Here is a 56752-nt window from a genome sequence, read left to right as displayed (position 1 = left end):
CGGCAAAGGTCCAGATCGTGTCGACCCAGCCGGAATTGCCGGTGCGCTGCTGTACAACCCAGGCGAAGGCCATCAGGACCGCGAGCGAAAGCGCGATGGCCGCCAGTCCGCCAAGATACGTCGCCATGCAAAAAATCCGAGCTAAGCCTGTGGAATGCCGAAGTTTTGCAAAATACGTCGGTATCAAAGCGCGGTTTCAGCTTTGGGTTCCCGGATCAGCCCCGAAATCGGCACAACCGGCGCTTTTTTTGGGCCGGCGCTGTGCCATAGTGCGGATGCAAGCAAGCTTCGTAACGGATGATACCGGCCATGCCGTCAGGCGCCTCGCCCCGCTCCTCCCTCGACATCGAATACACAAAACTGTCCTCCCCCAGCGTCTTCCTGGTGCGGATGCTGGTTTTCCTGGTGCTGTGCACGCTGGTGGGCGTGGTGCTCTACAAGCAGATCATCCAGGCCTTCTTCGCCAATCCCGGGCTGAACGCCCTGATCGGCGGCGTGATGTTCATCGGCGTCATCCTGGCCTTCCGCCAGGTGATCCGGCTCTATCCCGAGGTGTCCTGGGTCAACAATTTCCGCATCGCCGATCCCGGCCTGGCGCCGGCCCGGCATCCCAAGCTGCTGGCCCCGATGGCGATGATCCTGGGCGGCGAGCGCAGCGGGCGGATGTCGATCACGCAGACCACGATGCGGCATCTGCTCGATTCGATCGCGACCCGCCTGGACGAGGCCCGCGACATCTCTCGCTACATGACGGGCTTGCTGGTCTTCCTCGGCCTGCTCGGCACCTTCTGGGGCCTGATCGAGACGGTCGGCTCGGTCGGCAAGGTGATCGACGGCCTCAAGGTCGGCGGTGATTCCGGCGCGCTGTTCGACACGCTGAAGGAAGGCCTCGCCGCCCCGCTCGGCGGCATGGGCATTTCATTCTCGAGCTCGCTGTTCGGTCTCGCCGGCTCGCTGATCCTCGGCTTCCTCGATTTGCAATCGAGCCAGGCGCAGAACCGCTTCTACACCGACCTCGAAGACTGGCTCGCCACCACCGTGCGCGAGTACGGCGCCGGCGAGGTCGCGGTCGCGGCTCCCGCCGCCGCCGGCGGCGGGGTTGCCAGCGGCGAACTTCAGGCCGCGGTCGAGCGCTTGCGCTCGGTGCTCGAGGAAGGCAGCGCCAGTCGCGGCACCACGGCGGCGATGGCGAGCCTCGCCGAGGCGATCCAGGCGCTGGTCTCGCATATGCGGACCGAGCAGCAGATGATCCGCGAATGGGCCGACGGCCAGGGCGAGCAGAACCGCGAGATCCGCCGCCTCTTGGAGCGCATCGCGCGCCAGCCCGAGAAGAGTTAAGCAATCAGCATTTGAGAGGCGAGCATGGCTCTAGCCCGCGGCCGTCGTAGCGACGGCGCCTTCAACTACTGGCCAGGATTTGTCGACGCGCTATCGACGCTGGTGCTGTCGATCGTGTTCCTGCTCTCGGTGTTCCTGGTCGTGCAGTTCTTCCTGTCCCAGGAGGTGACCGGCAAGGACAAGGCGCTGGAACAACTCAACGCCAAGATCGCCCAGCTGACCGAGCTGCTCTCGCTGGAGAAGCTCGGCAAGCTCTCGCTCGACGACCAGGTCTCGCAGCTGAAGGCCGGCCTCGCCTCGGCCGAGACCGAGCGCGACCGCATGAAGGGTCTCTATGAGGGCCTCGCCAATGCCGGCAACGACGCGCAGGGCAAGACCGCCGAGCTCGGCAAGGCGCTCGACTCCGAGAAAGCCGTCTCGGCGCGGGCGCTGGCGCAGATCGAGGTGCTGAACCAGCAAATCAGCGCGTTGCGCCGGCAATTGGCGGCGCTGGAGGAAGCGCTCGACGCCTCGGAAAAGAAAGACAAGGAATCGCAGAACCGCATCGCCGATCTCGGCTCGCGCCTGAACGTCGCGCTGGCGCAGCGCGTGCAGGAATTGTCACGGTACCGTTCCGAATTCTTCGGTCGATTGCGCGCCATTCTCGGCAACCGTCCCGATATCCGCGTGGTCGGCGACCGCTTCGTGTTCCAGTCGGAAGTGTTCTTCGACACCGGACAGGCGACGCTGCTGCCCGAGGGCCGCGCCGAGCTCGACACTGTCGCGGCCGCGCTGATCGAGCTCGACAAGAAGATCCCCACCGAGATCGCCTGGGTGCTGCGCGTCGACGGCCACACCGACGTGCGGCCGGTGAGCGGCGCGAACTTCAAGTCGAACTGGGACCTGTCGGCGGCGCGCGCGATCTCGGTGGTGCAATATCTGATCTCGCTCGGCGTCCCCGCCCAGCGCCTCGTTGCCGCCGGCTTCGGCGAATTCCAGCCGCTCGACACCGCCAACACCGAAGACGCCTACAAGCGCAACCGCCGCATCGAGCTGAAGCTGACGGAGCGGTAGTGAGCGCGCTCCGCCTCCGCCCCTACGTGGACGCTGACGAAGCGGCAACGATCGAGCTGTGGCATCGCACCTGGCAGCAGGCCTATCCGCAGATCGATTTTGCCGCGCGCGTGGACTGGTGGCGCGAGCGCTGGCGCAACGAGCTGGTGCCGAAGGCCGCGATCGTCGTCTCGGAACAAGATGGCGCGCTGACGGGTTTCGTGACCATCGATGGCGACGGCTATCTCGACCAGCTCGTGGTCGACCCCAATCGTTGGGGCTCGGACGCGGCAAGGCTGCTGGTGGATGAAGCCAAGCGCCTGTCGCCATCGGGCGTGACCCTGCTGGTCAACAAGGACAACAGCCGCGCCATCCGTTTCTACGAGCGTAACGGCTTTGCGCATGAAGGCGAGGACGTGAACCCGACGTCGGGACGGCCGGTGCTGAAGATGGCGTGGCGGCCGTGACTGACGTCACGCAAAAGCGCGGCGCGGTTTGCTAGCGTGACATCAAGCAAGCAGATGGAGAGGATCGATGCGGCTGAGCGATCTGGCCAAGGGGTCTTCGGTTTTCCTGGGCGTCATCGTCGCCGGCTATGTGTCGACTGTGTATGTCGACCAGCGCCTGGCCGCACCGCCCAAAGCAGCCAGCGAGACGACGCCTTCGCCAAGTTCGACGAGCACACCTGCTCCGGCCGACAGCCCGGCTCCGGCCAACGGCGGATCCGCCTGCATCGGCGAAGGCGGCAGCTGGAAGAATTGGCCGTGGCCGAACGTGCCGATGGGCTCGCCGAAATGTCCGTGAGCGGGCCGACAAGCTCCGCTGTCATTCCCCGCGAAAGCGGGGAATCCAGTACGCCGCGGCTTCTCGGTTGAGCACGATTGTCTCGGAGTACTGGATCACCCGCTCCATTGCGCAAGTGCGCACAAGGCGGGCGATGACACCGTTGGTGGCGTGAGACACCGCCTCACACCCCCTCGAATTGCAACCTCGCCAGCCTCGCATAGAGCCCGTTCACCGCGACGAGCTCGGCATGCGTGCCCTGCTCGACGATTCTGCCCTGGTCCATCACCAGGATGCGGTCGCAGGACAAGACGGTGGCGAGGCGATGCGCGATCACCAGGGTGGTGCGGTGGCTCATCAGCTCTTCGAGCGCGGTCTGCACCAGCGTCTCGCTTTCGGCGTCGAGCGCGGAGGTGGCTTCATCGAGCAGCAACAGCGGCGCATCACGCAGGATGGCGCGCGCGATCGCGATGCGCTGGCGCTGGCCGCCGGAGAGCGTCACGCCACGCTCGCCGAGCGGGGTCTCGAAACCTTCGGGCAGGCGGCGGATGAACTCGGTGGCGTGCGCGAGCTCGGCGGCACGCTCGACCTCGGCGTCGGTCGCATCGGGCCGGCCGAAGCGGATGTTTTCGCGGGCGCTCGCGGCAAACACGTTGGATTCCTGCGGCACCAGCGCGATGCGGGAGCGGAAATCGCGCGGGTCGGCGGACTTCACCGGAACGCCGTCGAGCGAGATCGCACCATTGCGCGGGTCGTAGAACCGCAGCAGCAGATGGAAGATCGTGCTCTTGCCGGCGCCGGACGGGCCGACGATCGCGACCTTCTCGCCGGGCCGCACCGCAAACGAGACCGCGTCGAGCACGTTGACGTCGGGCCGCGCCGGATAAGAGAAGCTGACATGATCGAAGCCAACCTCACCGCGCCCGGGCACCGGCAATGCGCGCGGCGATGCCGGCGCCTTGATGTCGGGTTGCACATGCAGGATCTCGAACAGGCGTTCGGCCGCGCCTGATGCCGCCGACACCTCGCCCCAGACCTCGCTGAGCTGGCCGAGGCCTGCGGCCGCGAAGGCCGCATAGAGCACGAACTGGCCGAGCCGGCCCGGCGTGATCGCGCCGGTCAGCACGTCGTGCGAGCCGATCCAGAGGATGCCGACCACGCTTGCGAACACGATGAAGATGACGATGGCGGTGAGGACCGCGCGGGCCTGCGTGGATGTGCGCGCGGCCTCATAGGCCTGCTCGACCTCGCCGCCGAAACGCTTCGCTGCGAGCCCTTCGCTGGTATAGGCCTGCACGGTGCGGATCGCGCCGACCAGCTCGCCGGCATAGGCGGACGCATCGGCCAGCGTGTCCTGCGCATTGCGCGACAGCCGCCGCACCCAGCGCCCGAAGGCGACCAGCGGCAGCACGATCAAGGGGATCGCCAGCAGCACGAAACCGGAGAGACGCGGGCTGGTGATCACCATCATCGCCGCTGCGCCGAAGAACATCATCAGGTTGCGCAGCGCGATCGACACGGAGGCACCGACCGCGGATTTGATTTGCGTGGTGTCGGCGGTGAGCCGCGACACCAGCTCGCCGCTGCGCGCGGAATCGAAGAAGGCCGGCGAGAGCGAGAGCAGGTGCGCAAACACATCGCGCCGGAGATCGGCGACGATGCGCTCGCCGATCGTCATCACGAGGTAGTAGCGCGAGGCGCTCGCCAGCGCGAGCACGGCGACGACCGCGATCATCACCGAGAAGTAGCTGTTGATCAGCGCGATGCCTTCCGGCGTCAGGCCGAAATCAATCATCCGGCGCACCGCGACCGGCACCAGCAGCGTGGTCAGCGCCGCAACCGTCAGCGCTACGAAGGCCAGGACCGCCCGGCCGCGATAGCGGGCCACGTAAGGCGCAAGCGCCATCAACGGCCGCAACTTGGCCCGGCCCTTCGCCGGCTGCTCGATCAGTTCGGCTTCGATCGACGGGGCTTCTGCCGGCCCGGTTTCAAGCCGTTCTACTGCGCTCATGGGATCCGACCAAAAGAGAGACGTTGGCTCCACATAGGCCGCGGCAGGGGGCGAGGCAAATCCGGGATGTCCCTTAGGTGACGGCCCGGTTCTCCAGTCCCCACAATGGCTTGTTTTAGGGGCTCCTGTGGGGTATAGACCCGGCCAAATCCGTCATTCGATAGTCACTCAAGCAAGGCGCCGGGCGCCCTAGGAATTGCCATGAAAGCCGAAATTCATCCGGATTATCATACGATTAAGGTCGTCATGACCGACGGAACCGAGTACCTGACCCGCTCCACCTGGGGCAAGGAAGGCGACACGCTGAACCTCGACATCGACCCGAAGTCGCACCCGGCCTGGACCGGCGGCAATGCCCAGCTCATGGACCGTGGCGGCCGCGTCTCGCGCTTCCAGAAGAAGTTTTCGGGCTTCCTCAAAAAGGATTGATCCTGGCCGCAAGGCTGGAGACGAAAAACGCCCCCGGAAACCGGGGGCGTTTTTGTTTTTGGGGGCTACCGTCGCTACCAGACCCGTCATCCTGAGGTGCGAGTGGCGCGAGGCAAAGCATCGCGCCGGGAGCCTCGAAGGATGAACGGCCGAGATGCAGCCGGGCCGTCCCCCTTCGAGGCTCGCCATAGAGGCGAGCACCTCAGGGTGACGGTTAGAGATTAGACCTTACCGCTCGAACGCGGCCTTCAGCGCGTTGAGATGCGGCACCAGCGGGTTGCCGATCGCGATGTGGTCGGTCGGCGGGGTGTGGATGGTGGTGTCGAGGCGGCGGACGCGGGTCTGCAGGCTCATCGAGCGATGGATCAGCTCCTGGAGCATCGACGGCAGCTTCTCGATGGTGTCGGCGGGGCCGGGATCGGCGGCGGTGAGCTTGACCTTGGTCTTCTCGCGGTTGGCCTGGACCAGCGTCATCTCGCCTTCCTTCACCGCGCGGTGCAGCAGCAGCCACGAGGCGAGCTGCATCAGGCGCGTGGTCAGGCGCATGCTCTCGGTCGCGTAAGTCAGGCTGATGGCGCGATCGAGCGCCTTGGCCTCGTTGCGGCCCGCGCCGTCGAGATAGGCCGCGGTCTCTTCGACGAGATCCATGCCTTCACGGAACAGCGCGCCGAACGCCGCAGAATTGGTGAAACGCTCGCTGAGTTGAACGAGAGCCCCGTCGGCCTGCAAACGTTCCATGGTTAACGCCCCTTACGCAACTGTTTACCCGTCCGGCTTTGGCGCCGGCTTATGATGAACAAATCATTGCGCGGGGGAAGCGCGGAGTCCAGCGGCAAGCGCGGATATGGTTTCCGCGGGTCATTCCTCGGAATTCAACCGGGACTAGACGGCTCGAAAACGCTTCGGAGGCAAAAAAAGAGCCGCCGGAGACCGGCGGCTTTGAAAGTTGATAACAGGGAGGCGTCAAACAGAGTGGACAGGAGCCACTCGGTGTCCAAACGAGGACAGTCGAGTCATAAAGTGAAAAGCTTAATCGACCGTAAACGAACGAATTTTTTGAGGGTTCGTTAGCCATGTCGGCCAGAGGCCGAGCGGGGAAGCGGAACGAACTCTCACCGTCGCCCCGGCGAAGGCCGGGGCCCATAACCACAGGGAGGAGTTTGGCGAAGACTCGTCGTTCGGTACCGCTGTCAAAGCCCATAGACAGATCACGCGGTATGGGTCCCGGCCCCCGTGCGCAATTGCGCACTAGGCCGGGACGACACCGGTGATAAACCCACTACGACTTGAAAAAACTATTCGCCGCATCGCGGGAGGCGCGCTTTTTCGTGGCGGCTTCTTCCAGTCTTGCGATCTCGGTCTGCAGCAGGGCGACGCGCTCGGTCAATTCCTCGACGGACAAGAGTGAGAGATCCTGTCCAATCTCGTGGGTGATCTTCTTGCGCGGGCGGTCGTCGTCTTCCATCGGCATCGTCGTTCCTCCTGCGTCCGCGGGCCGGACCACATGGCCGAGGCGGTTGCCAGCCTGAACCGCGCTGGCTAAGCAAAGGGCTCGTTCTCCCTCGCACCTTTGCTCAAGGATACATCATGGACAAGCTGCCCGCGCAAATGACCGTGGTCGCCATCTCCAAGCCCGGCGGACCCGAGGTGCTGGTGCCGGAACAGCGTCCCGTTCCGCAGCCCGGTCCCGACGAGATCCTCGTCAAGGTGCAGGCCGCCGGCGTCAACCGGCCCGACGTGGCGCAGCGTTCCGGCGCCTATCCGCCGCCGCCCGGCGCCAGCGACCTGCCCGGCCTCGAAATCGCCGGTGAAGTGGTCGCGGTCGGCAGCAATGCCAAAAAACACAAGGTCGGTGACATCGTGATGTCGCTCGTCGCCGGCGGCGGCTATGCGCAGTACTGCATCGCGCAGGACGCCCAGGCGATGACCGTGCCGCCGGCACTGTCGATCAAGGAAGCCGGCGCGCTGCCGGAAACCCTGATGACGGTCTGGCACAACGTGTTCGAGCGCGGCGGCCTGAAGGCCGGCGAGACGCTGCTGATCCATGGCGGCTCTTCCGGCATCGGCACCATGGCGATCCAGCTCGCGAAGGCGTTCGGTGCAAAAGTGTTCGTCACCGTCGGATCGCAGGACAAGATCGATGCCTGCCTGAAGCTCGGTGCCGACCGCGCCATCAACTACAAGACCGAGGACTTCGTCGAAGTGATCAAGGCGGAGACGAACAAGGCCGGCGTCAATTTGATCCTCGACATGGTGGCGGGCGAGTATGTCGACCGCAACTATGACGCCGCCGCGGTCGACGGGCGCATCGTGCAGATCGCAACGCTCAACGGCCCCAAGGTCAGCGTCAACATCGCCAAGGTGATGGTGAAGCGGTTGACCCATACCGGCTCGACCTTGCGCCCCCGTAGTAATGCGGACAAGGCGGCCATGGTGGCCGCAATTGAAGCGAAAGTGATGCCGCTTTTGCGCGAGGGCCGCGTCAAGCCGCTGATGGACAGCGCTTTCCCGCTGGAAAAGGCATCCGAGGCGCACCGGCGCATGGAGACCTCCGCACATATTGGCAAAATTGTGTTGGAGGTCTAGGCCGCTGGCCGACCGGGGACGCCGGAAACCCTTTGATTTTCCTCGCTTTCGTGGCATCTATCGCGACGCGCCGAACGACTTCCGTTCGGCGTGAAATCGTCTTTACCTGACAGTCTTGCTCACTGAGTTTGCGTCGAACGCGGAGAACTGGCCTTGCGTCTGATCAGGTGCCTCGCGCCCATCGCGCTGGGCCTCATGATTCTTGTCGCCGCGTCGCCTGCACGCGCGCTCGACGCTGTCAGCGTCCGCGGTGACGCGCCCGCGATCGATCTCACCGGCGTGCTCGAGCATCAGCGCAGCGACGCCGACCGCATCCAGGTCTCCACCGCGCCTGGCACCGACGGCATCGTCCGCCGCATCGAGGTGCGCGCGCGCGAGGGCGGCCAGAACTGGATCGTGTTCGCGCTCGCCAACAACACCGACGACCAGCTCGACCGCCTGATCGTCGCCCCGCATTACCGCATCGTGTCCTCGGGCCTGTTGTGGCCCGACCTCGGGCTGTCGCGCATCGCGACCATCACGCCCTCGATCGGCGACCGGCCGGAGCGTCAGGAAAGCGCGACCGCCGACGTGTTCCGCATCACGCTCGATCCCGGCGCCGTCGTCACCTTCGTGGCGGAACTGCGCACGGACAAGCTGCCGCAGCTCTATCTGTGGGAGCCGGAAGCCTACAAGGACAAGGTCAACTCGTTCACGCTGTACCAGGGCATCGTGATCGGCATCTCCGGCCTTCTCGCCCTCGTGCTCACGATTCTGTTCGTGGTGAAGGGCAGCATCATGTTCCCGGCCGCAGCTGCCCTGGCCTGGGCGGTGCTGGTCTATATCGGCGTCGATTTCGGCTTCTGGGGCAAGGTGCTCGACATGTCGAACAACGCCGAGCGCATCTGGCGCGCGGCGGGTGAAGCGATCTTGGCGGCGACGCTGTTGGTGTTCCTGTTCGCCTATCTCAACCTCAGTCGATGGCATGTGCGCTACTCCCACATCACGGTGGGCTGGCTCGCGTTCCTCGGCTCGCTGGTCGCGCTCGCCCTGTTCGACCCGGCCGTCGCCTCCGGCATCGCGCGCATCTCGCTGGTGCTGATCGCCTTCGCCGGCTTCACGCTGATCGTCTATCTCTCCACCCACGGCTTCGACCGCGCGGTGCTGCTGATCCCGACCTGGTTCCTGCTGGTGGTCTGGGTGGTCGCGGCCGGCATGACGGTGGCCGGTTCCGTCACCAACGACATCGTCGGCCCGGCGCTGCTGGGCGGCCTCGTGCTGATCGTGATGCTGATCGGCTTCACGGTGATGCAGCACGCCTTCGCCGGCGGCGGCGCCACCACCGGCGTCGTCTCCGACATCGAGCGCCGGGCACTGGCGCTGGCCGGTTCCGGCGATCTGATCTGGGACTGGGACGTCTCCGCCGACAAGGTGTTCACCAGCCCCGAGACGGAAGCCCTGCTGGGGCTGAAGCGCGGCACGCTCGAAGGGCCCGCAGCCTCCTGGCTCGAGGTGCTGCATCCGCTCGACCAGGATCGTTTCCGTGCCGCGCTGGACAGCGTGCTCGACCAGCGCCGCGGCCGGCTGGTGCAGGATTTCCGCCTGCGCACCCCCGACGGCCATTTCATGTGGTTCGCGCTGAAGGCCCGTCCGGTGGTCGGCTCGGACGGCGAGGTCTCGCGCGTGGTCGGCACGCTCACCGACGTCACTGAGCTGCGCAACGCCGAGGAACGCCTGCTGCACGATTCCGTGCACGACAACCTCACCGGCCTGCCCAACCGCAAACTGTTCATGGACCGGCTCGGTGCCGTCGCGCATTTCGCAAAATCGATGCCGACGCTGCGGCCGACGCTGATGGTGATCGACCTCGACCGCTTCAAGCAGGTCAACGATTCCGTCGGCATCGCGGTCGGCGATTCCATCCTGCTGACGTTGGCCCGCCGCCTCACCCGCATCCTGAAGCCGCAGGACACGCTGGCGCGTCTCGCCGGCGACCAGTTCGGCCTGATCCTGCTGTCCGAACAGGACCCGGCCCGCATCACCGCCTTTGCCGAAACCATCCGCAAGACCATCCGCGCGCCGATCGCCTTCAACGACCGCGAGATTTTCCTGACGGCCTCGATCGGCCTTGCCCTGTCCGACCCGCAGACGCAGCTCACGGACGAAATCATCAAGGACGCCGAGCTGGCGATGTATCACTCCAAGCGCATCGGCGGCGATCGCATCGACGTCTACAAGCCGGCGATGCGCGCCCGCAAGACCGATCGTCTGACGCTGGAGAGCGAGCTGCGCCGCGCCATCGAGCGGCAGGAGCTCACCATCCTGTACCAGCCGATCGTCCGGCTGGAGGATCGTTCGGTCGCGGGTTTCGAAGCCCTGGCACGCTGGGATCATCCGAAGCTCGGCCGCATGGCGCCGTCGGAATTCATCACGATTGCCGAAGAGACCGGCCTGATCGTCGACCTCGGCATGTTCGTGCTCGACCAGACCGCAAAGCAGCTCTCGATCTGGCAGCGCGCGATGCGCTCGCGCGAGCCGATCTTCGCTTCCGTCAACGTCTCCTCGCGGCAATTGCTGCGCCATGATCTGATCCACGACATCCGCACCGTGCTGTCGCGCTCCTCGGTGGCGCGCGGCACGCTGAAGCTGGAGCTGACGGAATCGCTGGTGATGGAGAATCCGGAGCACGCGGCCCAAATGCTGACGCGGATCCGCGAGCTCGGCACGGGCCTGTCGCTCGACGATTTCGGCACCGGCCATTCGTCGCTCGCCTATCTGCAGCGCTTCCCGTTCGACACCATCAAGATCGACCAGTCGTTCGTGCGCACCACCAACCGCGGCACCCGGCCGGTGATCCTGAAGTCGATCATTGCGCTCGCGCATGATCTCGGCATGGACGTGGTGGCGGAAGGCGCCGAGACCGATTCCGATGCGGTGGAGCTCTATCAGCTTGGCTGCGAGTACGCGCAGGGCTTTGCTTTTGGCGAGCCCATGGACGCGGACGCCGCGATGCGGCTGCTGACGGAAGTGCGGTTAGAGGCGGCGAGCTGATCTTTCTGTTTCCCTTCTCCCCTTGTGGGAGAAGGTGGCGCGAAGCGCCGGATGAGGGGTTGCATCCGCAAATTCAGAAACAAGAAGAGTCGCACGCGGAGAGATACCCCTCACCCGTCTCGCCGCTCCGCGGCGAGCCACCCTCTCCCGCAAGGGGAGAGGGGAAGAAGGTCTCCGTCACCTTCTACCCCGGCCTGCGCCCATCCTTCTTCATCTTCGTGAACCGCACCGTCTGGCCATCCGGCATCCGCGTGGCCTTGAAGCCGGCGGCGATGCAGGCCTCGCGTTGCGGCATCTGGATATCCGGGCTGCGCGCGGTGTCCCACCATGAGGCACGGTTAGCCGCCCGCGGCAGGGCCGCGCCGATGATCTCCTCGATCTGCTCGAAGCTCAGCATGAATTCCATCTGCTTCTGCCGCAGCAGGTAGTCGCGTAGCGCGTCGTAATCGTTCACCGCCGTCCTCACCAATGCCCGCGGCCTGATCTGCTGAAAAGCGATGCCCGCGGAAACCAATCCTTAACTGATTGCAGCAGCGCCGTCGCGGCTTAAACACTACGCAAGATTTCAGGCGCATCCGTTAGGGTCGGGAGCAAAGGATGCTGTCTGGATGGCGCGAAGCCATGGCCCGCCGGCCCTGGCGTATTTCGGCGAAGCTGCTGATCATCTCGTCCGTCGTGACGGTGATCGGCTTTTCGGCCATTTGCGTCAACGTCATGCTGGACATGCGCCGCGGCGAGGAGGCACTGGCCCGCCAGACGCTGGAAAACCTGGCGACCTCGATCGACGCTGACATCAGCCGCAACATCGATATCTACGACCTGTCCCTCAAGGCGGTCGCCAGCAACATGCTGCTGCCCGAGATCAACACGGTCTCCAAGCCGATCCGCCAGCTCATCCTGTTCGACCACGCCACGACCGCAAAGCATTTCGGCGCCATCCAGGTGTTCGATGCGGACGGCAATCTGTCCATCGATGCGTCCACGCTCGACCCTGTTGCGGAAAATCGCGGCAGTGAGGAGTACTTCACGGTCCATCGCGACAATCCCGATGCCGGCCTCTTCATCAGCCGTCCGATGCTGTTCCGCGGCGCCTACTCCATCGTGCTGAGCCGGCGTCTCAGCGATACCGACGGCGGCTTCCTAGGAGTCGTCGCGGGCTCGATCCGCTTCACCTATTTCCACGAATTGTTCGAGCGGCTGAGCCTCGACCCCGAGGACACCATCACCGTGCTCAAGCGCGACCGCACCATCATGATGCGGCGACCGTTCGATCTCGACATCATCGGCAAGAATCTGAACGACCGCCAGAGCTGGAAGGCGGACAACTTGCGCGTCGGCGGCTCGTTTGCGGGACAGGGCCCGGTCGATCCGACCGCGCGGCTCTATGCGCGCAGCGCCGGCACCGGCCCGCTGTTTGTGGTGGCGGGCAAGCCGCTGAGCACGGTGTTCGCGCTGTGGCGGAAGGAAGCGCTTCGCATCGGCGCCGTGGTTCTGGTGCTCGCACTGTTCGTGCTGGGCTCGGCGATCCTGCTTGCCCGCGAGATCGGCCGGCGAGCGGATGCCGAAAACAAGCTGGAGGAGATGGCGACGACCGACGCGCTCACGGGCCTGCGCAACCGCCGCAAGTTCGACCAGACGATCGACACCGAATGGCGCCGCGCCATGCGCCAGAAGACCCAGGTTGCGCTCCTGATGATCGATGCCGATCACTTCAAGGCCTACAACGACACCTTCGGCCACCAGGCCGGCGACCAGGTGCTGGTCGGCATCGCCATCTGCATCTCCGATTCGGTGCGCCGCGCCGGCGACTGCGCCGCGCGCTATGGCGGCGAGGAGTTCGCCGTGCTGCTGCCGAACACGTCCGCCACCGACGCCTTCAAGATCGCCGAGACCATCCGGGCCAAGGTGCTGGGCTGGTCCGACGGCAGCGCGGGGTCGACCGTCTCCTGCGGCATCGCCAGCCTCGCGCCCACCAGCGGCGTGGACTGGACCGTCCTGGTCGCCGCTGCCGACAAGGCGCTCTATGCGGCGAAAGCCGGTGGCCGCAACCAGTCGGTGGTGGCGAGCCTGCCGAAGCTGTCGCTGGTGGCGTGAGGGGCTGCTGTCGTCGTCAGGCGTGACGCAATCGGCCAGATCATCGCTGTCGTCCCCGCGAACGCGGGGACCCATAACCACAGGGAAGAATTTGGCGAAGACTCGTCGTTCGGTACTGCGGCCGAACGCGATCGATGGCTTCCGCGGTATGGGTCCCTGCGCCCCGTGCGCAATTGCGCACTAGGCAGGGACGACAGCGAAACAGCGGCGACTACTGCCCGAGATACTTCTTCATCTCCGCGATCAGCCCATCACGCAATTCCGGCCGCTTGAGGCCGTAGGCGATGTTGGCGCGGAGGAAGCCGGGCTTGGAGCCGCAATCGTGGCGCTCGCCCTCGAACTCGACGCCGTAGAATTTTTGCGACTTGGCGAGGCCGATCATGGCGTCGGTGAGCTGGATCTCGCCGCCGGCGCCGCGCTCCTGGGTCTCGAGGATCTTGAAGATCTCGGGCTGCAGAATGTAGCGGCCGGTGATCGAGAGATTGGAGGGCGCGGTGCCCTTGGCCGGCTTCTCGACCATGCCGTCGACCTCGAACATCTTGCCGGTGCGCTTGCCGACGCCGCAGATGCCGTATTGATGGGTGAGATGGTCGGGCACCGCCTCGACCGCGATGACGTTGGATTTTTCGCCGAGCTTGCCGGCGGTCTCGATCATCTGCTTCAGGCAGCCGGGCGTGTTGAGCACGAGCTCGTCGGGCAGCACCACCGCGAACGGCTCGTTGCCGACGATATCGCGCGCGCACCAGACCGCGTGGCCGAGGCCGAGCGGCGCCTGCTGACGGGTGAAGCTGACGGCGCCCGCTTCCGGCTGGTTCTGCGCCAAAATCTCCTGCTCGGCCTTCTTGCCGCGCGCAGCGAGCGTCGAGTCGAGCTCGAACATCTTGTCGAAATGATCTTCGATGACATTTTTGTTGCGGCCGGTGACGAAGATGAAGTGCTCGATGCCGGCTTCCCTCGCCTCGTCATAGACGTACTGGATCAGCGGCTTGTCGACGATGGTGAGCATTTCCTTCGGCATCGCCTTGGTGGCCGGCAAAACGCGGGTGCCGAGGCCGGCGACGGGGAATACAGCTTTGCGGATTTTCATGTGATTGATCGAATACCTTGGGGCGCACGTGAAAGAAGCAATGGCATCTTGCTAACCGTTTTGCAGCCGGTAACAAAGGCGGATGTAGGGCTCGGCCGTTGGAATTGAGAAAAGGCCACCACTGAAATTTCACCTTTGTTAAGATATTGGCAACCGTAACGAGGCCTCCTGATGGCTGATTTTTGGCCGGACGGATGGGACATGAGGCAATCGGTGGCAGGCTTGGCAAAACGCGGGGGATCTCTGGCCGGCGCAACAATCATTGCGGCCGCGCTTCTGTTCCCTGCGGTCGCACAGGCTCAAGGACAACAAGGGCAAAACGGGCTGTCGAAGCTGTTCGGCGGCATTTTCTCCGGCCCGGACCCCGCGCCGTCGCAGCCCGCGCCCGCCCCGGGCGGCGCGCAACCCTGGAGCGGCGAGGACGGCGCCTCCGGCCATCCGCTGATGACGGCGGCTGCGATCCGCGAGGCTGCCGGCAATTTTGACAATTGCGTTGCCGGGATGTGGCCTGATGCCGCACGGCGCAACATCACACAGGAGAATTTTCAGCGCTTCACCGCTGGCCTTTCGCCCGATCTGCGCATCATGGACCTAATGGATTCGCAACCCGAGTTCACCAAGTCGATCTGGGATTATCTCGACATTCTCGTGAACGACAACCGGCTCGCCAAGGGCAAGGAAGTTCTCGCCAAGTACAAGGCGCAGTTCGACGCGACCGAGAAGGCCTATGGCGTCGACCGCTACATCATCGCCGCGATCTGGGGCATCGAGTCCAATTATTCGACGCAGATGGGCGACCGCAGCGTGCTGCAATCGACCGCGACGCTCGCCTGCGTCGGCCGCCGCCAGGCCTATTTCAAGGACGAATTCCTCTCCGCGCTGGAGATCCTCAACCGCGGCGATTTGCGCCCGGAGCAGATGCGCGGCTCCTGGGCCGGCGCGTTCGGCCCGACCCAGTTCATGCCGACCGCGTTCAAGCGCTTCGCCGTCGACGGCGATGGCGACGGACGGCGCGACGTCGTCGACAACGCAAGCGACCTGATCGCCTCCACCGCCAACAATCTGAAGAAGGACGGTTGGCAGAGCGACCAGACCTGGGGTTTCGAGGTCGTGGTGCCCCAAGGCTTCAACTACATGCTGGCCGATCGCGCCAAGGCGATGACGATCGCGCAATGGGAGAAGCTCGGGCTCAAGCGCGCAACCAACCAGCCCTTCCCGCATCCGGCGGAGAAGGCCTATCTGCTGGCGCCCGCCGGCGCGCAGGGGCCCGGCTTCCTGATGCTGCAGAATTTCCGGGTCATCATGAAATACAATCCGGCCGAGGCCTACGCGATGGCGATCGGCCATTTCGCCGACCGGCTGCGCGGCGGCCAGCCCTTTGTGCAGCAATGGCCGCGGCAGGAGCGGGAATTGTCCCGGACCGAGCGGCTGGAACTCCAGCAACTCCTGGTCCAGCGCGGCTTCTACAAGGGTACCCCGGACGGCCAGTTCGGCGGCCAGACCCGGGACGCGCTGCGCAACTTCCAGGCCTCGATCGGGGTGCCCGCGGACGGGTTTGCCTCCTCCGACGTGCTGGACCGGCTGCGCGGGCGGTAAAATCGCGCCGAAAGTAACCCTGAGGCGGGATTTTGCCCGATCGGCGGTGGTTGGCCCCAAGAATCTGCAAGAGAATTTGCCCGTTTGGCGCCCGATTCCGTTATTATAACGACCTACTTCCAGACCCCGTTGCGCGCGCCCGAGATCGCATGTCGAAGCCAAAATCCTTTTTCAAGGCGCTGACCGAGACCGGCCCGTTGATCGCGCTGGGAACGGCGCTTGCGATCATGGTCTCGATCGCGGGACCGGCTTCGGCGCAGTTCTTCAACTTCCCCGGTTTCGGCGGCCCGCCGCAGCGCCAGGCTCCGCCGCGCAGCGGTGGCGGCGGCTGGTTCGGCGGCGATTTCTTTGCGCCGTTCCAACAGCAGCAGCAGCAGGCCCCGCGCCAGGATTTCTCGCGCGCGCCGGCACCTGGCAAGCGCGACACCATCCCGGACAAGAACGTGCTGGTGATCGGCGACGCCATGGCCGACTGGCTCGCCTACGGCCTGGAAGACGCCTACACCGAGCAGCCCGACATGGGCGTAATCCGCAAGCACAAGACCACGTCGGGCCTGATCAAGTACCAGCCGAAGGGTGAGCCCTCGGACTGGGCGGCTGCGGCAAAGGGCATTCTGGAAACCGAGAAGCCCGACGTCATCGTCGTCATGCTCGGCCTCAACGACCGCATCGCGATCCGCGAAGCCGCGCCGGACAAAACGGACAAGCCGGCCGACAAGGACAAGAAGAACGACAAGGGCGCGCGCGGCAAGCCGCCGGCGAAGCCCGGCGATGCCAAGCCCGACACCGCCGCCAAGCCCGACGACAAGCCGGCCGATACCGACCTGCCGCAGGACGACGCCGACAACGCCGATACGCCGGCGGCCGCGCCGGAAAAGACCGCGCGCAATCCGAACGGCCTCTACGAATTCCGCGACGACCACTGGGTCGAGCTCTACGGCAAGAAGATCGAGGAGCTCGCCAACGTCCTCAAGGCCAAGGGCGTGCCCGTGCTCTGGGTCGGCCTGCCCGCGATCCGCGGACCCAAGGGCACCGCGGACATGCTGTTCCTGGATTCGCTCTACCGGGAAGGCGCCGCCAAGGCCGGCATCACCTATGTCGACGTCTGGGACGGCTTTGTCGACGAAGCCGGTCGCTTCCTGCAGAAGGGTCCGGATTTCGAAGGCCAGATCCGTCAGCTCCGCAGCGGTGACGGCGTCTATTTCACCAAGCCCGGCGCCCGCAAGCTCGCCCATTATGTCGAGCGCGAGATCACGCGCCTGCTGGCGGGCCGCTCCGGCCCGATCGCGCTGCCGAGCGAGCCGGCGACGCCCGACACCAGTGCCGAGCCCGGCAAGCCGGCGCCGCGACCGCTCGCGGGCCCGATCGTGCCGCTGGTTGCAGCCTCGATCTCGACCGATCAATTGCTGGGTGGACCTGGCACGCGCCCCGCCGCCGTCGATGCGCTCGCCGCCAGAACGCTGGTGAAGGGCGAGCCGCTCGCCGCACCCGCGGGCCGTGCCGATGATTATTCATGGCCGCGCCGCGAAGTCGGTCGCGAGCAGGCCAAGGGCGATACGCCGATGGCCGCGACGACGCCTGACGGTGGTGCTGCGGCCCCCGGCACGACGCCGGGTGCAGCCGCGGCGATCGCGCCACCCAAGCCGCTCGCACCGAAGAAGCCGACGCCACCGCCGCAGCAGCCGGCACAGGCCGCGCCGTCATTGCGTGATTTCTTCGGCTTCGGCTCGCCGCAGCCGGCGCCGCGTCAACTGGCGCCCGCCCCGCGCAACCCGAATCCAAACCCTGCGATTCCGCGACCGCCCGGCAATGTCGGGCGCTCGGCGGAAGTGGCGCGGTAGTCGTTGCTCTGAATTAAATTGTCATTCCGGGGCGCGCCTCTTGGCGCGAGCTATGGTGCGCAATTGCGCACCTGAGAATCCATTCATCGACATTGACGGTGGCTCGATGGATTCCGGGCTCGCGCTTCGCGCGCCCCGGAATGACGGGCCGCCGTCAGCCGTAATAACGCCAGCGCGGCGGCGGGCGACGGGCGGGGCGCGACATCAGCAGCGCGAGCGCGAAGCCAATGCCACCGGCAATCAGCAGCGCACCGAGCGGATTGTCCTGCACCTTTTGCGAGATCGCCTGCGAGCCGCCGCGAAGGGTCTCGCCACTGTTCTCGTAGGCATCCTTGGCGTAGCTCGCAGCGGTGTCCGTGGCGTCGCGCACGGCGTCCTTCGCCTGGCCGTAGAGATTCTGCACCGTGCCGGCGGCTTCGCGCGCCTTGCCCGATGCCTGTGTCTGCGCATCGCCTGCCATGTCTCCGATGGCGCCTTCCGCACGTCCGGCGAATTCCTTGGCCGATCCGACGATCCTGTCCTTGTCCATGATGCTCCTCCTCGGGGGTCTGCCGGAGTAACCGATCAGGAGCAGCGCAGTTCCAGTGCGGCTTAGAGAATAAGCCCGCCATCGACGACCAGTGTCTGGCCGATGATGTAGGACGACAGCGGCGAGGCCAGGAACAGCGCCGCGCCCGCCATGTCGGCCGGCGTGCCCAATCGCCGCAGCGGAATGCGCAAAAGTGCACCTTCGAGCCGCTTGGGATTATCGGTTGTCACCTTCGTCATCTTGGTGTCGACCAGACCGGGCGCGATGCCGTTGACGCGAATGCCATCCTCAGCCCACGCCTCTCCCAAAGTCCGCGTCAATCCGACCGCGCCGGTCTTCGAGGCGTTGTAGGCGGGATTGCCCATGGTGGAATGATAGGCGGCGGTCGAGGACACCATGATCAGCGCGCCCTTGGAGTCCCGCAACATGGAATGAAAGCGCGTCGCGCACGCCATCAGGCTCATCAGGTTGACCTCGACGACCTTGCGGAAGCCCGCCATCTCGAACTCGCCGCGGCGATAGATCACAGCACCTTGCGCCAGCACCAGAATGTCGAGCTTGTCGAAGGGCGGCTTGAACGCTTCGATCGCACTGGGGTTGCTGACATCGAGCTGCGCGTAGGCCAGGCCGCTGAGATCAGAGCCTTCCTCTACCGAATATTCCGTCGCACGAGCGCGCGTGCCGCAAACCGCGACGGCCGCGCCTCTCGCGCGAAAGGCTTGCGCGATGCCGTTGCCGATACCGCTGGAACCACCGACGACCAGCACCTGCTTGCCGGAGAAATCGAGCTCGTTTGCCATCGCGGCCTCCCCTTTTGTTTTGCTTGTTTGACCTGTCTGCGGATCGATGCCAGCCTTGTCAATCTCATAACAAGAAACAAGAGACGCGAGGAAACAGCATGTCCGAATTCAAGCAGCTCAGCCGCTCCGTGAAGGGCCTGACCGTTCTCGTCACCGGCGCAGCCAGCGGCATGGGGCGCGCGACTGCGCGCGTGTTCGCCACTGAGGGCGCGAATGTCGCCGCGACCGACTATGACGAGCAAGGCGCACAGGCGATCGCGAAGGAGATCGCAGCGAGCGGTGGCTCGGCGAAGGCGTGGAAGCTCGATGTCTCCGACGGCGGCGAGATCAGGCGCGTGGTCGACGATGTCGCCGCACATTTCGGCGGGCTCGACGTCGTCGTCAACAATGCCGGCATCTCCGTCCGCGTCGCGATCGACGACGAGGCTTACGAAGACGCCTGGGCCAAGGGCATCGCGGTGATGCTGACGGCGCATCCGCGCATCATCCGCGCCGCATTGCCTCACTTGCGCAAGTCGAACAGCCCGCGCATCGTCAACATCGCGTCGACCGAAGCGCTTGGCGCCACCGCATTGCACAGTCCCTATTCAGCGGCGAAGGGCGGTGTCGCCAGCCTCACCCGCTCGCTCGCGGTCGAGCTCGGCCGCGAAGGCATAACCGTCAACTGCATCTGCCCGGGGCCGATCCGCACCGCCATCACCGACCGGATCTCCGAGGAGCACAAGACAATTTACGCCAAGCGCCGCACCGCACTCGGTCGTTACGGCGATCCCGAGGAGGTCGCACATATGACGCTGAGCCTGTGCCTGCCGGCGGCGTCGTTCCTGACGGGTGCGGTCATTCCCGTCGACGGCGGGTTGATGGCGCGCAACGCGTGAGAGCCATGCGCGGCGAGCGTTGACAACGACGGGTGCGGGAGTAGCTTTTTCATCGACAGAGCGGGACCAACCGCTCGCGGTTTGCGGGAGAGACGCCATGACGATCGCCATCCGGCAGCTTCAGAAGCATTTTGTCGGCGAGGTTTCCGGCCTCGACCTGCGGAAGCCGCTCACACCGGATGAGGCCCGCGAAGTCGAGTCTGCCATGGACACATACGCGGTGCTCGTCTTCCACGACCAGGACATTACCGACGAGCAGCAGATGGCCTTCGCGCTGAATTTCGGTCAGCGCGAGGATGCACGCGGCGGCACGGTGACGAAGGAAAAGGACTACCGGCTCCAGTCCGGCCTCAACGACGTCTCCAATCTCGGCAAGGACGGCAAGCCGCTCGCCAAGGACAGCCGCACGCATCTGTTCAACCTCGGCAACTGCCTGTGGCATTCCGACAGCTCGTTCCGCCCGATCCCGGCCAAATTCTCGCTGCTGTCGGCGCGCGTGGTGAACCCGAAGGGCGGCAACACCGAATTCGCCGACATGCGCGCGGCCTATGACGCACTCGATGACGAGACCAAGGCCGAGATCGACGATCTCGTCTGCGAGCATTCGCTGATGTATTCGCGCGGCTCGCTCGGCTTCACCGAATATACCGACGACGAGAAGGCCATGTTCAAGCCGGTGCTGCAGCGGCTGGTGCGGACGCATCCGGTGCATCGCCGCAAGTCGCTGTATCTCTCGTCGCATGCCGGCAAGATCGTCAGCATGAGCGTGCCGGAGGGGCGGCTGTTGCTGCGCGATCTCAACGAGCACGCGACGAACGCGGAATTCGTCTACGTCCACAAATGGAAGCTGCATGACCTCGTGATGTGGGACAACCGCCAGACCATGCACCGCGTCCGCCGCTACGACCAGTCCCAACCCCGCGACATGCGAAGGGCGACGGTGGCGGGGACCGAGCCGACGGTGCAGCAGCAGGCGGCGGAGTAGGTGCGGCACATTCCGCTGTCGTCCCGGACAAGCGAAGCGCTGCTCAGCAACTGGTGTCATCGCCCGGCTTGACCGGGCGATCCAGTACTCCGAGACGGTTGTGATGGAGGCGATGGGCCGCAGCGTACTGGATGCCCCGGTCAAGCCGGGGCATGACAGGGGAGAGCGCAGCGATCCGCTACGCGTGCCCCGCCTCGTTCGACAGCATGCCGGGATCAATCCCGATCTTGCGCAGCGCGCGGCCGTATTTCTCGTCGACGTCGTCGCCGAAGATCAGATCCGCATCGGCATCGCAATGCAGCCAGCCATTGCTCTGGATCTCGGTCTCGAGCTGGCCTGGCGCCCAGCCGGCATAGCCGAGCGCGAGGATGGCGTGCTTGGGGCCGGAGCCGTTGGCGATCGCGCGCAGGATGTCGACGGTCGCGGTGAGGCAGACGCCGTCGTCGATCCGCAGCGTCGCGTGCTCGATGTAGAAGTCGCTGGAATGCAGCACGAAGCCGCGACCGGTGTCGACCGGGCCGCCGGCCAGCACCTTCATGCTTTCGGCATTCTGGGGCAGCTTGATGTGCTCGCCCTTCTTGACGATGCCAAGCTGCTCGAGCAGTTCCGGGAAATCGATGCTGCCGGCCGGATGATTGACGATGATGCCCATCGCGCCCTCGGCCGAATGCGCGCAAAGATAGATCACCGAGCGCTCGAAGCGGGAGTCGCCCATGACAGGCATCGCGATCAGGAGCCGGCCGTCGAGATAACCGGCCGAACTGGGGAGCCCGCTGCGGGTGCTTTCGCCCGTCCTCTTGCCTGTGGGAGCCATGGATGAAGCACTCCGGTTTCAATTCCTATCCTGATGTCGGGCCGGGCCGCTGTCAAATCAAGGCTTGCAGAGACCTGATTCAATTGCATCCATCACAAGCAATTCAATGGTTTGCCCCGAAACGACCCTGTAAAGACGTGCCATGCTGACAAGAGTTCCCCTGCAAGCGGCGATTGGCGTCGCGACAACCTTGCTTGCGTCGTTAATGGCGATGGGCGCCCACGCCGACGACGCTTCACTGTGGCAGCGCGACGGACATTCCGCGGTGCGATTGCTCGCGGGATCGCGTAGCGGCGCGGTCCTGCTCGGCGGTATCGCGTTCCAGCTGCAACCCGGCTGGAAGACCTATTGGCGCATGCCGGGCGATTCAGGCGTGCCGCCGCGGTTCGACTTCTCCAAATCGGACAATGTCGAAGCGGTGACCGTGATGTGGCCGGCGCCGCTGAAATTCGACGACGGCGCGGGCGGTCATTCGATCGGCTATCACGACCAGATCGTGCTGCCCTTGCGCATCGTGGCCAAGGCTGCCGACAAGCCGGTGACGCTGCGCGCCGAGATCAATTATGCGGTCTGCGAAAAGCTCTGCATTCCTGTCGAGGCCAATGTCGAGCTCGGCTTCAACAACGTCGCCTCGACCGAAGATGCCAATCTGCGTACGGCGCTCGACACCGTGCCGAAGCCCGCCACGATCGGCGATCCCAATCCGCTGACCATCCGCGACGTCAGGCGCGACGGGCCCAAGAACGTGGTGGTCGACGTCGTTGCGCCCGCGGACAGCAAGGTCAATCTGTTCGTGGAAGGGCCGACGCCCGAATGGTCGCTGCCGATTCCAGACCCGGTCGAGCACAGCCCGCCCGGCGTGAAGCGGTTTTCCTTCGAGCTCGACGGATTGCCGCCGGGCGTCAAGCCCGACGGTGCAGCGCTGAAGTTCACGCTGGTCGGGCCGGAGAAATCGTACGAGTTCAATACGAATTTGGAGTAGCCCGGGCTGTCGCGGCACTCTCAGCTGTCGTCCCGGACAAGCGAAGCGCCGATTCGGGACCCATACGCCGCAGCAATAGTTTTGCGAAGGCTCGGAGTTGCCAGCGAGCACCACACTGCTCCCTGTGGTTATAGGTCCCGGCCTTCGCCGGGACGACAGCGGGGGTTGGCGCGACACCAAGGACAGCACGCCCCACCCAACCGAATCTTAACGAATGGTTGCTAATCCCGAGCCTGCCGCAGCATGCGGAACGCCCGGGGATTCCCAGAATTGGCCGTGATGGATGCAGAACCCGTAACGACCGGACCCGCCGGGCTGATCGCGCGGCTGCGCGCCAGGCTGACCGGCGGTTCGAGCGAAGCGTCGCTGACGCGGCGGCTGGCCGGCACCATCTTCATCATTCGCGTGATCAGCGCGGGACTCGCCTATTTCTCGCAGGTCCTGCTCGCGCGCTGGATGGGGACGTCCGACTACGGCATTTATGTCTATGTCTGGACCTGGGTGCTGCTGCTCGGCAGCATGATGGATTTCGGCATCTCGGCCTCCGCGCAAAAAATCATTCCGGAATATCGCGCCAGCGGTGACCATGCCCTGCTGCGCGGCTTTCTCTCCGGCAGCCGTTGGCTGACCTTCGCCTTCTCCACGCTGGTGTCGCTGGGACTGGCCGGCGTCGTCAAGCTGTTGTCGCCCTGGATCAATCCGGCCGAAGAGCTGCCGCTCTATATCGGCTGCATGACGCTGCCCGCCTTCGTCGTCGCCAACACCCAGGACGGCATCGCGCGCTCGCATGACTGGATGCAGCTCGGCCTGATGCCGCAGTTCATCATCCGCCAGGCGCTGATCATCGGCATCACCGCCGGTGCCTTCCTGCTCGGCTATCATCTCGGCGCGATCGCCGCGATGGTGGCGAGCGCCGGCGCGGTCTGGATCGCGATGACCGGGCAGATGGTGGTGCTGAACCGCAAGCTCGCCGAGCACATCGCGCCCGGCCCCAAGGCCTATGACGTCAGTGGCTGGCTCGCGGTGTCGCTGCCGATCCTGCTGGTCGAAAGTTTCTACCTGCTCCTGTCCTACACCGACGTGCTGGTGCTGCAGCAGTTCCGCCCGTCCGACGAGGTCGGCGTCTACTTTGCTGTCGTCAAGACGCTGGCATTGGTCTCGTTCATTCATTACGCGATGTCGGCGACGACCGCGCATCGCTTCGCGGAATACAACGCGCTCGGCGACAAGGCGCGGCTGTCGGCCTATGTCGCGCACGCCATCAACTGGACGTTCTGGCCGTCGCTGGCGGCGACCGCCGTGCTGCTCGCGCTGGGCAAGCCCCTGCTCTGGCTGTTCGGGCCGCAATTCGTCGTCGGCTACGACATCATGTTCGTCGCCGCCATCGGCCTCGTGGTGCGTGCCGCGATCGGCCCGGTGGAGCGCCTGCTCAACATGCTGGGCCAGCAGAAGATCTGCGCGCTGGCCTACGCCCTGGCGTTCGTGATGAACGTCGTGCTCTGCATCGCGCTGGTGCCACGCTTCGGCGGCCACGGCGCCGCGGCCGCGACCTCGATCTCGCTCACCTTCGAGACGGTACTGCTGTTCTGGATCGTGCGGCAGCGCCTGGGGCTGCACGTCCTGGCGTTTGGTAAATAGGTACGACGCGCCCGTCCCTGCCCGCGCCCCCGGGGAACGGCTGTCTCGCAACGCACCCAAGGACAGCGCGAATTGCCTGCCCTTTTCCATCTCAGAGCACAATTTTTCTTATTCCACCCAAGAGGTTGCGCCTCAGGGGAAATTTATTCTACGTCTTATTGCCCAACTGACGAGATAAATCTAGATTTCCCCAACCATGATTGATCCGCTTTACGTCGCCTCGGGATTCGGCGTCGGCCTGCTTGTCGGGCTGACCGGCGTAGGAGGCGGCTCGTTGATGACGCCGCTGCTGATCCTGTTGTTCGGCATCCACCCGACCACCGCCGTCGGCACCGACCTGCTCTATGCCGCTGCCACCAAGACCGGCGGTAGCGTGGTCCATGGCTGGTCGCGCAGCGTGCACTGGCCGGCCGTGGTGCGGCTCGCCTGCGGCAGCATCCCGGCAAGTGCGCTGACGCTGCTGGTGCTGTGGAAGCTCGATCTCAGAAGCGATGCCGAGCGCAACCTCGTCAACCTGGTGCTGTGCTTCGCGCTGATCCTGACCGCGACATCGTTGATCTTCCGCAGGTCGATCATGGAGCGCTATCGCCGGCGCATGGAGCAGGTCAGCGAGCGCACCACGATGATTGCGACCGTCGTCACCGGAATCGTGCTCGGCGTGCTGGTCTCGATTTCATCGGTCGGTGCCGGTGCGGTCGGCGTGACCGTGCTGCTGCTGCTCTACCCGCGCCTGCCGATGGCAACCATCGTCGGCTCCGACATCGCCCACGCCGTGCCGCTGACGCTGGTGGCCGGCATCGGACACTGGATGCTCGGCTCGGTCGACTGGGGTTTGATGGGCGTGCTGCTGCTGGGCTCGCTGCCCGGCATCATCATCGGCAGCTACAGCGCGACGCGCGTGCCGGAGACGGTGCTGCGCCTGACGCTCGCCAGCGTCCTTGTCGTCGTCGCAGGCAAGATCATGTTCGCGGAGTTGAACCTGCAATCCGCGATCGTGACGGCTCTGGCCTGGAGCCATTGAGACTCGACCGAGGGACGGAATCGTAGGTCTCGTAGGGTGGGCAAAGCGAACGCGTGCCCACCACCTTTTTCGATTGGAGAGAGATCGTGGGCACGGCGCTTGCGCGCCTTTGCCCACCTACGGCAGCGAGCCCTCCGGCAACGCCCCCTTACTCCGCGGTCCAGCCGCCGTCGATCGACAGGTTGGTACCCGTGATCTGCGCGGCATCGTCGCTGCACAGGAACAGCGCCAGCGCTGCGACCTGCTCGGACGTGACGAACTCCTTGGTCGGCTGGGCGTCGAGCAGCACGTCGTTGATGACCTGCTCGCGGGTGAGGTTGCGGGCCTTCATCGTATCCGGGATCTGCTTCTCCACCAGCGGCGTCCAGACATAGCCGGGGCTGATGCAGTTGCAGGTGATCTTGTTGGTCGCGACTTCCAGCGCCACGGTCTTGGTCAGGCCGGCGATGCCGTGCTTGGCCGACACATAGGCCGACTTGAAGGGCGAGGCGACCAGCGAGTGTGCCGACGCGGTGTTGATGATGCGGCCCCAGCCCTTCTTCTTCATGCCGGGGACGGCGGCGCGGATGGCGTGGAAGGCCGAGGACAGGTTGATCGCGATGATCTGGTCCCACTTCTCCGGCGGGAACTCCTCGATCGGCGAAACGAACTGGATGCCGGCATTGTTGACGAGGATATCGACCGAGCCGAACGACTTCTCGCCGAGCGCGATCATCCCGGCGATCTCGGCCGGCTTGGTCATGTCGGCGGGCGAGTAGACCGCCTTCACGCCGAAATCGGACTCGATCTTGGCGCGTTCCTTCTCGATGTCCTCCGGCGAGCCGAAACCGTTGATGACGACATTGGCGCCGGCAGCCGCAAAGGCACGCGCATAGGCGAGCCCGATGCCGCTGGTCGAACCGGTCACGACGGCGTTCTTGCCTGACAGAGTACCCATATTATTCGCTCCTTTTTGGCGGGGGCGCGGTGACGTCCCCCGTGAGATCGTAGGTCACCATGGTCTCGCCGGACTGCGGCTGCTCGAGCCAGTCCTTGTGACGCATCGACAGATGCACGTCGCGCACGCCGCTTTCCCAATGCTCGACCATCGCGACGTGCGAGAAGTCGTAGTCCTTGGACGAGGATTCGTAGTTCTTGCTGCGATAGATCAGGTGCACCACGGTGACCGTACTCTCACGTGCAACCTTCGCAAGGAACTCGACCGAAGGGTCGTTCTTGAGATAATCGGGCAATTTCGAAATCAGGTCGCGCACGGCGCGGCGGGCATTGTGCAGCTGCTTGTTCTTGTCGGTGTTCATCCGGGTGCGGCTGGAGAAACGGATGTCCTTCTCGCGCTCGGTGGCCTCGAGCAGCGAGTTCGGCAGGTCGCCACGCGCACTGAACAGATCGACCTGGAAGATCAGCATGTCGCGATCGACCTCGGCGTCGAGCACGAAGTCGAGCGGCGTGTTGGAGGCGATGCCGCCGTCCCAATAATGCTCGCCCTCGATCACGACCGACGGAAACCCCGGAGGCAGCGCGCCCGAGGCCATGATGTGCTCGGGGCCGATTTTCTTGCCGAGCTTCTTGAACTCGTAATTGTCGAAATATTTGAAGTTGCCGGAGGTGACGCCGACCGCGCCGACCGACAAGCGCGTCTTCAAATCGTTGATGCGATCGAAATCGACCAGCCGTTCCAGCGTCTTCTTCAACGGCGCCGTGTCGTAATAGCTCTCGGCCTGCGGGCTGCCCGGCGGCCACAGCGGCGCCGGCGGCAGGCGCGGCGTGAAAAAGCCGGGCACGCCGAAGGTCGCAATCAGCGCGGCGCTGGTGGAATTGAACAGCTCGCGGCTGTGATCGCTCTTGCCGAGAGGCTTCCACGGCACTGGCGCGGACACCATCTCCCAGAATTCCTTGAGCCGCTTGACGCGGATGTGGCCCTCATTGCCGGCGATGATGGCGGCATTGACCCCACCGATCGAGATGCCGGCAACCCATTCCGGTTCGAAATCGAAATGGCACAGCGCCTGATAGGCGCCGGCCTGATAGGAGCCGAGCGCGCCGCCGCCCTGGAGAACCAGGACGCGCTGCGCCTTCGCGGGGACTGTTGCGACTTCCGGGCTATGATCTGTCATTCGGGAACAATAGCAAAAGGCGAGCCACCGTGGCGACAGTCTGCCGCGGCGTCAATGCATCCCGGGATCAAGTCTGGCTTATCGGGGGTCGGTCGACGCCAGGATCATGGTCCAGAACACCTTGTATTTGGTGCCTGGAGCATAGCCCGCCGCAATGCCCAATTTTGTGACACCGCCCTTGAGCATGTTGGCGCGGTGCGGGGGCGAGTCGCGCCAGCCGGAAAACGCTTCCGCCAGCGTATGATAGCCGGCCGAGATGTTCTCGACCGCCACGGTCGCGGGGTAGCCACCGGCGGCAAGGCGCTTGGCGAGCGGCGCGCGGACGTCATGGTCCATCTTGTTGGCGGCAGCCATGGCGTTGGACTGGGATTCGGCGAGCCGCATCAGATCGGGGTCGACGATGACGGTACCGAGGCCGTTGTTCTGACGGTATTGCGAGATCATGATCGCGGCCGCCGGCGCATCGAGCTTGGCGCCCGGGACCGACATGTCGGCATACATCGACGGCTGCTGGACCGGCGCTTCGTTGCCGGCGCAGCCGGCGAGAAGCAAAGTGATGAGTATTGCGGCCGCAGCGCGCATGAATCGAGGCCCCCAAAGGAAGGGCCGTTGTTGCATACCAACCGTGGCTGAAAGGTGAATTTTGAGGAAAATTCACCCCGTTAAGGCACCTCAGGCGCCCGCAAATATGCGGTAGCGGCGGGGCTCGAGGCCGATCGTGTCGCCGGCGCGCAGTTCCCGGTCACGAGGGGCGTCGATCTCGATGGTCTCGCCGCCTGACAATGCGACCTCGGCTCGCTGCACGGGACCGAAATTGCGGACATGCTGGACCGCGCCCTCGAAGGCACCCGAGCCTGGCGGGCCGACCAGCATGTCGTGTCGCCGCACGAACAGCTTTGACGCGCCAGGCGCAAGCCCGTCCGCCCCAAGATTGAGCGGACGATCGCCGAGCCTGACGACGCCGCCCTCGACCTGGACCGGCAGCTCGATGGATTCGCCGATGAAGCCGTGCACGAAGGCGGTCGCCGGCGTCTCGTAGACGTCGTCGGGCGAGCCGACCTGCTCGATCCTGCCCTTGTCCATGACGACGACACGGTTGGCGACTTCGAGCGCCTCCTCCTGGTCGTGGGTGACGAAGATCGAGGTGACGTTGATCTCATGATGCAGCGAGCGCAGCCATTTGCGCAGCTCCTTCCGCACCTTCGCATCGAGCGCGCCGAAGGGCTCGTCGAGCAGCAGGATGCGCGGCTCGATCGCGAGCGCGCGGGCGAGCGCGATGCGCTGGCGTTGGCCGCCGGAGAGCTGGCTCGGATAGCGGTCGGCGAGCCAGTCGAGCTGCACGAGGTCGAGCAGTTCCTTCACGCGCCTGCGGATCGTCGCTTCGTCCTTGCGGATCGCGCGCGGTTGCACGCGCAGGCCAAAGGCGACGTTCTCGAACACGCTCATGTGGCGGAACAGCGCGTAGTGCTGGAACACGAAGCCGACATTGCGTTCGCGCGCGCCTTGCGCCAGCGCATCCTCGCCGTTGAAGGCGACTTCGCCCGAGTCGGGCCAGTCGAGGCCGGCGATGATCCGCAGCAGCGTGGTCTTGCCGGAGCCGGAGGGGCCGAGCAGCGCGAGCAGCTCGCCGTCATTGACCTTGAGGTCGACGCCGTCGAGCGCAGCAAAGCTGCCGAACCTCTTGACGAGATTTTTGACTTCAATGGTCATTGACGTCGTGTCCTTCGTCGAGATGACGTTCGAGAATGGTCTTGGCGATCAGCGTGATCAGCGCCAGCATCGCGAGCAGCGAGGCGATGGCGAATGCGGCGACGAACTGGTACTCGTTGTAGAGAATCTCGACCAGCAGCGGCATGGTGTTGGTCTCGCCGCGGATATGGCCGGAGACGACGGAGACCGCACCGAACTCGCCCATCGCGCGCGCATTGCAGAGCAGGACGCCGTAGAGCACGCCCCATTTGATGTTGGGCAGCGTGACGCGGAAGAAGGTCTGCAGGCCGGAGGCGCCGAGCGAGATCGCGGCCTCTTCTTCTTGCGTGCCCTGCTCCTGCATCAAGGGGATCAGCGCGCGCGCCACGAAGGGGAAGGTCACGAAGGTGGTGGCGAGCGCGATGCCGGGCACCGCGAACAGGATCTGGATGTCGTGATCCCTGAGCCAGCCGCCGAAATAGCCCTGCGCGCCGAACAGCAACACGAAGACCAGACCCGAGATGACCGGGCTTACCGAGAACGGCAGGTCGATCAGCGTGATCAGGAAGGTTTTCCCCCTGAACTCGAACTTGGCGATCGCCCAGGCGGCGACGAGGCCGAACACGAGGTTGAGACCGACCGAGATCGCCGCGACCAACAGCGTCAGCTTGATCGCAGCCAGCGCCTCCGGCTCGGCGAGCGCATTGAAATAGGCCAGAACACCCCGCGAGAAAGCCTGCGCGAACACCAGCACCAGCGGCAGCACGACGAAGACTGAGAGGAACGCGATCGCCAGCACGATGATGGCGATGCGGACGGCCTTGGGCTCGGTGCGGAGATTGTTGCGCGCGGCGGCCGCGTGGACGCGCGCCTTCGCCTCGGGCGAGGTGAGCGAAACGGAATCGGCGATCTGCATCGTCATCGCATACCGCCCTAGTGCACCGGGACCCGGTTCTGCGCCCAGCGCTGCAACCGGTTGACCGCGAAGATGATGACGAAGGAGACGACCAGCATGACCACGGCAATGGCCGTGGCATCGGCGTAACGGAATTCGGAGAGCCGGATCACGATCAGCAGCGGCGCGATCTCGGAGACATTAGGCAGATTGCCGGCGATAAAGATCACCGAGCCGTATTCGCCGACCGCGCGCGCAAAGGCGAGCGCGAGGCCGGTGAGCAGCGCCGGCGCAAGCGAGGGCAGTATCACGCGGATGATGGTCTGCCAGCGGCTGGCCCCCAGGCTGCCCGCGGCCTCCTCGATCTCCGGATCGAGATCCTGCAGCACCGGCTGCACGGTCCGCACCACGAAGGGAATGCCGATGAAGATCATGGCAACGAAGATGCCGAGCGGCGTGAACGCGACCTTGATACCGAGCGCGGCAAGCGGCGCACCAAGCCAGCCCTTCTCGGCGAACAGCGACGTCAGCGCGACGCCGGCCACCGCCGTCGGCAGCGCAAAGGGCACGTCGACGATGGCGTCGAAGATTCGCCGGCCGGGAAAACGGTAGCGCACCAGCGCCCAGACGATGATGCTGCCCATCACGAGGTTGACGCAGGCCGCCGCAAAGGCGAGGCCGAATGAGACCCGCAAAGCATTCAGTGTGCGGCGGCTGGAGAGGATGGCCCAGAACTGATCGAAGCTGAGCTCGGTGGATCGCAGGAACAGCCCGGCGAGCGGAATCAGGATGATGACGGACAGCCAGGTCAGCGTCAGTCCCATCGTGAGACCGAAACCCGGAAGAGTCCGTCGTCGTGCTGCGATTACGCTCACCAGGCCCCCTACTGCCGTTCCGACAGCGCCCGATCAGTTCTTGTAGATCTGATCGAAGACGCCGCCGTCGGCAAAATGTTCCTTCTGCGCCTTGGTCCAGCCGCCGAACACGTCGTCGATCGTGAACAGCTCGACCTTTGCGAAGGAGTTTTCATACTTTTTAGCGATCTCGGCATCGCGCGGACGGTAGAAGTTGCGCGCGGCAATTTCCTGTCCTTCCTTGGTGTACCAGTACTGGAGATAGGCATCAGCGACGTTGCGGGTGCCCTTCTTGTCGGCAACCTTGTCGACGATCGCGACCGGCGGCTCGGCCAGGATCGACAGCGGCGGCGCCACGATCTCGAATTTCTCCGGACCGAATTCCTTCAGCGCGAGATAGGCCTCGTTCTCCCAGGCCAGCAGCACGTCGCCAACGCCGCGCTCGACGAAGGTCACGGTGGCGCCGCGCGCGCCGGTGTCGAGCACCGGCACCTGTTGATAGAGCTTGCCGACGAAGTCCTTGGCCTTGTCGGCCGAGCCGAACTTCTTCTGCGCAAAGCCCCAGGCTGCCAGGTAATTCCAGCGCGCACCGCCCGAGGTCTTCGGGTTCGGCGTGATCACGGCGACGCCCGGCTTGAGCAGATCGTCCCAGTCCTTGATGCCCTTGGGATTGCCCTTGCGCACCAGGAACACGATCGTCGACGTGTAGGGTGATGAATTCTGCGGCAACCGCTTCTGCCAATCGGCTGCAATGAGGCCCTTACCGGCGATGGCATCGATGTCATAGGCGAGCGCGAGCGTCACCACATCGGCCTGCAATCCGTCGATCACGGCGCGCGCCTGCGAGCCGCTGCCGCCATGCGACTGCTTGATCTCGACGCTCTTGCCGGTCTCCTTCTGATAGGCGTTCGCGAACGCCTTGTTGAACTCGACATAGAGTTCGCGCGTCGGATCATACGACACGTTCAAGAGGTTGATATCAGCAGCGAGAGCCGCGCTAGCCAAGAATCCCGTCGTGAGAAGTCCTGCAGCGAGCGGAACGATACGGCGCATCATGTCCATCTCCATTCACTTCGACGACGCCAATGTCGGCAAAGGCATGCAGGCGAAACTCATGGCGAAACGCACTCAAGTCAACGGAACCGGATTTTCTTGTTCGAAGCGGGGCAGCTTGCCTGTGCTACGAAGCCTTCATCGTGTGGATGCCGCATTCTGTCTTGGCCCGGCCACGCCAGCGACCTGCGCGCTCATCCTCGCCCTCGGCCGTTCTGCTCGTGCAAGGCATACACCCAACCGAGCGAAAACCAGACGCCGCAAGGGGGTGACGCGGCAATTTGGCGCGGATGAAAATCGCTTCGAGTTCCTCGCGCGAGACGTTGGCGAACGGGTTGAACTTCAACCGAGCACCATCGTCCTCGACGACAGGAATGTCGGCGCGCAAATTGCCCTGAAAGCGCTTGCGGCCGTTAAGCCAGGCCGAAAACGGCTTCAGCGCGCGCGCCAGCGGTTCGACCTTGCGGATACGGCAGCAGGCATCGGGATCGGAGAACCAGAGGTCGCGTTCGGGATCTTCGCGCGTCAGCGTCTCTTCCGCCGGCTTGATGGAGCGGACGTCCTTCAAGCCGAGCGTCGCAATCAGCGTATCGCGATAGGCCAGCGTCTCCTCGAACAGCCAGCCGGTGTCGAGAAAGATCACCGGGATGGCCGGATCGACATCCGCCATGACCTTGAGCAGCGTCGCCGATTCCGTCCCGAAGGACGACACCAGCGCAAGCTTCTCGCGCCCGACGGCTTTGAGCGCCGCCGCGATGACTTCTGCAGGAGAGGCCTCGCGCAACGCGCGATCGAGCTCCGCCGCCGAAGGCAGCGTCGAGACGGATGAGACCTGGGGCGCCATCGCGTTCACGTGCCGACACCCTCGGAGTGACGCAACTGCATGCGCCGGTGCAGCGCCGTGATCCGGCCGTCGCCGGTCGGCTGGTAGAACACCGAGTAGCGCTTCGCGGTCTGCATGAACGCTTCCGCGTCCGCCTGCTTCTTCACCTCGAAGGAATCGAAGCCGGCGCGCAGCATGAACACGAACTGATCGCGCAGGATCTGGCCCGTCGCGCGCAAATCGCCGCGATAGTTGTAGCGCTCGCGCAGCAGCCGCGCCTGGCTGTAGGCGCGCCCGTCGCGGAAGGTCGGGAACACCAGCGCAACCGTCGCCACCTTGCCGAGATACGGCACCAGCTCGTCGATGTCGCGGTTGTTCGGCCAGATCACGCCGACCTTGCCGGCGCGCTTGAGCAACGCGTCGGCCTCGCCGATGAAACGCTCGGCCGGCACCAGGATGTCGCCGCTCTCGGGCAGCGGGATGTCGACGGCCAGCTTGACGAAGCTGTCGTCGATGATTTTTCCGCCGTTAACGAGTGGCATAGACGCGCTCCTTGAAGGGTTCGACGCCGAGGCGTTTTACGGTGTCGATAAACAGCTCCTCCGGCCGCTCGCGCAGCGCCAGATACGCTTCAACGACGTCCTCGATGACATCGGCGACCTCGTCGAACTTGACGCCGGGTCCGATCAGATTGCCCAGCGCAGCACCCTCGTCGGCGCGGCCGCCGATGGTGATCTGGTAGACCTCCTCGCCGTTCTTCTCGACGCCGAGAATGCCGATATGGCCGACATGGTGGTGACCGCAGGCGTTGATGCAGCCGGAGATGTTGATGTGCAGCCGCCCGATCAGATTGGCGAGCTCATGGTTGGCGAAGCGCCGCGTCAGCTCCTGCGCGATCGGAATCGAGCGCGCGTTGGCCAGCGAGCAATAATCCAGACCCGGGCAGGCGATGATGTCGGTAATCAGATTGACGTTCGGCGTCGCCAGCCCGAGCTTGTCGAGCGCCTTCCACAGCGCCGGCAGGTCGCGCTTGGCAACATGGGGCAGCGCCAGATTCTGCTCGTGGCCGACGCGGATCTCCCCGAAGGAATATTTGTCGGCGAGATCAGCCAGCGCATCCATCTGTTCGGCCGTGGCATCGCCCGGAGGCGCGCCGATCGGCTTCAGCGAGATCGTGACGATCGAGTAGCCCTGCACCTTGTGCGGCGCCACCGAGTTCTTGCGCCACGCCTCGAAGTCCGCGTCGGCCGCGGCCTGACGCAGCTCGTCCGGCATGTGCGGCAGCTTCTCGTAAGCGGGATAGCTGAAGCGCGAGCGGATGTCCTCGATCACCTCGTCGTCGATCTGGAGCGAGGAATTGCGGATGTGCTGCCACTCCTCCTCGACCTCGCGCGAGAATTTCTCGATGCCGAGCTCGTGCACCAGGATCTTGATGCGCGCCTTGTAGATGTTGTCGCGGCGGCCGTACTGATTGTAGACGCGCAGGATCGCCTCGATATAGCTGAGGATATCGCGCCCGTGCACGAAGTGCTTGATGGTCTTGCCGATGAACGGCGTGCGGCCGAGACCGCCGCCGACGAGCACCTCGAATCCAGTCTCGCCCTTTTCGTTCTTGATCAGCTTGAGCCCGATGTCGTGGATCTTGATCGCGGCGCGGTCATGATCCGACGCCGTGATCGCGATCTTGAACTTGCGCGGCAGGAACGAGAATTCCGGATGCAGCGTGGTGTGCTGGCGGATCAGCTCGGACCAGATGCGCGGATCCTCGATCTCACCGGGCGCGACGCCGGCCCACTGGTCCGAGGTGACGTTGCGCATGTTGTTGCCGGAGGTCTGCATCGCATGGATGCCGACCTTGGCGAGATCTTCCAGCGCGTCCGGCAGCTCGGCGAGCTTGATCCAGTTGAACTGGATGTTCTGCCGCGTGGTGAAGTGGCCATAGCCGCGGTCGTATTTGCGCGCGACATGGGCGAGCGCCCGCAACTGGTTCGTCGCCAGCGTGCCGTACGGAATGGCAACGCGGAACATGTAGGCGTGCAGTTGCAGGTAGACGCCGTTCTGCAGGCGCAGGATCTTGAATTCGTCCTCGGTGAGCTCGCCCGAAAGGCGGCGCTTCACCTGGTCGCGGAATTCCGAGACGCGCTCATTGACGAGCGTGCGGTCGATTTCATCGTAAGCATACATCAGAGAGTGCCTTAAGCCTGGGCCGACGACCCGATGGTCACGCCGGTGCGGCGGATCTGTTCGCGCAGATTGCCGGGTTCGATCTTGCCGTCCGCGCCGACCTGCACCGGTGCGATATAGGGACCAATCGCGCCGACGTCATCGGCGACCGACTCCGCAAGCAACGCCTTCGCTTCGTCCGAGTTGCGCACGATCGCGGCTTCCGACAGGTCCGCAGACCAGCTCTTGGCGGCAGTGCGATACACCACGATGCCGTCCCAGGTGCGGTTGGCAGTCACCACCGAAGGGCCGGCGATTTTGATTTTCTTCTGTTCAAGCGGAGAGGTCATTCGGCTGCATCCAATAGGTCAGAGATGATTTGCTTTGGAGATTGGCGATGAAGCGAGCCGGCATGCCGGACCACGTCACCGATGATGAGGATGGCGGGACCGCCATTGGTCTGCCGCACGAGCTCGGGCAAGTCGCGCAGCGTGCCGATTGCGCCCTGCGCATCCGGCCGCGTGACGCGGGCGAACACGCCGACCGGCGTCTCCGGCGAACGGCCAGCGGCGAACAGGCCGGCGCGTATCGCAGGCGCAGCGGTCATGCCCATGTAGACGACGACGGTCATCCTGGTGTCGGTCAGCGTCGACCAATCCACCGTCTCCGCGTCGCGCGCCTTGTGCGCTGTGAGGAAGGTGATGCGGGTCGCTTCGTGACGGAAAGTGAGCGGCACCTCGAAATCAGCGGCGCCGCCGAGGCCAGCGGTGATACCCGGGATGATCGAATAGGCAACACCGGCCGCGCGCAGCGCTTCCACCTCTTCGCCGCCGCGGCCGAACACGAAGGGATCGCCGCCCTTCAACCGCACGACGCGCTGGCCGGCTTGCGCGGCCTCGATCATGCGCCTGTTGATGGCGTCCTGGCCGATGCCGGGTTTGCCGACACGGCGGCCGACCGCAACGCGCGTGGTGTCGCGGCGGATGCGGTCGAGAATGTCGGGCGAGACCAGCTCGTCGTGGAAGACGATATCGGCATCCTGCAGCGCGCGCAGCGCCTTGATCGTGAGGAGATCGGGATCGCCGGGGCCGGCACCGACCAACGCGACCGAGCCTTCCGGCTTGTCGGCGCGCGCGAATGCGGTCGGATCGGAAATCTGCTTGAGCGCGGCATCAGCCTCGCCCTTGCGGCCGGCCAACACAGCGGCGCCGATCGGGCCGTCGATGACGCGCTCCCAGAAGCGGCGGCGCAGCGGAAACTCGGCAATGCGCTCGTTGATCGATTTGCGAAAGCCGCCGATGAACTCGGCGAGCTCGCCGATGCGCGCGGGCAGCAGCGCCTCGATCTTCTCGCGCACGCGCCGCGCCACCACCGGTGACGTTCCGCCGGTACCGACTGCGACCACGACATCGCCGCGATCGACGATGGCCGGGAAAATGAAGCTGGAGTGTTCGAGATCATCCATGACGTTGACGGGCAGCCCGAGCGACTTCGCCCGCGCCGACATCGCCACACCGACATCGCCAGCGCCCGCACAGACAACGGCGATGACGCCTGCGAGATCGGCCGTGAGCGGATCGACGGTCGCGATCTCGACACGCGCCGCATCGTCAGAACTCAGGCCCAGCTCATGATTGCCGTCGATCGCATGCACGCGGAGGCGCGCACCGGCGGCCGCGAGCACGCGCAGCTTGGCGCGCAAAAGCTCACCCGTGCCGATGACGACCACCGGACCGGCCTTGAGATCGAGGAACACCGGCAAGAACCGCATGCGATACTCGCTTCCCCCACATCCGGGGTTGACTGGAATTATTTTCTATATATGTGTCGTTTCGAGCGCGCAAAGAGAAAATTTTTTCTTCTCTTCTGCACCGCAACTATAGAAAATTCGCCTCCAAACGCAAAGTGGCAGAGATGCATCTTCTCAGGACCGATTCCGGTGCAGATGGACGGGACTCCCAAGCTCCCGTTTCCGAGCAAATTCCCGTCGCGCTGACCGCCCCCAGCATGGACCATCTCGACCAGCTGGAAGCGCAGAGCATCTACATCTTCCGCGAGGCTTTCGCCCGTCTGAAGAAGATCGCCCTGCTGTGGTCGCTCGGCAAGGACTCCAACGTGATGATCTGGCTGGCGCGCAAGGCGTTCTTCGGCCGCCTGCCGTTCCCGGCCCTTCACGTCGACACCGGCAAGAAGTTTCCGGAGATGTATCGGTTCCGCGATCATTACGGCAAAGAGTGGGAGCTCGATCTGCGCGTCGAGCCCTGCCCGCCGATCGATGCCGTCGACCCAACTCTGCCGCCGGCCGCCCGTTCCGCCGCGCGCAAGACCGAAGGCCTCAAGATGGCGCTGGCCAAATACGGCTTCGATGGCCTGATCGCAGGCATTCGCCGCGACGAGGAAGCCACCCGCGCCAAGGAGCGCGTGTTCTCGCCGCGCGGTCTCGAAGGCAATTGGGACGTGCGCGACCAGCCGCCGGAATTCTGGGATCATTTCAACGCATCGCCGCCGCAAGGCGCGCATCTGCGCATCCATCCGATCCTGCATTGGACCGAGGCCGACATCTGGGCCTACACCAAGCGCGAGAACATCCCGATCATCCCGCTCTACCTCGCCAAGGACGGCAAGCGCTATCGCTCGCTGGGCGATCAGGACATCACCAATCCGGTCGCTTCGACGGCAACGAACATCGACGAGATCCTGGCCGAGCTCGAGCAGACCAAGGTGCCGGAGCGCGCCGGCCGCGCGCTCGACCACGAGACCGAGGACGCTTTCGAGCGCCTCCGCGTCGCCGGCTATCTCTGATCAAGGACGCATCGCGGTCATGAACATGCTCGTCACCCCCACGTCGCCCGCCACGCCCAACGGCACCACGCGTCCGCAGGTCCGCATCGTCATCGTCGGCCATGTCGACCACGGCAAGTCGACGCTGGTCGGCCGCCTGCTGCACGAAACCGGCAGCCTGCCCGACGGCAAGCTCGAGATGCTGAAGGCCGTCAGCGCGCGGCGCGGCATGCCGTTCGAATGGTCGTTCCTGCTCGACGCGCTCCAGACCGAGCGTGACCAGGGCATCACCATCGACACCACGCAGATCCGCTTCCGCACCAATTCGCGCGACATCGTGCTGATCGACGCGCCCGGCCATGCCGAATTCCTGCGCAACATGATCACCGGCGCCTCGCAGGCCGATGGCGCGGTGCTGATCATCGACGCGCTCGAAGGCGTGCGCGACCAGACCCGCCGTCACGGCTATCTCCTGCATCTGCTCGGCGTGAAGCAGGTCGCGGTCGTCGTCAACAAGATGGACCGCGTCGATTTCTCGGACCTGCGCTTCAAGGAGATCAGCGACGAGATCTCCGCGCATCTCAACGGCCTCGGCGTGACGCCGACCGCAATCATCCCGATTTCCGCGCGCGACGGCGACGGCGTCGCCGAGCGCACCGATCGCATCGGCTGGTACAAGGGTCCGACGGTGGTCGAGGCGCTGGATCGGCTCGAACCGGCGCGGCCGCTGGAAGCGCTGGCGCTGCGCCTGCCGGTGCAGGCGATCTACAAGTTCGACGATCGCCGCATCGTGGCAGGCCGTATCGAATCCGGCAGCCTGATTGCCGGCGACGAGATCGTGATCATGCCGGCCGGCAAGATCGCAAAGATCAAGACGGTCGAAAGCTGGCCGGTGACGCCGGTCGCAACGCGCCAGGGCGCCGGCCGCTCGGTCGGCATCACGCTCGACCGCGAATTGTTCATCGAGCGCGGTGACATCATTGCGCATGCCAACACCGCCCCGCGCGAGACGCGGCGCTTGCGCGCGCGCATCTTCTGGCTGCACGACAAGCCGCTCGCCAAGGGCGACCAGATCCTGGTCCGCTCGGGGCCGAAGGAAAGCCGCGCCACGGTAGTCGCCATCGAGAAGGCAGTCGATCCCGGCGAGCTCGAGAGCCGCGAGAACAAGGCGATCGGCCGCAACCATGTCGGCGAGATCGACATCTCCCTGTCCAATCCGATTGCCGCCGATCCCTACACCGAGAATCCGCGCACCGGCCGCCTCGTGATCGAGGTGTCCGGGCGCATCGCAGGCGGCGGCCTGGTGCTGTCGGTCGATGCCGGCCAGCGCGCCGTGCCTGTCGATATCGTGCCGGTGGAATCGGCGCTGCGCGCCGACGAGCGCTCCGCGCGCTATCGCCACAACGGCGCGGTGGTCTGGCTCACCGGCCTGCCGGCCTCCGGCAAGTCGACGCTGGCCAAGGCGCTGGAGCGGCGGCTGTTCACCAATGGCGGCTCGCCGATCCTGCTCGACGGCGACACGCTGCGGGCCGGGCTCAACAACGATCTCGGCTTTTCCGCCGCCGATCGCAGCGAGAACATCCGCAGGCTTGCCGAGGTCGCAACGCATCTCGCCCGCAACGGCCACATCGCCATCGTCGCCGCCGTCTCGCCGGCCCGCGAGGACCGCGCCACCGCGCGGCGCATCGCCGACACCGCATTCCGCGAGATCCACGTCGCGACACCGGCCGAAATCTGCGAGGAGCGCGACCCCAAGGGCCATTACAAGAAGGCCCGCGCCGGCGCACTTGCCTCCTTCACAGGCATCGGCAACGACTACGAGCGGCCCGAGGCGGCTGAGCTTGTGATCGACACGTCTGCCCGTACCGTCACGGATGCAGCGGATGAGATCGAACAGATGCTGAAGACGACCGGCGTGCTGTTCGACGAAGTCGTGGACCTCGCCGCGAATATTTGAGGCCTCCTATTCCCCGCTGTCGTCGCCCGGCTTGACCGGGCGACCCAGTATTCCAGAGACAGCGTTGGGATGCGGAGAAAGCCGCAGCGTACTGGATTCCCCGCTTTCGCGGGGAATGACAGCGGAGCGCTGTGCCGCCCCCTCTCCTTGACATTTTGACAGACCTTTAGGGGTCTTCTCACCGCCCCGATTTTGAGGCTAATAGGTCCCGAAAGCCGCCCTGAGCGGGCGCATTTTGCTGCTGTCGGGTCAAAAGCAGCCAAAAACAGCCATTTCGAACAAGAAAGACCATCATGAAACGCGTCGACGCCCACGGATTGAAGATCGCCCCCGTCCTTTTCGATTTCATCGCCAAGGAAGCCGCCCCGAAAACCGGGATCGCGCCGGATGCGTTCTGGGCCGGGGTGGCAGGCATCATCAAGGAGCTGGGGCCGAAGAACCGGTCGCTGCTCGCCTTCCGTGATCAACTGCAGGCCAAGATCGACGACTGGCACCGCGCCAACAAGGGCAAGGCGTTCGACCTCGACGCCTACACCGCCTTCCTGAAAGAGATCGGCTATCTCGTCCCGGAGCCGGCGACGCAGAAGGTCGAGACCGCCAATGTCGACGAGGAGATCGGCAAGATCTGCGGCCCGCAGCTGGTCGTGCCGCTCACCAATGCGCGCTACGCGCTGAACGCCGCGAATGCGCGCTGGGGCTCGCTCTATGACGCCTTCTACGGCACCGACGCGATTCCGCACGATCCGTCCGAGAGCGGCAAGGGCTACAACAAGGCGCGCGGCGACAAGGTGATCGCCAAGGCCAAGGCTTTCCTCGACGCCGCCGCGCCGCTGGCGACCGGCAGCCATACCGACGTCACCGCCTATAGCGTCGTCGCAGGCCAGCTCGCGGTGAAGCTGAAGAGCGGCAACGCCACCGCGCTGAAGAACGCCGCGCAGTTCGCCGGCTTCCAGGGCGATGCGGCCGCGCCGAGCGCTGTGCTGCTCGCCAACAACGGCCTGCATGTCGAGGTCAAGATCGACCGCAGCAGCGTAATCGGCAAGGACGATCCGGCCGGCGTCGCCGACATGATCATGGAATCGGCCGTGTCGACCATTCTCGACATGGAAGACTCCGTCGCCGCCGTCGACGCCGAGGACAAGGTGCTGGTCTATCGCAACACGCTGGGCCTGATGAACGGCACGCTGTCGGCAGACTTCGAGAAGGGCGGCAAGACGCTGACGCGTTCGCTCAACGCCGACCGCAGCTACAAGACGCCGGACGGCAAGGGCGAGGTCAAGCTGCACGGCCGCAGCCTGCTGCTGATGCGCAATTGCGGTCACCACATGTTCACCGACGCGGTGCTGGACGAGAAGGGCGAGGAGGTGCCGGAAGGCCTGCTCGACGCCGCCGTCTCGGGCTTGCTCGCGATCCACGACCTCAAGGGCAACTCCAAGGTCAAGAACAGCCGCACCGGATCGGCTTATATCGTCAAGCCGAAGATGCACGGCCCGGACGAGGTGTCGTTCACCTGCGAGATCTTCGACCGCGTCGAGAAGATGCTCGCGCTGCCTGAGAACACCCTCAAGGTCGGCATCATGGACGAGGAGCGGCGCACCACCGTCAACCTCAAGGCCTGCATCCAGCGTGCCTCCAAGCGCATCATGTTCATCAACACCGGCTTCCTCGACCGTACCGGCGACGAGATCCACACCTCGATGGAAGCGGGTCCGATGATCCGCAAGAACGAGATGAAGGCGCAGGCCTGGATCAAGGCCTATGAGGACTGGAACGTCGACATGGGCTTGATCGACGGCCTGCCCGGCCATGCCCAGATCGGCAAGGGCATGTGGGCTGCGCCGGACAAGATGGCGGACATGCTCCAGCAGAAGCTCGCCCATCCGCAGGCCGGCGCCACCACGGCCTGGGTGCCCTCGCCGACTGCGGCGACCCTGCACGCCCTGCACTATCACCAGGTCAACGTCATCGCGCGGCAGCAAGAACTCACCAAGGGCGGTCCGCGCACAAAGCTCTCGGACATCCTCACCATTCCCGTGTCGAAGTCGAACTGGGCGCCCGACGACGTCAAGCAGGAGATCGACAACAACTGCCAGGGCATCCTGGGCTACGTCGTGCGCTGGATCGACCAGGGCGTCGGCTGCTCCAAGGTGCCTGACATCCATGATGTCGGCCTGATGGAAGACCGCGCCACCTTGCGCATTTCCAGCCAGCATCTCGCCAATTGGCTGCACCAGGGCGTCATCACCGAAGCGCAGGTGATGGAATCGCTCAAGCGCATGGCCGTCGTCGTCGACAAGCAGAACGCCGGCGACGCGATCTACAAGCCGATGGCACCCGCCTTCGACGGTGTCGCCTTCAAGGCGGCTAGCGACCTCATCTTCAAGGGCCGCGAGCAGCCGAACGGCTACACCGAGTACATCCTCACCGCGCGCCGCCGCGAGGCGAAGGCGCTGGGCTAAAGCAGCGGGCCGAGGCCGATCATCCGAACACCAAAAGCCCCGGCTCGCGCCGGGGCTTTTTTGTTGGGCGTCTGTGTCGCCCGCTAAAACACCGCGAGGTATTTCAGCAGCGACACGATGCCGATGATGATGACCACGACGCGCGCGATCTGCTTGGCGCGCCCGTCCATCGGCAGCATGTTGATGAGATAAAGCACGAGAATGATGACGAGAAAGGTGACGAGTACGCCGACCAGCATTGCAGGGCCCCCTTCAGGCAAATTGCTAACGAGGTCCTAACGCCTGTCTCGCGCGCCGGTTCCACCCGCGCAACCCCTTACAACTTCTGGTAAATGCGTAATTCTACCGGCAGGCGGCCTGCCTAAAACTTTACCCTTTTCGTTTCAGATGCGGAAACCGTACGGCCTGCGCGCCGCGAACGGTATGCGATTGCCGATGCGACCGCCCCCCGTTTTCTCGATTTTGCCGGGGCGTCTGTGCCGAACTTTGAAATGGGAATTTGGGGGGACTTCGATGCTCAATCGTCTGACCGTGTCCGCACTGTTGAAGGCAGTGATCGCGATCACGTCGAGCTGCGTGGTGATCGCACTCTCGCTCACCGCCTACGAATCCTGGGATCGCCTCAACACCGCCAATCGCATCTCGGCGATCGCCGACGCCTCCGCGGACCTATTCAAGGCGATGCACAATCTGCGTACCGATCGCTCGACCACGTCGCGGCTGTTGAACGCGACCGAACCGATGGACTCCGAGATCGAGAAATATCTCCGCGCGCTGCGCGATGCGCAGATGCCCGCGATGGCACGCGCGCTCGTGCTGCTGCCGTCCATGGACTTCCCGCGATCCGGCACGCTGGTGCCTGAGCTCGCGCGCCTCAACAAGCTGCTGATCGAAGAGCAGAAGGAGTTCTGGGAGAACGTCGCCAAGCCGAAAGACCAGCGCCGTGCGGGCTTGACCAAGGAATATATGGAGACGACGCAGGGGCTGCTCGATGTGCTCGACAATCTCGGGAACACGCTTGCCGCCACCGTCAACCACCAGGACGCCGAGATCGACCAGTTGCTGGCGATCAAGCAGAACGCCTGGCTGCTGCGCAACACCGCGGGCGAAGGTTCGCTGATCGTCTCGATGGGGCTTGCCGCCGGCAAGATCACGCCGGAAGCCCGCTACAACTATACCCAATATGTCGGCGGCACGAGCGCGATGTGGAAGGCGCTGGAATTGTCGACCTCGGGCATGCAGCTGCCGCCGGCGCTCGCCTCCGCCATGGCCGGAGCCAAGACCGCTTATTTCGATCCGCAATACCTGGCCTTGCGTGATCGCCTCGCCGACGCGCTGGTCAAGGGCGAGAAGGCCGAGATGACGGCCAACCAGTGGAGCCCGATCACGGTCGGCCGCATGGCGAGCGCGGTCGCGGTCGCCGAAGCCGCCCTCGATGCCGCGAGGGCGCACACCCTCGATCAGCGTGGCGCCGCGCAGCGCGCGCTGATCGTGCAACTGGTGCTGCTGGCGCTCGCGATCGGCCTCGCGGTCGGCGCGATCATGCTGGTCAGCCGCCGCGTCATCAACCCGCTCAACACCATCCGCGATGCCATGCTCAAGGTCGCCGGCGGCGATCTCGCCGTCGACAGCGGCTATCTGGATCGCCAGGACGAGATCGGCGCCCTTGCCGGCGCGCTGGAAACCTTCAAGCAGCAGGCCACTGAAAAGCTCAAGATCGAAGAGCACGAGCGCGAACGCAACGTCGGAGCCGCTGCGCGGCAGCGCGCGATCGAGGCCTATGTCGGCGAGTTCGAGGGCGCGGTGCGCAAGACGCTGGGCGAGCTGAACGATGCGTCGGGGCGGATGCGCAAGACCTCGGGCGATCTCTCCGCCGTCTCGCGGCAGACCAACGACCGCGTCCAGGTTGCCGGCAAGGCCTCCAACGACGCCTCCATGAGCGTCGACAGCGTCGCGGCCGCCGCGGAAGAGCTCTCGGCCTCGATCAACGACATCAGCCAGCAGGCCGCCCACGCCGCCGGCATCGCCGGTCGCGCCGTGACGCAGGCGCGCGAGACCGACGGCACGGTGCAGGGCCTGCAGAAGTCCGCAGGCCGCATCGGCGAGGTCGTCGGCCTCATCAACACCATCGCGGCACAGACCAATCTGCTCGCGCTCAACGCCACCATCGAGGCCGCACGTGCCGGCGAAGCCGGCCGCGGCTTTGCGGTGGTCGCCTCCGAGGTGAAATCGCTGGCGAGCCAGACCGCGAAGGCAACGGAAGAAATCTCCGAGCAGATCGCCGACATCCAGAAGGTCGCGGGCGATGCCATCAACGCGATCCAGACCATTGGCGGCATCATCGGCGAGGTCAACGAGGTCGCGACCGCGATCGCGGCGGCCGTGCAGGAGCAGGGCGCGGCGACACAGGAGATCACGCGCAGCACCCAATATGCGGCGCAGGGCACCAAGAACGTCTCGGACAACATCACCGGCGTGAGGGCGGATGCAGACGCCGCAGCCGCGGCCGCAGACAATGTGAAGAGCGCCTCCGAGATGCTGGAGACCCAGAGCAACCAGCTCGGCCAAGAGGTCAGCGACTTCCTCGGCAAGATCCGCGCGGCATAAGGTGCGCGGCTAGGTAATTTTACGGCAGGAACACTGTCTAAGTTTTTACCCTTTTCAGGCCAAATGCGCCCGGCGCCCGCTGTATGCAGGCGCGTCTATTGCGGCATCCCTTTGGTTTCGAGGTTCGTGGGGCTGCCGTTCGGAGCCACGAACTTCGAAATGCGTACCGGGGTGTCCGATGCTGAATCGCTTGACCGTATCCACGCTGCTGAAGGCGGTGATTCTCTCTACCGCGCTCGTCGTCGTCATCGGCTTCTCGATCAGCGCATGGAGCTCATGGGGCCGGCTGCAGCAGGCCAACCGGATCGTCGCGGCTTCGGCGGCTTCGGCCGAGATGTTCAAGGCGATGGCCAACATCCGGGCCGACCGCTCGACCAGCAACCGCCAGCTCACCTCCGACGTCCCGATGGACAAGGACATCGAAAAATACATCCGCGATATCCGCGAAGCGCTGATGCCGGCGCTGACCCGCACGCTGGAAATCCTGCCTTCGATCGACATGCCCCAGCGTGAAGCGATGGTGACCGACCTCGACCGGTTCAACAAGGCGCTGCTCGCCGCGCAGAATGAGTTCTGGACCGAAGCCGCCAAGCCAAAGGCGTCGCGCCGCCTGGCGCTGGCCAAGGAATACACCGACGCCGAAGATGGGCTGATGTCGGTGCTCGAGAAGCTGTCGCCGCTGCTTGCCGCGAGCGTCAACCACCAGGACGCGACGATCGATCAGCTGCTGATGATCAAGCAGATGGCCTGGCTGCTGCGCCTGAACGCCGGCGAGTCCTCGCTGATCGTCGGCAATGCGCTCGGCAGCGGCAAGATCGCCCCGGAAGTCCAGCTCGCCTACACGAAATGGGTCGGCGGCACCGAGACTGCCTGGAATGCGATCGAGCTTGCCGCGACCGGCATGCAATTGCCGCCGGCGTTGAGCTCGGCGATGGCCGAAGCCAAATCGACCTATTTTGATCCGCAATACGCCGCCACGCGCGACGGAATCATTGCTGCCGTCGCCAAGGGCGAGAAGGCGTCGATGACCGCCAACCAGTGGAGCCCCTATTCGGTGCCGCGCATGATGACGGCAGTGAAGCTTGCCGATGCGGCGCTGCAGGCCGCCAAGGATCATTCCGCGGCACAGCGCTCATCGGCCGTCCAGTGGCTGATCGTCAATACCGCCCTGCTGATCGCTGCGATCGTTCTGACCGGTGCTGCAATGCTGGCCGTCAGCCGCCGCGTGATCACGCCGCTGCATCGGATCCGCGACGCCATGCTCAGGGTCGCCGGCGGTGATCTCGGCGTCGACAGCGGCTATCTCGACCGTCACGACGAGATCGGCTCGCTCGCCGGTGCACTGGAGACCTTCAAGCAGCAGGCGATCGACAAGCTCAAGATCGAGGAGCAGGAACGCGAGCGCAATGCCGGCGCGGCCGCGCGCCAGCGCGCCATGGAAACCTATGTCGGCGAATTCGAGGGTGTGGTGCGCAAGTCGCTCGGCGAATTGAGCGATGCCTCGGCCGAGATGCGCAAGACCTCGGGCGATCTCTCCGCCGTGTCGCGCCAGACCAACGAGCGCGTCGAGGTCGCCGGTAAAGCCTCCAACGACGCCTCCACCAGCGTCGAGAGCGTCGCGGCGGCGGCCGAAGAGCTTTCAGCCTCGATCAACGACATCAGCCAGCAGGCCGCGCATGCCGCAGGGATCGCCAGCCGCGCCGTCAACCAGGCGCGCGAGACCGACGGCACCGTGCAGGGGCTGGCTCAATCCGCAGGCCGCATCGGCGAGGTCGTCGGACTGATCAACACCATCGCGGCACAGACCAACCTTCTCGCCCTCAACGCCACGATCGAGGCTGCGCGGGCCGGCGAGGCCGGCCGCGGCTTTGCGGTTGTCGCCTCCGAGGTGAAGTCATTGGCGAGCCAGACCGCAAAGGCGACCGAGGAGATCTCGGAGCAGATCGCCGATATCCAGAAGGTCGCCGGCGACGCCATCAACGCCATCCAGGCGATCGGCGGCATCATCGGCGAGGTCAACGAGGTCGCGACCGCGATTGCCGCTGCCGTGCAGGAACAGGGCGCAGCGACGCAAGAGATCACCCGCAGCACGCAATATGCCGCGCAGGGCACCAAGAACGTCTCCGACAACATCACCGGCGTGAAGGCCGACGCCGACACCGCGGCCGGCGCCGCAGACAACGTCAAGCAGGCCTCGCAGATGCTGGAGACCCAGAGCCGTCAGCTCGGCGATCAGGTCAGCGACTTCCTGGGCAAGATCCGCGCGGCGTAGGCCCCCTACTCCTTCGCCACCACCGGCACCTGGCGGAATTTCGCGCGGATCTTTTCCGGCAAGGGCGAGAAGTTCATCGCGATACCGCGGCGATCGTTGGCGTTGCGATTGGCGACGACGAGGCCGTCGCTACCCGCAACGATATCGCCCTTGCGCAAGGTCGGATCGTCCTCGGCCTTGAGCGAAGCGAGGCCGGCCGGATCCTTGCCGTTGCAGGTACACCCGGACACGATCTCGTTGCGATAGCGGAAGGCGTTCGGCAGATCGGAATAGGATTTTCCGCTGTCGGTCGTGGCGTCGTCGATATTGCTGCCATAGACCAGCGAGGTTTCCGACGCCGGACAGAAGCTCTTGCAGGATTGCGCCTTGCTCTCGGCGTCGTTGCCCTGCGCCGGGAAATAGCGCCCGTCGCAGCCGCGCACGCAATAGGCCGTGCCACCACCATAGGCAGCGCGCTGGCGCGGCGCGTCGTAGCGCGGCATATCGTCGTTCGGGAACGGCACCCGGATCTCGGGCGGCGGCCGCATGCGGAAGCCACCGAACAGCGCAGAGAAGAAATCCTCCGCATGCGCCGAGGGCGCTTGCACAAGGCCGAGGCAAGCGACCGTGACGAACGCAGCCGTTCCGCCAGCGAGCCTGGTGATCGAACGTCTCATCATGCAACCTCACTCAACTCTTCAATCGACCGACGACGCAGAGATGTTCAGCGCCTGACGCCCCGAGGGTAGCGTCGTCGCCGCCGGCCGCTTGCGCAGGGGATCGCCGCCGCGCGCCATCAGCGGCGCATTCTTCGGCAGCACCACGACCCTGGCGCCGACATTGACGCGGCTGAACAGGTCGCTCACGTCCTCATTGGTGAGGCGGATGCAGCCTGAAGAGACGAACTTGCCGATCGTGGTGGGATCGTTGGTGCCGTGGATACGGTATTCGCTGGTGCCGAGATACATCGCGCGGGCGCCGAGCGGATTGCCGGGGCCGCCGGCGACGAAGCGCGGCAGATAGGGCTGGCGCGCGATCATCTCTGCCGGCGGATGCCAATCCGGCCATTCCGCCTTGCGGCTGATGCTCTGCACGCCCGACCAGGTGAATCCCTCGCGACCGACGCCGACGCCGTAGCGCATCGCACGACCGTTACCGAGCACGTAGTAGAGATAGGTGTTGGCGGTATCGATGACGATGGTGCCGGCCGGCTCGTTGCGGTCGAAGCTGACGATCTGCCGGCGCAGGCGATCCGGCAGCGCCGCATCTTCGTCAGCGGCCCGCGGCGCCTCGCTCGAGTAACCCTGCGAAGAATAGGTCTGATCCTGCGGATAGGCCTGCGGCTGCATCGGCACATAACCGAGCGTTTGGGCCTGAGCCGCGAACGGCACGGTCAGCAAAGCTGTCGCAAAGGCACAAGCGGTGACGACGCGCGGCGAGAAGCTGCGACGGACTACGGAGAACTTGGTCATGTGCTGCCCCGTGTGATGTCGGCATCTTGAGTGATGCGGCTTCCCAACAAACGCAGCAGAGCCGACTCAAGTTCCGCCTGCCCGTGCGGCAACGACGTCACAGTCAAGCGAGCGCAACTTCACGAAGCCGCGATGGAACCGCAGCGGGTGTGGGGCGTTTCCTGATGACCAATGGGCGCCCGGAGACCTCCGTGCGGGGAGAGAGATTGTGCGCGTCCTTCCCAGTGAACGTCTGATTTCCGGCAACGACGAGGGTACTCCGCTCCCCGACAGCCATGTCGAGCTGCCGCCGGTGATTCGGCGTACCGAGTTCGTTGCCCTTGCGCTGGCGGGCCTGCTCCTGATCGCCATCGTCGCGGTGCTCTATGTCGCCAAGGGGTTCTTCCTGCCGGTCGTCATGGCCATCGTCGCCGGAACGATGCTGTCACCGGCCGCGACCTTCCTGGAGAAGCGGCACGTGCCGCGTGCCGTCGGCGCCGTGCTCATCGTGATCGCGGTGACCGCGCTGGTTGCCTTCGTCTTTGCGCTGATCGCCGCACCAGCCATGGAATGGAGCTCGCGTCTGCCGGAGTTGGGCGCGCAGCTCAAGGATAAGATGCACGTCTTCGACCGGCCTCTGGCGCTGTGGCGAGAGCTGCAGACCATGATCGGTGGCTCCGAGGGGCTGCCGAGCCTCCAGCTGCCCAAGTTCGACTGGGTGCAGCCGACGCTGGAATTCCTGTCACCGACTTTCGCCGAATTCCTGTTGTTCTTCGCCACCCTGATCCTGTTCATCGCCAGCTGGCGCGATCTGCGACGCGCCATGATCATGAATTTCAGCGACCGCGACGCGCGGCTGCGCACATTGCGGATTCTGAACGAGATCGAGGTCCATCTCGGCAACTACCTCCTGACCGTGACCCTCATCAATATCGGCGTGGGCGTCGCGGCCGGGATCGTCTGCGCAGTCACCGGAATGCCCAATCCGGCCGGGCTCGGGGCACTCGCGGCCGCCCTCAACTTCATCCCCATCATCGGTCCCGTCGCCATGTTCGTCATATTGGCCGTCGTCGGTGTCGTGGCCTTCCCGACCCTCGGCGGCGGCTTGGTCGCGGCGATCGCCTTCGGCGGCATTACCTTCATGGAAGGGCACTTCGTCACGCCGACCATCATCGGCCGCAGGCTGGCGCTGAACGCGCTCGCCGTGTTCATCGCTCTCGCCTTCTGGACCTGGCTGTGGGGACCGATGGGGGCGTTTTTGTCGTCGCCGCTCCTCATCGTGGGGCTGATCATGAAGGAGCATCTGTTGCCGGAGAATTCGCCGCAGCTTCCGCAGGCGTGAGCCCGGCCATGAACGGAACTTACCTGAAGACGAAGCGTTTTCCGCCCATCTCACCGCCAACAGTTCGGAGCCCGTGATGTCAATATCCGATGGCGAAGCCAGAATGAGAGACTGGACCGACAAAGCCACCGCAGAACGCCTCGAGAAGGATGTAGCAGCCGTGAAAAGCGATATCGCCGCCCTCACCGACCAGATCACCGACGCCCTCAACACATTCGCCAACGCCACGGGCAAACAGGCCCGACGCGGTTACAAGCAGGCGCGCGACAACATGGATTCGACCATCGACGACTTCTCCGAGCGCGGCAGCGCAATGATGGACGCGGCGCAGGATGCCTACGGCTCGATCGAGGAAACGCTGGAAGACGCGATCACGCAGCGGCCGCTCGCGACCGTCGGTGTCGCGCTCGGCATCGGCTTCCTCATCGGCTTCGCCTGGCGCCGCTAGGACGCAAGATGGATTATGAGGTCACGACGGCCTGTGCTGCCGTGACCGGCACGTGACCAATTGGCTTGTGGGGACCTGAGGAGCAAGACCGTGTTTCAGCGCATCATCGACGGCATCAGCGCATCGACGGGCACGACTGTGCGGCTGACCTCGCTGGCGGCGGGTGCGGCGTTCGCGCTGTTCATCACCACGTGCTTCCTCTGCGCGGCGGCCTTCATCTCGGTGCTGGAGAAATACGGTCCGGTTCAGGCCTGTCTTACGGGCGCCGGCATCTTCTTCCTGCTGACGCTCGCCGCGGCGGGAAGCTATTGGGGCTACAAGCGGGAGATGCGGACGCGCGCTCGCATCGCCGCCGAGCGCGCCGCAAAGGCGGCCCCGAGCATGCTCGCCGATCCCATGCTGATCGCAACAGGCTTGCAGATCGTCCGCGCTATCGGCGTCAAGCGGCTGTTGCCGATCCTGGCCATCGGCGGCGTCGCGCTCGGAATCATGGCGAGCCGCGCTGGCGCTACGGATGAGGCATCAGTCGAGCCGGCCGAGTAAGGGGCGCGATCGCATTAAGAAAATTGCGCGGCCGACCGGACGAGCGCGCTGGAGGAAATTCCACGGCTTATCTCTGCGCAATTTTTAATCAGGCGCGGTAAATCTACCCTCCTTCACGCAATCGCTACTCGGATAGGCAGGCGGTTGCCGCTAAAAGCATCGCCCCTGATTCCAAAAGTCATTTCCACGATGAAGCCGTCCGTCAAGGCGAACCTCTCCGCATTTCAGCACGATGTCCGTCTTTACCTGACGCTCGGCATTGCGACCTGGTCGGTCTTCGTCGATCACATCCCGAACAATGTCGTCAACCTGCTGACGCTGCGCAATTTCGGCTTCAGCGGCGCTGCCGACCTGTTCGTGTTCGTGGTGGGCTATGGCGTCGCCATCATCTACGGCAGGATGGCGCTGGAGCGCGGTTATGTCGTCGCCGCGACGCGCATCTTCGGCCGTGTCTGGCGGCTCTATGCCGCCTATGTCGTGCTGTTCGTGGTCTACATCGACACCATCGCCTATGTCGCATCGCAATCGATGGCGCCGGAGATCATCAGCGACTACAACATCTCCGGGATACTCGATCATCCGCTGCGCATCCTGGTCCGCGGCCTCGTGCTGCAGGAAGAGCCGCTGAACCTCGACCTGCTGCAATTGATGATCCCGCTGATGGCATTCTTTCCGTTGGCCCTGTGGGGGCTGTTGCGGCGGCCGAACGTGACGCTGGCGCTCTCTGTTGCATTCTATTTCGCGGCGCGCTGGTTCGAGTGGGGTTTCCGAACCTATCCGGACCAGGAATGGACGTTCAACCCGTACTGCTGGCAGATGCTGATGGTGCTGGGCGGCTGGTTCGCCGTCACCGGCGCGTCGGGCCGCGCGTTGCGCAACCTGCCCTGGCTCCGCGTGCTGGCGGGCGCCTACCTGGTGTCGGCGATGGCCATCACCCTGATGCGCCATTCGCCGACATTGTCGGCCTATTTGCCGGATGTCGTGCTCAACGGCATCTCGCCGGCCGACAAGGAAAACCTCGCGCCCTATCGCGTGCTGCATTTCCTCGCGCTCGCCTTCATCGCGACCCACCTCATCCCGGCCGACCATCCGGGGCTGCAATGGAAGCCGCTCCAGATGGTGATCAAATGCGGCGAGGAATGGCTCGCCGTGTTCTGCGTCGGCGTATTCCTGTCCTTCGCCGGCCATCTCATCCTGATCACCGGCGCCAATCTGGTCGTGATGCAGATCGGGGTGAGCCTTGCCGGTTTCGCGGCGATGACGGCGGTGGCCTATTATATCTCCTGGTCGAAGCGTCAGGATGAGCCGGCAGCCGTACGGCAACGGGCCTAGCCGCAAGGCTCTCGCGCGATTTCGCTAGGCCGGAGACCTCGGCTACGCTATGCGGGACGAGGCGGCGGCGGCTGATGGGAATGGCCGCGCAGGGAGGCCGGCTTGGTCATGGCGAAGAGCACGAGCGATGTGGCCGAGGGCGCGCCCCGGCGCGGCCGGCCGCGCTCGATCGAGACCACCAACGCCATCCTCGAAAGCGCCTATGCGCTGATGGCCGCGACCGGCCTTGCCGCAACCACGATCGATGCCGTCGCGCGCCACTCCAACGTCTCCAAGATGACGATCTACAAATGGTGGCCGTCGCGGGAGGCGCTGCTGATCGACGCTTTTCTCCACCACGCCGCGCAGATGCTGCCGCTGCCGCCGCCGAGCGCGGGTACGCCTGCGGCACGTGCACGCCGCCATGCCACGGCCTATGCCGAAGCCTTGCAGGGCGAGTTCGGCAAGGTGCAGCTTGCGGTCATCTCCGAATGCATCTCCAAGACCGGCTCGGCGGAGCTGTTCTATTCGCGCTACCTCCAGTTCCGCCGCGACGCGCTGGTGGAGATGATCGCAACCGGCCAGCGTGACGGCAGCATTCTGGCCGAGGCTCCGGCGGAAGATCTTTACGACGCCATCTATGGCAGCCTGTTTTACCGCTACGTCTTCGGCATCGCGCCGATCACGGCAGCCTACGCACGCAACCTGGTCGACCTGGTGTTGCGGCCGAAGGGCTAGCGCACCGGCTTCACCGGCTGCGACAGTTTTTCGGTGCGGTCGCGCTCGGTCATGTCCACGACCGTTTCCATCGGCGCGGTCAATTCATAGACATAGGAGACGTCGGTGAAGTAGCGCTTGGCGGTGCCGCCGAGCGCTTCCGGCGCGACGCGGTCGAGCAGGATCAGGCCGAAATCCGAATCCGGTCGGCGGGTCGCCTCGCTGGTGTTGAACTCCTCCCAGCGGAAATGAAACACCGTCTCCGGCTCCTCGCCCGTCACCGTCCAGTTTGCCGTGATGTGCGGATGCTTGCCGACCAGCGACAGGCCTTCGTCCGAGTGCGAGGCAAGCTCGAAGAACAGCAGCGACAGGCTCTGGGCGGCACGCGCGCTGACCGCGATGTCCGGGCCACTGACGGCGATGCGATCGGCATGCGGAATGGCACGCGCTTCGAACAGGCCCTTCAGCTTGACGCCCTGCCATTGGCTCTCGCTGAGCAGCGAGACCACGTTGGACATGGCGTGGATGCGGCCGATCAGGAGCTCGCGCGCGACATCGATGTCCGAGCCGTGGCGCAGCGTGCGCGTCACGATCGACTGGATCACCGCGAGGATGTTCTTGACCCGGTGGTTGAGCTCGTCGATGACCGCGGTCAGCCGGCGCTCGAAGCCGATCCGCACCTGGATTTCGCGGCTGAGCCTCAAATTATTGTAGGCGACGTAACCGAACAGGCCGCAGACCATCGCGGTAATGGCGAAGCCGATCGCCGCAACGATGATTGCGGTCTGCTCTGCGCGCCGAGCCGAATTGGTCTTCGCGTAATAGCCGAGCTGCCAGTCGCGGCCGCCGAAGCTGATGGTGCGCGTTGCCGACGGGGCCGGCCCGTCCGGCGTCGTCATGCGGGTGGACACGATGCCCTGATCGTTGGCAACGAGCTCGCTGCCTTCCTTGCGCGGGTCCTTCAGCGCGACCGAGAACAACGACAGATCGTCATTGGTCAGCATCAGCGACGCCAGCTCGTAGGAAAAGGTGACGAAGCCGACCGGCTCGGTAGCGCCTTCCGGAATAACGGGGGCGGCCACGATGACGCCGATCGGGCCGTTGTCGCGCAAGAGCGGTAAAGGGTCGGAGGCAACCGACCGCTTCTCGACCCTGGCCCGCGTCAGCATGGCGTTGCGAACCGGTTCGTCATCGTAGCTGCGGCCCGGCAGCGCCTTGGTCTCGTCGCTGCGCGGCTCGAGGTCCATCAGCACGTCGATCGGCTGGGTCAGGCTTGCCGGGTTGATCGGCTTGTCGTTGTAGTCACGGATCTGCGGTTTCGGGAAGCCGGCGGCCGCTATCGCGGTCTGCGCCGCGGCGAGCTCGCTCGGCTGCAGCCGGGCGACCCAGCCGGCCACCACGAAGTCGGTCTTGAAGGCGTAGATCGCCGAGCGCAACGGCTCCAGCATGTTGGGCTTCAGCACCGACGGCGCGCGGAACAGGCCTGAGGCGACACGCGCCAGCAGCTCACGCTCGGTCGACCTGTCCTGGACGAGGCTCGCATGAACGTCGATCGCGCGGGCCAGCGCAATCCGATCCAGCGCCAGCTCCTGGTCGTGGACACGATAAGCCGCAAGCCCGGAGAGCAAGGCTCCGAGCAGAGCGATGAAGCCGATGATGAAACCCAGCCGGACCACGCGACTACTCAGGCGAAGGCAGGAGGTCGGCAATAAACACGGAGCATATCAACGCCGCTCGAACGACCATGTGCCGAAACAGGGTGGACCCCAGTGGCAGAGATAATGACGGAGGAGGCATCTGTACGCAACTTCGGTCGCCGAAAAAGCTTAATTCGCCCGGCCGATCGTCTGGCCAACAGCGGCTCTGCTCCGGGCACCGGAGGTGGATAATCGCCGTGTCCGACATTGGTTCCGCCGAGGCGGCTTTGCCTCAGGTGTTAACGGCGGAAAATGCCTGCGCCACGTCGCCGCGGTCCGTCAGCCCGCGCGTTTCAGCCCACCCTTGGTCTCGATGAAGCCGACGATGCGGTCGAGCCCCTCGCTCTTCTTCAAATTGGTCATGACGAAGGGGCGCTCGCCGCGCATGCGCCTGGCATCCGTGTCCATCTTCTCGAGGGAGGCACCGACATGGGGCGCGAGGTCGATCTTGTTGATGACCAGAAGGTCGGAACGGGTGATGCCGGGCCCCCCCTTGGACGGAATCTTGTCACCGGCGGCAACGTCGATCACATAGATGGTGAGATCGGCCAGCTCCGGCGAGAAGGTCGCCGCGAGATTGTCGCCGCCGGACTCGATCAGCACGAGGTCGAGCCCCGGGAATTTGGCGCGCATGTCCGCAACCGCGGCAAGATTCATCGAGGCGTCCTCGCGGATCGCCGTGTGCGGGCAGCCTCCAGTCTCGACGCCGGCGATGCGGTCCGGGGTCAACGAGCCGGAACGCACGAGGAATTCCGCATCCCATTTGGTATAGATGTCGTTGGTGATCGCAGCGATGTCGTAGCGCTCGCGCATGGTCTTGCAGAGCAGATCCATCAGCGCGGTCTTGCCCGATCCAACGGGGCCGCCGACGCCGACACGCAAGGGGCCGTGAGATTTCGACATACTCTCTCCTAATGTCGTCCCGGCGAAGGCCGGGACCCATAGCCACCGAAGTCAGTTGATGAGACGGGATATGGCTGCGTCCTTTCATAACCACACACATTTGTGGTTATGGGTCCCGGCCTTCGCCGGGACGACGATCGGTTAGACCTCGCGCCTCTCATGACCGAAACAGCCGCGTATATTGTGTCTCGTGCCGCAGGCTGGCGAGATCGGCGCGGAAGGTCGCGCTGCCGAGATCGTCGAGCGTCGCCGCGAGTGCCCGATGGGCGGTCGCGGCGACGGCGGCTTCCAATTTCACCAGCACGCGCTGGCTGTCGGTCTGGCCGAGCGGAATGAGCCGGCTCGCCGCCGAGATCCAGTTCGAGACCAGCGCATGCAGGAAGGCGTGCAGCGTCGGTGCCAGCGGCACGCCGTGCAACGCCGCGACGACGCCGACGGCGACGGGATAGACCAGTGGCGTGCGGCACGCCGCGACCATGATATCGAGGCCCTCGGCATCCCACGCCGCGCGGGAAATGTCGATGAAGGCGCGCCCCTGCGAGGTCGTCTCGAGTTGCCGTTCGCGCGACGGCACGAAGGCGGCGGCGAGTTCGGCGACATCACTCAAGGACGCATCCTCGCCAGCCTCGGCGGCGCGATAGGCGTGGACCAGAAACGTCGCATCGCAAAAGCCGGAGCCGTCGCCAAGCATGGCATCCAGCCAATCGGCTAGCGTCGCGATGTCGGTGATGTCCCCCGCTTCGACCGCCCATTCGATGCCGCTCGAATAGGAGAACCCGCCGACGGGAAACGCCGGCGACAGCCACGTCATCAGCCGGTACAGCGCCGCCGCCTCGCGCTCGGCGAGGTCGGAGGCACTCACCGGCTCATTTGTGGTCATGAGCATGCTTGTGGCCGTGATGATGGTCGGGATGATCGCAGTGCTCGTCGTGGTGATGGTGATGATCATGACCATGGTCATGCGCGGCATGATCATGATGGTGGTCGTGGCCGTGATGATCATGGTGATGGTGGCCATGATCGTGGTGACCATGATCGTGGTGGCCGTGATCATGATGATCGTGGTCATGGTGGGCATGGTCATCGTGACCATGCGCATGGCTCGCCTCGGCATAAGCGCCGCCTTCGGGATCGAACGGCGCCTCGATCTCGACGACGCGCGCGCCGAGGCCCTTCACCATGGCCTCGATGACGTGATCGCGGCGGATACGCAAGCTCTT

General features: G+C 64.8%; 53 protein-coding genes (2 of these 53 running past the window's edge). 25 read left to right on the top strand and 28 right to left on the bottom strand.

The annotated features are described in order from the left end of the window. Positions 1-127, bottom strand: the 5' end (the start) of a protein-coding gene (locus QA645_RS08400) for a DUF1295 domain-containing protein (RefSeq protein WP_283049531.1). Its footprint begins 683 nt before the window's first position; only the first 127 of its 810 coding nucleotides appear in the window; it begins with the start codon at positions 125-127; its stop codon lies off the left edge, out of view. Positions 128-309: 182 nt separating this feature from the next. Between QA645_RS08400 and QA645_RS08395 the strand changes: the two genes are divergently transcribed. From QA645_RS08395 to QA645_RS08380, 4 genes are all read left to right on the top strand, one after another. Continuing rightward, positions 310-1338: a flagellar motor protein MotA gene (locus tag QA645_RS08395; protein ID WP_283049529.1), complete on the top strand. Its 1029-nt coding sequence runs from the start codon at positions 310-312 to the stop codon at positions 1336-1338. A gap of 24 nt (positions 1339-1362) precedes the next feature. Beyond that, positions 1363-2391: a peptidoglycan -binding protein gene (locus tag QA645_RS08390; protein ID WP_283049527.1), complete on the top strand. Its 1029-nt coding sequence runs from the start codon at positions 1363-1365 to the stop codon at positions 2389-2391. After that, complete coding sequence (locus tag QA645_RS08385) at positions 2391-2837, top strand: GNAT family N-acetyltransferase (protein ID WP_283049503.1); 447 nt, start codon at positions 2391-2393, stop codon at positions 2835-2837. The genes QA645_RS08390 and QA645_RS08385 overlap by 1 nt, the downstream gene beginning before the upstream one ends. Positions 2838-2904: 67 nt before the next feature. Further along, positions 2905-3174 (top strand): hypothetical protein, encoded by a 270-nt coding sequence (locus tag QA645_RS08380; protein ID WP_283049501.1) that lies wholly within the window; start codon positions 2905-2907, stop codon positions 3172-3174. A 163-nt stretch (positions 3175-3337) separates the two neighbouring features. Here QA645_RS08380 and QA645_RS08375 read toward each other — a convergent pair whose 3' ends face one another. Beyond that, positions 3338-5164: an ABC transporter ATP-binding protein/permease gene (locus QA645_RS08375; RefSeq protein WP_283049500.1), complete on the bottom strand. Its 1827-nt coding sequence runs from the start codon at positions 5162-5164 to the stop codon at positions 3338-3340. 201 nt (positions 5165-5365) lie between these two features. Here QA645_RS08375 and rpmE point away from each other — a divergent pair, with 201 nt between their 5' ends. Then, positions 5366-5593, top strand: a complete 228-nt coding sequence (gene rpmE / locus QA645_RS08370) for a 50S ribosomal protein L31 (RefSeq protein WP_027530154.1) — start codon at positions 5366-5368, stop codon at positions 5591-5593. Positions 5594-5821: 228 nt separating this feature from the next. Here rpmE and QA645_RS08365 read toward each other — a convergent pair whose 3' ends face one another. Next, positions 5822-6331, bottom strand: a complete 510-nt coding sequence (locus QA645_RS08365; RefSeq protein WP_254133991.1) for a DUF1465 family protein — start codon at positions 6329-6331, stop codon at positions 5822-5824. Positions 6332-6872: 541 nt separating this feature from the next. Beyond that, a complete protein-coding gene (locus QA645_RS08360; protein WP_283049497.1) occupies positions 6873-7064 on the bottom strand; it encodes a DUF1192 domain-containing protein in 192 nt (63 codons plus the stop codon). Positions 7065-7180: 116 nt separating this feature from the next. Here QA645_RS08360 and QA645_RS08355 point away from each other — a divergent pair, with 116 nt between their 5' ends. Then, on the top strand, positions 7181-8179 hold the full coding sequence (locus QA645_RS08355) for an NAD(P)H-quinone oxidoreductase (protein ID WP_283049496.1): 999 nt from the start codon (positions 7181-7183) through the stop codon (positions 8177-8179). Positions 8180-8332: 153 nt separating this feature from the next. Further along, positions 8333-11209 (top strand): EAL domain-containing protein, encoded by a 2877-nt coding sequence (locus QA645_RS08350; RefSeq protein ID WP_254133994.1) that lies wholly within the window; start codon positions 8333-8335, stop codon positions 11207-11209. A gap of 184 nt (positions 11210-11393) precedes the next feature. Here QA645_RS08350 and QA645_RS08345 read toward each other — a convergent pair whose 3' ends face one another. Next, positions 11394-11663, bottom strand: a complete 270-nt coding sequence (locus QA645_RS08345; protein WP_283049494.1) for a hypothetical protein — start codon at positions 11661-11663, stop codon at positions 11394-11396. A 143-nt stretch (positions 11664-11806) separates the two neighbouring features. Between QA645_RS08345 and QA645_RS08340 the strand changes: the two genes are divergently transcribed. Continuing rightward, the gene (locus QA645_RS08340) at positions 11807-13303 is read left to right on the top strand and encodes a diguanylate cyclase (RefSeq protein WP_254195308.1); all 1497 of its coding nucleotides are present in this window, start codon (positions 11807-11809) and stop codon (positions 13301-13303) included. Between the two features lie 211 nt (positions 13304-13514). Here QA645_RS08340 and galU read toward each other — a convergent pair whose 3' ends face one another. Beyond that, the gene (gene galU, locus QA645_RS08335; protein WP_254133997.1) at positions 13515-14390 is read right to left on the bottom strand and encodes a UTP--glucose-1-phosphate uridylyltransferase GalU; all 876 of its coding nucleotides are present in this window, start codon (positions 14388-14390) and stop codon (positions 13515-13517) included. Between the two features lie 201 nt (positions 14391-14591). On the opposite strand from galU, the gene QA645_RS08330 reads away from it, so the two are divergent. Together QA645_RS08330 and QA645_RS08325 are read left to right on the top strand one after the other, a co-directional pair. After that, a complete protein-coding gene (locus QA645_RS08330; protein ID WP_283053138.1) occupies positions 14592-15986 on the top strand; it encodes a lytic murein transglycosylase in 1395 nt (464 codons plus the stop codon). A gap of 149 nt (positions 15987-16135) precedes the next feature. Beyond that, positions 16136-17827, top strand: coding sequence for an SGNH family hydrolase (locus QA645_RS08325; RefSeq protein WP_254133998.1), 1692 nt, complete (start codon positions 16136-16138; stop codon positions 17825-17827). A 154-nt stretch (positions 17828-17981) separates the two neighbouring features. Here the strand turns inward: QA645_RS08325 and QA645_RS08320 are convergent, their stop codons facing one another. Next, entirely contained in the window at positions 17982-18356 is a 375-nt protein-coding gene (locus QA645_RS08320) for a CsbD family protein (protein ID WP_254133999.1), read from the bottom strand. Between the two features lie 62 nt (positions 18357-18418). Beyond that, positions 18419-19156, bottom strand: coding sequence for an SDR family oxidoreductase (locus tag QA645_RS08315; RefSeq protein WP_283049493.1), 738 nt, complete (start codon positions 19154-19156; stop codon positions 18419-18421). 98 nt (positions 19157-19254) lie between these two features. Between QA645_RS08315 and QA645_RS08310 the strand changes: the two genes are divergently transcribed. Continuing rightward, positions 19255-20034 carry an SDR family NAD(P)-dependent oxidoreductase gene (locus QA645_RS08310; protein WP_283049492.1) on the top strand — a complete coding sequence of 260 codons (780 nt, stop codon included), beginning with the start codon at positions 19255-19257 and terminating at the stop codon, positions 20032-20034. 97 nt (positions 20035-20131) lie between these two features. After that, entirely contained in the window at positions 20132-21019 is an 888-nt protein-coding gene (locus QA645_RS08305; protein WP_283049490.1) for a TauD/TfdA family dioxygenase, read from the top strand. Positions 21020-21197: 178 nt separating this feature from the next. Here the strand turns inward: QA645_RS08305 and QA645_RS08300 are convergent, their stop codons facing one another. Beyond that, a complete protein-coding gene (locus QA645_RS08300; RefSeq protein ID WP_254134003.1) occupies positions 21198-21833 on the bottom strand; it encodes a YqgE/AlgH family protein in 636 nt (211 codons plus the stop codon). A gap of 142 nt (positions 21834-21975) precedes the next feature. Between QA645_RS08300 and QA645_RS08295 the strand changes: the two genes are divergently transcribed. The 3 genes from QA645_RS08295 (at position 21976) to QA645_RS08285 (ending at position 25474) form a co-directional block, all read left to right on the top strand. Then, positions 21976-22815, top strand: a complete 840-nt coding sequence (locus QA645_RS08295) for a protein-disulfide reductase DsbD domain-containing protein (protein WP_283049487.1) — start codon at positions 21976-21978, stop codon at positions 22813-22815. A 279-nt stretch (positions 22816-23094) separates the two neighbouring features. Beyond that, positions 23095-24453: an oligosaccharide flippase family protein gene (locus tag QA645_RS08290; RefSeq protein WP_254195313.1), complete on the top strand. Its 1359-nt coding sequence runs from the start codon at positions 23095-23097 to the stop codon at positions 24451-24453. A 196-nt stretch (positions 24454-24649) separates the two neighbouring features. Next, positions 24650-25474 carry a sulfite exporter TauE/SafE family protein gene (locus QA645_RS08285; protein WP_283049485.1) on the top strand — a complete coding sequence of 275 codons (825 nt, stop codon included), beginning with the start codon at positions 24650-24652 and terminating at the stop codon, positions 25472-25474. A 148-nt stretch (positions 25475-25622) separates the two neighbouring features. On the opposite strand, the gene QA645_RS08280 is transcribed toward QA645_RS08285, so the two are convergent. The 12 genes from QA645_RS08280 to cysG all read right to left on the bottom strand — a co-directional run bounded on the left by QA645_RS08280 (position 25623) and on the right by cysG (position 36836). Then, on the bottom strand, positions 25623-26411 hold the full coding sequence (locus tag QA645_RS08280) for a 3-hydroxybutyrate dehydrogenase (RefSeq protein ID WP_200471838.1): 789 nt from the start codon (positions 26409-26411) through the stop codon (positions 25623-25625). Between the two features lies 1 nt (position 26412). Then, positions 26413-27588, bottom strand: a complete 1176-nt coding sequence (locus tag QA645_RS08275) for a patatin-like phospholipase family protein (RefSeq protein ID WP_283049483.1) — start codon at positions 27586-27588, stop codon at positions 26413-26415. A gap of 78 nt (positions 27589-27666) precedes the next feature. Continuing rightward, positions 27667-28170 (bottom strand): CAP domain-containing protein, encoded by a 504-nt coding sequence (locus tag QA645_RS08270; RefSeq protein ID WP_254134009.1) that lies wholly within the window; start codon positions 28168-28170, stop codon positions 27667-27669. A 90-nt stretch (positions 28171-28260) separates the two neighbouring features. After that, positions 28261-29298, bottom strand: a complete 1038-nt coding sequence (locus tag QA645_RS08265; protein WP_283049480.1) for a sulfate ABC transporter ATP-binding protein — start codon at positions 29296-29298, stop codon at positions 28261-28263. Then, the gene (cysW, locus tag QA645_RS08260; RefSeq protein WP_283049478.1) at positions 29288-30199 is read right to left on the bottom strand and encodes a sulfate ABC transporter permease subunit CysW; all 912 of its coding nucleotides are present in this window, start codon (positions 30197-30199) and stop codon (positions 29288-29290) included. Before cysW ends, QA645_RS08265 begins: the two co-directional genes overlap by 11 nt. Positions 30200-30210: 11 nt before the next feature. Continuing rightward, positions 30211-30996, bottom strand: a complete 786-nt coding sequence (cysT, locus tag QA645_RS08255; RefSeq protein WP_254135526.1) for a sulfate ABC transporter permease subunit CysT — start codon at positions 30994-30996, stop codon at positions 30211-30213. Between the two features lie 84 nt (positions 30997-31080). Next, entirely contained in the window at positions 31081-32082 is a 1002-nt protein-coding gene (locus tag QA645_RS08250) for a sulfate ABC transporter substrate-binding protein (RefSeq protein ID WP_254134012.1), read from the bottom strand. A 124-nt stretch (positions 32083-32206) separates the two neighbouring features. Continuing rightward, positions 32207-32932, bottom strand: a complete 726-nt coding sequence (locus QA645_RS08245; protein ID WP_283049476.1) for a phosphoadenylyl-sulfate reductase — start codon at positions 32930-32932, stop codon at positions 32207-32209. Beyond that, positions 32929-33444: a DUF934 domain-containing protein gene (locus QA645_RS08240; protein ID WP_283049474.1), complete on the bottom strand. Its 516-nt coding sequence runs from the start codon at positions 33442-33444 to the stop codon at positions 32929-32931. The genes QA645_RS08245 and QA645_RS08240 overlap by 4 nt, the downstream gene beginning before the upstream one ends. Then, positions 33431-35086, bottom strand: coding sequence for a nitrite/sulfite reductase (locus tag QA645_RS08235; protein WP_254134015.1), 1656 nt, complete (start codon positions 35084-35086; stop codon positions 33431-33433). The genes QA645_RS08240 and QA645_RS08235 overlap by 14 nt, the downstream gene beginning before the upstream one ends. A gap of 11 nt (positions 35087-35097) precedes the next feature. Beyond that, entirely contained in the window at positions 35098-35415 is a 318-nt protein-coding gene (locus QA645_RS08230) for a DUF2849 domain-containing protein (RefSeq protein ID WP_092216576.1), read from the bottom strand. Then, positions 35412-36836 carry a siroheme synthase CysG gene (gene cysG / locus QA645_RS08225; protein ID WP_283049470.1) on the bottom strand — a complete coding sequence of 475 codons (1425 nt, stop codon included), beginning with the start codon at positions 36834-36836 and terminating at the stop codon, positions 35412-35414. The genes QA645_RS08230 and cysG overlap by 4 nt, the downstream gene beginning before the upstream one ends. A 236-nt stretch (positions 36837-37072) precedes the next feature. On the opposite strand from cysG, the gene cysD reads away from it, so the two are divergent. From cysD to QA645_RS08210, 3 genes are all read left to right on the top strand, one after another. Then, positions 37073-37867, top strand: coding sequence for a sulfate adenylyltransferase subunit CysD (gene cysD / locus QA645_RS08220; protein ID WP_254135527.1), 795 nt, complete (start codon positions 37073-37075; stop codon positions 37865-37867). 19 nt (positions 37868-37886) lie between these two features. Further along, the gene (gene cysC / locus QA645_RS08215) at positions 37887-39803 is read left to right on the top strand and encodes an adenylyl-sulfate kinase (protein ID WP_254134017.1); all 1917 of its coding nucleotides are present in this window, start codon (positions 37887-37889) and stop codon (positions 39801-39803) included. 293 nt (positions 39804-40096) lie between these two features. Continuing rightward, positions 40097-42262: a malate synthase G gene (locus QA645_RS08210; RefSeq protein ID WP_283049468.1), complete on the top strand. Its 2166-nt coding sequence runs from the start codon at positions 40097-40099 to the stop codon at positions 42260-42262. 83 nt (positions 42263-42345) lie between these two features. Here the strand turns inward: QA645_RS08210 and QA645_RS08205 are convergent, their stop codons facing one another. Beyond that, entirely contained in the window at positions 42346-42501 is a 156-nt protein-coding gene (locus QA645_RS08205) for a Thivi_2564 family membrane protein (RefSeq protein WP_084292245.1), read from the bottom strand. A gap of 274 nt (positions 42502-42775) precedes the next feature. Here QA645_RS08205 and QA645_RS08200 point away from each other — a divergent pair, with 274 nt between their 5' ends. Continuing rightward, on the top strand, positions 42776-44869 hold the full coding sequence (locus QA645_RS08200) for a methyl-accepting chemotaxis protein (protein WP_283049464.1): 2094 nt from the start codon (positions 42776-42778) through the stop codon (positions 44867-44869). Between the two features lie 178 nt (positions 44870-45047). Beyond that, positions 45048-47141 (top strand): methyl-accepting chemotaxis protein, encoded by a 2094-nt coding sequence (locus tag QA645_RS08195; RefSeq protein WP_283049463.1) that lies wholly within the window; start codon positions 45048-45050, stop codon positions 47139-47141. A gap of 5 nt (positions 47142-47146) precedes the next feature. Here QA645_RS08195 and QA645_RS08190 read toward each other — a convergent pair whose 3' ends face one another. Together QA645_RS08190 and QA645_RS08185 are read right to left on the bottom strand one after the other, a co-directional pair. Then, a complete protein-coding gene (locus QA645_RS08190) occupies positions 47147-47800 on the bottom strand; it encodes a DUF2865 domain-containing protein (RefSeq protein WP_283049461.1) in 654 nt (217 codons plus the stop codon). A gap of 18 nt (positions 47801-47818) precedes the next feature. Next, positions 47819-48592 carry a L,D-transpeptidase gene (locus QA645_RS08185; RefSeq protein ID WP_283049459.1) on the bottom strand — a complete coding sequence of 258 codons (774 nt, stop codon included), beginning with the start codon at positions 48590-48592 and terminating at the stop codon, positions 47819-47821. Positions 48593-48800: 208 nt separating this feature from the next. On the opposite strand from QA645_RS08185, the gene QA645_RS08180 reads away from it, so the two are divergent. From QA645_RS08180 to QA645_RS08160, 5 genes are all read left to right on the top strand, one after another. After that, a complete protein-coding gene (locus tag QA645_RS08180) occupies positions 48801-49913 on the top strand; it encodes an AI-2E family transporter (protein ID WP_283049457.1) in 1113 nt (370 codons plus the stop codon). A gap of 76 nt (positions 49914-49989) precedes the next feature. After that, the gene (locus QA645_RS08175) at positions 49990-50361 is read left to right on the top strand and encodes a DUF883 family protein (RefSeq protein ID WP_254134024.1); all 372 of its coding nucleotides are present in this window, start codon (positions 49990-49992) and stop codon (positions 50359-50361) included. Positions 50362-50451: 90 nt separating this feature from the next. Beyond that, a complete protein-coding gene (locus tag QA645_RS08170; RefSeq protein WP_254195326.1) occupies positions 50452-50904 on the top strand; it encodes a hypothetical protein in 453 nt (150 codons plus the stop codon). A 189-nt stretch (positions 50905-51093) separates the two neighbouring features. Continuing rightward, a complete protein-coding gene (locus QA645_RS08165) occupies positions 51094-52236 on the top strand; it encodes an OpgC domain-containing protein (protein ID WP_283049454.1) in 1143 nt (380 codons plus the stop codon). A 108-nt stretch (positions 52237-52344) separates the two neighbouring features. Beyond that, positions 52345-52953 carry a TetR/AcrR family transcriptional regulator gene (locus QA645_RS08160; RefSeq protein WP_254134027.1) on the top strand — a complete coding sequence of 203 codons (609 nt, stop codon included), beginning with the start codon at positions 52345-52347 and terminating at the stop codon, positions 52951-52953. On the opposite strand, the gene QA645_RS08155 is transcribed toward QA645_RS08160, so the two are convergent. The 4 genes from QA645_RS08155 to QA645_RS08140 form a co-directional block, all read right to left on the bottom strand. Next, entirely contained in the window at positions 52950-54608 is a 1659-nt protein-coding gene (locus QA645_RS08155) for an HWE histidine kinase domain-containing protein (RefSeq protein WP_254134028.1), read from the bottom strand. The genes QA645_RS08160 and QA645_RS08155 overlap by 4 nt on opposite strands. A 300-nt stretch (positions 54609-54908) precedes the next feature. Beyond that, positions 54909-55532 (bottom strand): urease accessory protein UreG, encoded by a 624-nt coding sequence (gene ureG / locus QA645_RS08150; RefSeq protein ID WP_212330530.1) that lies wholly within the window; start codon positions 55530-55532, stop codon positions 54909-54911. Positions 55533-55689: 157 nt separating this feature from the next. Further along, positions 55690-56418: an urease accessory protein UreF gene (locus tag QA645_RS08145; protein ID WP_283053136.1), complete on the bottom strand. Its 729-nt coding sequence runs from the start codon at positions 56416-56418 to the stop codon at positions 55690-55692. Then, positions 56399-56752, bottom strand: the 3' portion of a protein-coding gene (locus tag QA645_RS08140; protein WP_283049451.1) for an urease accessory protein UreE. Its footprint extends 315 nt past the window's final position; the window shows 354 of its 669 coding nt (coding positions 316-669); the start codon falls outside the window, past its right edge — the gene reads right to left on this strand; its stop codon occupies positions 56399-56401. The genes QA645_RS08145 and QA645_RS08140 overlap by 20 nt, the downstream gene beginning before the upstream one ends.

Source organism: Bradyrhizobium sp. CIAT3101 (assembly GCF_029714945.1).
Lineage (GTDB): Bacteria > Pseudomonadota > Alphaproteobacteria > Rhizobiales > Xanthobacteraceae > Bradyrhizobium.
Note: the sequence above shows the minus strand (reverse complement) of the source record. Positions and strands in the feature narration are given on the sequence as shown.

Coding starts and splice junctions, on each gene's coding strand:
- galU (WP_254133997.1), bottom strand. CDS start 14,390: ATGAAAATCCGCAAAGCTGTATTCCCCGTCGCCGGCCTCGGCACCCGC.
- rpmE (WP_027530154.1), top strand. CDS start 5,366: ATGAAAGCCGAAATTCATCCGGATTATCATACGATTAAGGTCGTCATG.
- QA645_RS08355 (WP_283049496.1), top strand. CDS start 7,181: ATGGACAAGCTGCCCGCGCAAATGACCGTGGTCGCCATCTCCAAGCCC.
- QA645_RS08300 (WP_254134003.1), bottom strand. CDS start 21,833: ATGGCTCCCACAGGCAAGAGGACGGGCGAAAGCACCCGCAGCGGGCTC.
- QA645_RS08240 (WP_283049474.1), bottom strand. CDS start 33,444: ATGCCACTCGTTAACGGCGGAAAAATCATCGACGACAGCTTCGTCAAG.
- QA645_RS08250 (WP_254134012.1), bottom strand. CDS start 32,082: ATGATGCGCCGTATCGTTCCGCTCGCTGCAGGACTTCTCACGACGGGA.
- QA645_RS08195 (WP_283049463.1), top strand. CDS start 45,048: ATGCTGAATCGCTTGACCGTATCCACGCTGCTGAAGGCGGTGATTCTC.
- QA645_RS08330 (WP_283053138.1), top strand. CDS start 14,592: ATGAGGCAATCGGTGGCAGGCTTGGCAAAACGCGGGGGATCTCTGGCC.
- QA645_RS08395 (WP_283049529.1), top strand. CDS start 310: ATGCCGTCAGGCGCCTCGCCCCGCTCCTCCCTCGACATCGAATACACA.
- QA645_RS08315 (WP_283049493.1), bottom strand. CDS start 19,156: ATGGCAAACGAGCTCGATTTCTCCGGCAAGCAGGTGCTGGTCGTCGGT.
- QA645_RS08205 (WP_084292245.1), bottom strand. CDS start 42,501: ATGCTGGTCGGCGTACTCGTCACCTTTCTCGTCATCATTCTCGTGCTT.
- QA645_RS08325 (WP_254133998.1), top strand. CDS start 16,136: ATGTCGAAGCCAAAATCCTTTTTCAAGGCGCTGACCGAGACCGGCCCG.
- QA645_RS08265 (WP_283049480.1), bottom strand. CDS start 29,298: ATGACCATTGAAGTCAAAAATCTCGTCAAGAGGTTCGGCAGCTTTGCT.
- QA645_RS08380 (WP_283049501.1), top strand. CDS start 2,905: ATGCGGCTGAGCGATCTGGCCAAGGGGTCTTCGGTTTTCCTGGGCGTC.
- QA645_RS08270 (WP_254134009.1), bottom strand. CDS start 28,170: ATGCGCGCTGCGGCCGCAATACTCATCACTTTGCTTCTCGCCGGCTGC.
- QA645_RS08210 (WP_283049468.1), top strand. CDS start 40,097: ATGAAACGCGTCGACGCCCACGGATTGAAGATCGCCCCCGTCCTTTTC.
- QA645_RS08290 (WP_254195313.1), top strand. CDS start 23,095: ATGGATGCAGAACCCGTAACGACCGGACCCGCCGGGCTGATCGCGCGG.
- QA645_RS08175 (WP_254134024.1), top strand. CDS start 49,990: ATGTCAATATCCGATGGCGAAGCCAGAATGAGAGACTGGACCGACAAA.
- QA645_RS08190 (WP_283049461.1), bottom strand. CDS start 47,800: ATGATGAGACGTTCGATCACCAGGCTCGCTGGCGGAACGGCTGCGTTC.
- QA645_RS08145 (WP_283053136.1), bottom strand. CDS start 56,418: ATGCTCATGACCACAAATGAGCCGGTGAGTGCCTCCGACCTCGCCGAG.
- QA645_RS08230 (WP_092216576.1), bottom strand. CDS start 35,415: ATGACCTCTCCGCTTGAACAGAAGAAAATCAAAATCGCCGGCCCTTCG.
- QA645_RS08160 (WP_254134027.1), top strand. CDS start 52,345: ATGGCGAAGAGCACGAGCGATGTGGCCGAGGGCGCGCCCCGGCGCGGC.
- QA645_RS08310 (WP_283049492.1), top strand. CDS start 19,255: ATGTCCGAATTCAAGCAGCTCAGCCGCTCCGTGAAGGGCCTGACCGTT.
- QA645_RS08365 (WP_254133991.1), bottom strand. CDS start 6,331: ATGGAACGTTTGCAGGCCGACGGGGCTCTCGTTCAACTCAGCGAGCGT.
- QA645_RS08235 (WP_254134015.1), bottom strand. CDS start 35,086: ATGTATGCTTACGATGAAATCGACCGCACGCTCGTCAATGAGCGCGTC.
- QA645_RS08320 (WP_254133999.1), bottom strand. CDS start 18,356: ATGGACAAGGACAGGATCGTCGGATCGGCCAAGGAATTCGCCGGACGT.
- QA645_RS08285 (WP_283049485.1), top strand. CDS start 24,650: ATGATTGATCCGCTTTACGTCGCCTCGGGATTCGGCGTCGGCCTGCTT.
- ureG (WP_212330530.1), bottom strand. CDS start 55,532: ATGTCGAAATCTCACGGCCCCTTGCGTGTCGGCGTCGGCGGCCCCGTT.
- QA645_RS08375 (WP_283049500.1), bottom strand. CDS start 5,164: ATGAGCGCAGTAGAACGGCTTGAAACCGGGCCGGCAGAAGCCCCGTCG.
- QA645_RS08390 (WP_283049527.1), top strand. CDS start 1,363: ATGGCTCTAGCCCGCGGCCGTCGTAGCGACGGCGCCTTCAACTACTGG.
- QA645_RS08295 (WP_283049487.1), top strand. CDS start 21,976: ATGCTGACAAGAGTTCCCCTGCAAGCGGCGATTGGCGTCGCGACAACC.
- QA645_RS08280 (WP_200471838.1), bottom strand. CDS start 26,411: ATGGGTACTCTGTCAGGCAAGAACGCCGTCGTGACCGGTTCGACCAGC.
- QA645_RS08200 (WP_283049464.1), top strand. CDS start 42,776: ATGCTCAATCGTCTGACCGTGTCCGCACTGTTGAAGGCAGTGATCGCG.
- cysD (WP_254135527.1), top strand. CDS start 37,073: ATGGACCATCTCGACCAGCTGGAAGCGCAGAGCATCTACATCTTCCGC.
- QA645_RS08165 (WP_283049454.1), top strand. CDS start 51,094: ATGAAGCCGTCCGTCAAGGCGAACCTCTCCGCATTTCAGCACGATGTC.
- QA645_RS08185 (WP_283049459.1), bottom strand. CDS start 48,592: ATGACCAAGTTCTCCGTAGTCCGTCGCAGCTTCTCGCCGCGCGTCGTC.
- cysT (WP_254135526.1), bottom strand. CDS start 30,996: ATGGGACTGACGCTGACCTGGCTGTCCGTCATCATCCTGATTCCGCTC.
- QA645_RS08305 (WP_283049490.1), top strand. CDS start 20,132: ATGACGATCGCCATCCGGCAGCTTCAGAAGCATTTTGTCGGCGAGGTT.
- cysC (WP_254134017.1), top strand. CDS start 37,887: ATGAACATGCTCGTCACCCCCACGTCGCCCGCCACGCCCAACGGCACC.
- cysG (WP_283049470.1), bottom strand. CDS start 36,836: ATGCGGTTCTTGCCGGTGTTCCTCGATCTCAAGGCCGGTCCGGTGGTC.
- QA645_RS08360 (WP_283049497.1), bottom strand. CDS start 7,064: ATGCCGATGGAAGACGACGACCGCCCGCGCAAGAAGATCACCCACGAG.
- QA645_RS08275 (WP_283049483.1), bottom strand. CDS start 27,588: ATGACAGATCATAGCCCGGAAGTCGCAACAGTCCCCGCGAAGGCGCAG.
- QA645_RS08340 (WP_254195308.1), top strand. CDS start 11,807: ATGCTGTCTGGATGGCGCGAAGCCATGGCCCGCCGGCCCTGGCGTATT.
- cysW (WP_283049478.1), bottom strand. CDS start 30,199: ATGACGATGCAGATCGCCGATTCCGTTTCGCTCACCTCGCCCGAGGCG.